Annotated in this window: 53 protein-coding genes (2 of these 53 cut by a window edge); 28 read left to right on the top strand and 25 right to left on the bottom strand. The window is 61.4% G+C overall.

Annotated elements, in window-relative coordinates:
- Nucleotides 1-478: the 3' portion of a DMT family transporter gene (locus tag CXQ82_RS01405; RefSeq protein ID WP_256581870.1), read on the top strand. It extends 386 nt beyond the left edge of the window; 478 of the gene's 864 nt are visible here — the last part of the coding sequence; its start codon lies beyond the left edge, outside the window; it ends in the stop codon at nucleotides 476-478.
- A gap of 56 nt (nucleotides 479-534) precedes the next feature.
- On the opposite strand, the gene CXQ82_RS01400 is transcribed toward CXQ82_RS01405, so the two are convergent.
- Nucleotides 535-2076 (bottom strand): phosphoenolpyruvate carboxykinase, encoded by a 1542-nt coding sequence (locus CXQ82_RS01400; protein ID WP_101265469.1) that lies wholly within the window; start codon nucleotides 2074-2076, stop codon nucleotides 535-537.
- A 179-nt stretch (nucleotides 2077-2255) separates the two neighbouring features.
- Complete coding sequence (gene hslO / locus CXQ82_RS01395) at nucleotides 2256-3158, bottom strand: Hsp33 family molecular chaperone HslO (RefSeq protein WP_101265467.1); 903 nt, start codon at nucleotides 3156-3158, stop codon at nucleotides 2256-2258.
- 125 nt (nucleotides 3159-3283) lie between these two features.
- Between hslO and CXQ82_RS01390 the strand changes: the two genes are divergently transcribed.
- Nucleotides 3284-4087: a phosphatase PAP2 family protein gene (locus CXQ82_RS01390; protein WP_101265465.1), complete on the top strand. Its 804-nt coding sequence runs from the start codon at nucleotides 3284-3286 to the stop codon at nucleotides 4085-4087.
- A 218-nt stretch (nucleotides 4088-4305) separates the two neighbouring features.
- Here the strand turns inward: CXQ82_RS01390 and CXQ82_RS01385 are convergent, their stop codons facing one another.
- Entirely contained in the window at nucleotides 4306-4713 is a 408-nt protein-coding gene (locus CXQ82_RS01385; RefSeq protein ID WP_101265463.1) for an RNA-binding S4 domain-containing protein, read from the bottom strand.
- A gap of 116 nt (nucleotides 4714-4829) precedes the next feature.
- Between CXQ82_RS01385 and CXQ82_RS01380 the strand changes: the two genes are divergently transcribed.
- The 3 genes from CXQ82_RS01380 to rimK are packed head-to-tail and all read left to right on the top strand — an operon-like array spanning nucleotide 4830 to nucleotide 7007.
- Nucleotides 4830-5609 (top strand): EAL domain-containing protein, encoded by a 780-nt coding sequence (locus CXQ82_RS01380; protein WP_101265461.1) that lies wholly within the window; start codon nucleotides 4830-4832, stop codon nucleotides 5607-5609.
- 46 nt (nucleotides 5610-5655) lie between these two features.
- The gene (locus tag CXQ82_RS01375) at nucleotides 5656-6105 is read left to right on the top strand and encodes an ATP-dependent zinc protease (protein ID WP_177409934.1); all 450 of its coding nucleotides are present in this window, start codon (nucleotides 5656-5658) and stop codon (nucleotides 6103-6105) included.
- The gene (gene rimK / locus CXQ82_RS01370) at nucleotides 6102-7007 is read left to right on the top strand and encodes a 30S ribosomal protein S6--L-glutamate ligase (protein ID WP_003171022.1); all 906 of its coding nucleotides are present in this window, start codon (nucleotides 6102-6104) and stop codon (nucleotides 7005-7007) included. Before CXQ82_RS01375 ends, rimK begins: the two co-directional genes overlap by 4 nt.
- Before the next feature lie 93 nt (nucleotides 7008-7100).
- Here the strand turns inward: rimK and CXQ82_RS01365 are convergent, their stop codons facing one another.
- Together CXQ82_RS01365 and ompR are read right to left on the bottom strand one after the other, a co-directional pair.
- Nucleotides 7101-8414 carry an ATP-binding protein gene (locus CXQ82_RS01365; protein ID WP_101265457.1) on the bottom strand — a complete coding sequence of 438 codons (1314 nt, stop codon included), beginning with the start codon at nucleotides 8412-8414 and terminating at the stop codon, nucleotides 7101-7103.
- 117 nt (nucleotides 8415-8531) lie between these two features.
- On the bottom strand, nucleotides 8532-9272 hold the full coding sequence (gene ompR / locus CXQ82_RS01360; protein ID WP_015373500.1) for a two-component system response regulator OmpR: 741 nt from the start codon (nucleotides 9270-9272) through the stop codon (nucleotides 8532-8534).
- A gap of 356 nt (nucleotides 9273-9628) precedes the next feature.
- Between ompR and CXQ82_RS01355 the strand changes: the two genes are divergently transcribed.
- The 7 genes from CXQ82_RS01355 to tauD all read left to right on the top strand — a co-directional run bounded on the left by CXQ82_RS01355 (nucleotide 9629) and on the right by tauD (nucleotide 17836).
- Nucleotides 9629-11953: a Tex family protein gene (locus CXQ82_RS01355; RefSeq protein ID WP_101265455.1), complete on the top strand. Its 2325-nt coding sequence runs from the start codon at nucleotides 9629-9631 to the stop codon at nucleotides 11951-11953.
- A complete protein-coding gene (locus tag CXQ82_RS01350) occupies nucleotides 11953-12336 on the top strand; it encodes a PaaI family thioesterase (RefSeq protein ID WP_101265453.1) in 384 nt (127 codons plus the stop codon). Before CXQ82_RS01355 ends, CXQ82_RS01350 begins: the two co-directional genes overlap by 1 nt.
- A 214-nt stretch (nucleotides 12337-12550) precedes the next feature.
- Nucleotides 12551-14134: a glutamate--cysteine ligase gene (gene gshA / locus CXQ82_RS01345; RefSeq protein ID WP_101265451.1), complete on the top strand. Its 1584-nt coding sequence runs from the start codon at nucleotides 12551-12553 to the stop codon at nucleotides 14132-14134.
- 246 nt (nucleotides 14135-14380) lie between these two features.
- Entirely contained in the window at nucleotides 14381-15358 is a 978-nt protein-coding gene (gene tauA, locus CXQ82_RS01340; protein WP_101265449.1) for a taurine ABC transporter substrate-binding protein, read from the top strand.
- A 17-nt stretch (nucleotides 15359-15375) separates the two neighbouring features.
- Nucleotides 15376-16155 (top strand): taurine ABC transporter ATP-binding subunit, encoded by a 780-nt coding sequence (gene tauB, locus CXQ82_RS01335; RefSeq protein ID WP_101265447.1) that lies wholly within the window; start codon nucleotides 15376-15378, stop codon nucleotides 16153-16155.
- Complete coding sequence (gene tauC, locus CXQ82_RS01330; protein WP_101265445.1) at nucleotides 16152-16988, top strand: taurine ABC transporter permease TauC; 837 nt, start codon at nucleotides 16152-16154, stop codon at nucleotides 16986-16988. The genes tauB and tauC overlap by 4 nt, the downstream gene beginning before the upstream one ends.
- Nucleotides 16989-16999: 11 nt before the next feature.
- The gene (tauD, locus tag CXQ82_RS01325; RefSeq protein ID WP_101265442.1) at nucleotides 17000-17836 is read left to right on the top strand and encodes a taurine dioxygenase; all 837 of its coding nucleotides are present in this window, start codon (nucleotides 17000-17002) and stop codon (nucleotides 17834-17836) included.
- A gap of 71 nt (nucleotides 17837-17907) precedes the next feature.
- Here the strand turns inward: tauD and mgrA are convergent, their stop codons facing one another.
- The 3 genes from mgrA to CXQ82_RS01310 form a co-directional block, all read right to left on the bottom strand.
- Nucleotides 17908-18945: an L-glyceraldehyde 3-phosphate reductase gene (mgrA, locus tag CXQ82_RS01320; protein ID WP_010214105.1), complete on the bottom strand. Its 1038-nt coding sequence runs from the start codon at nucleotides 18943-18945 to the stop codon at nucleotides 17908-17910.
- Between the two features lie 108 nt (nucleotides 18946-19053).
- Entirely contained in the window at nucleotides 19054-20382 is a 1329-nt protein-coding gene (locus tag CXQ82_RS01315) for an OprD family outer membrane porin (RefSeq protein ID WP_101265440.1), read from the bottom strand.
- Nucleotides 20383-20543: 161 nt separating this feature from the next.
- Nucleotides 20544-21434, bottom strand: a complete 891-nt coding sequence (locus CXQ82_RS01310; protein ID WP_101265438.1) for a LysR family transcriptional regulator — start codon at nucleotides 21432-21434, stop codon at nucleotides 20544-20546.
- 112 nt (nucleotides 21435-21546) lie between these two features.
- Between CXQ82_RS01310 and CXQ82_RS01305 the strand changes: the two genes are divergently transcribed.
- The 3 genes from CXQ82_RS01305 to CXQ82_RS01295 are packed head-to-tail and all read left to right on the top strand — an operon-like array spanning nucleotide 21547 to nucleotide 23023.
- Nucleotides 21547-22278 carry an SDR family oxidoreductase gene (locus tag CXQ82_RS01305; protein ID WP_101265436.1) on the top strand — a complete coding sequence of 244 codons (732 nt, stop codon included), beginning with the start codon at nucleotides 21547-21549 and terminating at the stop codon, nucleotides 22276-22278.
- A 28-nt stretch (nucleotides 22279-22306) separates the two neighbouring features.
- A complete protein-coding gene (locus CXQ82_RS01300) occupies nucleotides 22307-22771 on the top strand; it encodes a DoxX family protein (protein WP_101265434.1) in 465 nt (154 codons plus the stop codon).
- A gap of 3 nt (nucleotides 22772-22774) precedes the next feature.
- Nucleotides 22775-23023, top strand: a complete 249-nt coding sequence (locus CXQ82_RS01295) for a hypothetical protein (protein ID WP_101265432.1) — start codon at nucleotides 22775-22777, stop codon at nucleotides 23021-23023.
- Nucleotides 23024-23026: 3 nt separating this feature from the next.
- Here the strand turns inward: CXQ82_RS01295 and betT are convergent, their stop codons facing one another.
- On the bottom strand, nucleotides 23027-24988 hold the full coding sequence (gene betT / locus CXQ82_RS01290) for a choline transporter BetT (protein ID WP_164444845.1): 1962 nt from the start codon (nucleotides 24986-24988) through the stop codon (nucleotides 23027-23029).
- Between the two features lie 401 nt (nucleotides 24989-25389).
- On the bottom strand, nucleotides 25390-26316 hold the full coding sequence (gene epsC / locus CXQ82_RS01285; RefSeq protein ID WP_101265428.1) for a serine O-acetyltransferase EpsC: 927 nt from the start codon (nucleotides 26314-26316) through the stop codon (nucleotides 25390-25392).
- Between the two features lie 166 nt (nucleotides 26317-26482).
- Between epsC and CXQ82_RS01280 the strand changes: the two genes are divergently transcribed.
- The 12 genes from CXQ82_RS01280 (at nucleotide 26483) to CXQ82_RS01225 (ending at nucleotide 38472) form a co-directional block, all read left to right on the top strand.
- Complete coding sequence (locus CXQ82_RS01280) at nucleotides 26483-27478, top strand: D-cysteine desulfhydrase (RefSeq protein ID WP_101265426.1); 996 nt, start codon at nucleotides 26483-26485, stop codon at nucleotides 27476-27478.
- A 252-nt stretch (nucleotides 27479-27730) separates the two neighbouring features.
- Nucleotides 27731-28525 carry a cystine ABC transporter substrate-binding protein gene (gene tcyJ / locus CXQ82_RS01275; protein WP_101265424.1) on the top strand — a complete coding sequence of 265 codons (795 nt, stop codon included), beginning with the start codon at nucleotides 27731-27733 and terminating at the stop codon, nucleotides 28523-28525.
- The gene (tcyL, locus tag CXQ82_RS01270; protein ID WP_101265422.1) at nucleotides 28525-29190 is read left to right on the top strand and encodes a cystine ABC transporter permease; all 666 of its coding nucleotides are present in this window, start codon (nucleotides 28525-28527) and stop codon (nucleotides 29188-29190) included. Before tcyJ ends, tcyL begins: the two co-directional genes overlap by 1 nt.
- Nucleotides 29191-29193: 3 nt before the next feature.
- Nucleotides 29194-29940, top strand: a complete 747-nt coding sequence (gene tcyN / locus CXQ82_RS01265; protein WP_101265420.1) for an L-cystine ABC transporter ATP-binding protein TcyN — start codon at nucleotides 29194-29196, stop codon at nucleotides 29938-29940.
- Between the two features lie 382 nt (nucleotides 29941-30322).
- Nucleotides 30323-31084: a hypothetical protein gene (locus tag CXQ82_RS01260; RefSeq protein ID WP_101265418.1), complete on the top strand. Its 762-nt coding sequence runs from the start codon at nucleotides 30323-30325 to the stop codon at nucleotides 31082-31084.
- Between the two features lie 187 nt (nucleotides 31085-31271).
- Entirely contained in the window at nucleotides 31272-32513 is a 1242-nt protein-coding gene (locus CXQ82_RS01255) for an SfnB family sulfur acquisition oxidoreductase (protein WP_101265416.1), read from the top strand.
- A gap of 26 nt (nucleotides 32514-32539) precedes the next feature.
- On the top strand, nucleotides 32540-33733 hold the full coding sequence (locus CXQ82_RS01250; protein WP_101265414.1) for an SfnB family sulfur acquisition oxidoreductase: 1194 nt from the start codon (nucleotides 32540-32542) through the stop codon (nucleotides 33731-33733).
- Complete coding sequence (locus CXQ82_RS01245; protein ID WP_101265412.1) at nucleotides 33733-35085, top strand: LLM class flavin-dependent oxidoreductase; 1353 nt, start codon at nucleotides 33733-33735, stop codon at nucleotides 35083-35085. The genes CXQ82_RS01250 and CXQ82_RS01245 overlap by 1 nt, the downstream gene beginning before the upstream one ends.
- A gap of 158 nt (nucleotides 35086-35243) precedes the next feature.
- On the top strand, nucleotides 35244-36059 hold the full coding sequence (locus CXQ82_RS01240; RefSeq protein WP_101265410.1) for a MetQ/NlpA family ABC transporter substrate-binding protein: 816 nt from the start codon (nucleotides 35244-35246) through the stop codon (nucleotides 36057-36059).
- On the top strand, nucleotides 36056-37171 hold the full coding sequence (locus CXQ82_RS01235) for a methionine ABC transporter ATP-binding protein (RefSeq protein WP_101265408.1): 1116 nt from the start codon (nucleotides 36056-36058) through the stop codon (nucleotides 37169-37171). Before CXQ82_RS01240 ends, CXQ82_RS01235 begins: the two co-directional genes overlap by 4 nt.
- Nucleotides 37161-37805 carry a methionine ABC transporter permease gene (locus CXQ82_RS01230; RefSeq protein WP_056858169.1) on the top strand — a complete coding sequence of 215 codons (645 nt, stop codon included), beginning with the start codon at nucleotides 37161-37163 and terminating at the stop codon, nucleotides 37803-37805. The genes CXQ82_RS01235 and CXQ82_RS01230 overlap by 11 nt, the downstream gene beginning before the upstream one ends.
- A gap of 40 nt (nucleotides 37806-37845) precedes the next feature.
- Nucleotides 37846-38472: a bifunctional 2-polyprenyl-6-hydroxyphenol methylase/3-demethylubiquinol 3-O-methyltransferase UbiG gene (locus CXQ82_RS01225; RefSeq protein WP_101265406.1), complete on the top strand. Its 627-nt coding sequence runs from the start codon at nucleotides 37846-37848 to the stop codon at nucleotides 38470-38472.
- Between the two features lie 7 nt (nucleotides 38473-38479).
- Here CXQ82_RS01225 and CXQ82_RS01220 read toward each other — a convergent pair whose 3' ends face one another.
- The 4 genes from CXQ82_RS01220 to CXQ82_RS01205 form a co-directional block, all read right to left on the bottom strand.
- The gene (locus tag CXQ82_RS01220) at nucleotides 38480-40648 is read right to left on the bottom strand and encodes a glycoside hydrolase (RefSeq protein WP_101265404.1); all 2169 of its coding nucleotides are present in this window, start codon (nucleotides 40646-40648) and stop codon (nucleotides 38480-38482) included.
- A gap of 222 nt (nucleotides 40649-40870) precedes the next feature.
- Nucleotides 40871-43936, bottom strand: coding sequence for an efflux RND transporter permease subunit (locus CXQ82_RS01215; protein ID WP_101265402.1), 3066 nt, complete (start codon nucleotides 43934-43936; stop codon nucleotides 40871-40873).
- The gene (locus CXQ82_RS01210; protein ID WP_101265400.1) at nucleotides 43933-45003 is read right to left on the bottom strand and encodes an efflux RND transporter periplasmic adaptor subunit; all 1071 of its coding nucleotides are present in this window, start codon (nucleotides 45001-45003) and stop codon (nucleotides 43933-43935) included. Before CXQ82_RS01210 ends, CXQ82_RS01215 begins: the two co-directional genes overlap by 4 nt.
- On the bottom strand, nucleotides 45000-46082 hold the full coding sequence (locus CXQ82_RS01205; protein WP_101265398.1) for an efflux RND transporter periplasmic adaptor subunit: 1083 nt from the start codon (nucleotides 46080-46082) through the stop codon (nucleotides 45000-45002). Before CXQ82_RS01205 ends, CXQ82_RS01210 begins: the two co-directional genes overlap by 4 nt.
- A gap of 121 nt (nucleotides 46083-46203) precedes the next feature.
- On the opposite strand from CXQ82_RS01205, the gene CXQ82_RS01200 reads away from it, so the two are divergent.
- Nucleotides 46204-47367, top strand: coding sequence for an AAA family ATPase (locus CXQ82_RS01200; RefSeq protein ID WP_101265396.1), 1164 nt, complete (start codon nucleotides 46204-46206; stop codon nucleotides 47365-47367).
- Between the two features lie 135 nt (nucleotides 47368-47502).
- Here the strand turns inward: CXQ82_RS01200 and CXQ82_RS01195 are convergent, their stop codons facing one another.
- From CXQ82_RS01195 to CXQ82_RS01145, 11 genes are all read right to left on the bottom strand, one after another.
- Nucleotides 47503-48351, bottom strand: coding sequence for a transporter substrate-binding domain-containing protein (locus tag CXQ82_RS01195; protein WP_101265394.1), 849 nt, complete (start codon nucleotides 48349-48351; stop codon nucleotides 47503-47505).
- Nucleotides 48348-49124 carry an amino acid ABC transporter ATP-binding protein gene (locus tag CXQ82_RS01190; protein ID WP_101265392.1) on the bottom strand — a complete coding sequence of 259 codons (777 nt, stop codon included), beginning with the start codon at nucleotides 49122-49124 and terminating at the stop codon, nucleotides 48348-48350. The genes CXQ82_RS01195 and CXQ82_RS01190 overlap by 4 nt, the downstream gene beginning before the upstream one ends.
- Nucleotides 49121-49780 carry an amino acid ABC transporter permease gene (locus CXQ82_RS01185; protein ID WP_101265390.1) on the bottom strand — a complete coding sequence of 220 codons (660 nt, stop codon included), beginning with the start codon at nucleotides 49778-49780 and terminating at the stop codon, nucleotides 49121-49123. The genes CXQ82_RS01190 and CXQ82_RS01185 overlap by 4 nt, the downstream gene beginning before the upstream one ends.
- Nucleotides 49761-50426: an amino acid ABC transporter permease gene (locus CXQ82_RS01180; RefSeq protein ID WP_003187615.1), complete on the bottom strand. Its 666-nt coding sequence runs from the start codon at nucleotides 50424-50426 to the stop codon at nucleotides 49761-49763. Before CXQ82_RS01180 ends, CXQ82_RS01185 begins: the two co-directional genes overlap by 20 nt.
- Nucleotides 50427-50938: 512 nt before the next feature.
- The gene (locus tag CXQ82_RS01175; protein ID WP_101265388.1) at nucleotides 50939-51721 is read right to left on the bottom strand and encodes a MetQ/NlpA family ABC transporter substrate-binding protein; all 783 of its coding nucleotides are present in this window, start codon (nucleotides 51719-51721) and stop codon (nucleotides 50939-50941) included.
- Nucleotides 51722-51869: 148 nt separating this feature from the next.
- Nucleotides 51870-52787: a sigma 54-interacting transcriptional regulator gene (locus tag CXQ82_RS01170; protein ID WP_101265386.1), complete on the bottom strand. Its 918-nt coding sequence runs from the start codon at nucleotides 52785-52787 to the stop codon at nucleotides 51870-51872.
- A 49-nt stretch (nucleotides 52788-52836) separates the two neighbouring features.
- On the bottom strand, nucleotides 52837-53418 hold the full coding sequence (locus CXQ82_RS01165; RefSeq protein ID WP_101265384.1) for an alpha/beta hydrolase: 582 nt from the start codon (nucleotides 53416-53418) through the stop codon (nucleotides 52837-52839).
- 327 nt (nucleotides 53419-53745) lie between these two features.
- Nucleotides 53746-54147, bottom strand: a complete 402-nt coding sequence (locus tag CXQ82_RS01160) for a biopolymer transporter ExbD (protein ID WP_010565408.1) — start codon at nucleotides 54145-54147, stop codon at nucleotides 53746-53748.
- Between the two features lies 1 nt (nucleotide 54148).
- Nucleotides 54149-54868, bottom strand: coding sequence for a MotA/TolQ/ExbB proton channel family protein (locus CXQ82_RS01155; protein ID WP_371917334.1), 720 nt, complete (start codon nucleotides 54866-54868; stop codon nucleotides 54149-54151).
- A 54-nt stretch (nucleotides 54869-54922) separates the two neighbouring features.
- A complete protein-coding gene (locus CXQ82_RS01150) occupies nucleotides 54923-55741 on the bottom strand; it encodes an energy transducer TonB (protein WP_101265382.1) in 819 nt (272 codons plus the stop codon).
- Between the two features lie 240 nt (nucleotides 55742-55981).
- Nucleotides 55982-56011: the 3' portion of a LysR family transcriptional regulator gene (locus tag CXQ82_RS01145; protein ID WP_101273704.1), read on the bottom strand. 822 nt of this gene lie beyond the right edge of the window; 30 of the gene's 852 nt are visible here — the last part of the coding sequence; its start codon lies beyond the right edge, outside the window; its stop codon occupies nucleotides 55982-55984.

Raw genomic sequence — 56011 nt, 5'->3', positions numbered from 1 at the left:
CATCGGCGTGATCCTCTCCAGCATTCACAAAGACAATGGCGTCCCGCACACCAGCTCGAACCGCGCCATCGCCTACGCCATGCTCGCGGCGATGCTGTACGGCACCAGCTTCTGGCTGCAGGGCCGCTACACACTGCCTGCGCTGGGGCCGATCACCATGCTCTGGCTCGGTTACCTGGTAGGCCTGTGCGTGCTGGTGGTGATGGTGCTGAAAATCAAAGACGGCCTGAAGATCCCGCCGCTGAAGAACTGCGCAACGCTGACCGGCGCAAGCCTGATGAACCTGGGGGGCTTCTCGGCATTTTCGTGGGGCGCGATGGCCGGGTCGGTGTCGGTGGTGACGGTGATCAGTACGTTGTCGGGTGGGATTGCGGCGATTCTGGGGTTTGTGTTTTTCAAGGAGAGGTTGTCGGCGGTGCAGGTGCTGGGGGTTGTGCTGGTGTTGGTTGGGGCGGTGGTTTTGCACATCGCACACTGAGCCAGCACGCACAAAAAAGCCGCCCCTAAGGGCGGCTTTTTAACAGCATCCGATTCTTACAACTTCGGACCCGCAGCCTTGATCGCATCGCTCACTTCAAACTTCTTGAAGTTCTCGATGAACAGACCGGCCAGCGCTTTCGCGGCTTCGTCGTAGGCAGCTTTGTCAGCCCAGGTGTTACGTGGGTTCAACAGGCCGGTTTCAACACCCGGTACGGCCAATGGCACGTCGAGGTTGATGGTGTCGAGGTGTTCGGTTTGTGCACCGATCAACGCGCCGCTCTGGATCGCTGCGATGACGCCGCGAGTGGTCGGGATGTTGAAGCGGTTGCCGACGCCGTAGCCGCCGCCGGTCCAGCCGGTGTTAACCAGGTAGACCTTGGAGCCGAAGCCGCGGATGCGCTTGATCAGCAGCTCTGCGTATTCGCCAGCCGGGCGTGGGAAGAATGGCGCGCCGAAGCAGGTGGAGAAGGTCGACTTGATGCCGCCGCCGGAACCCATTTCGGTCGAGCCCACCAGTGCGGTGTAGCCGGACAGGAAGTGGTAGGCCGCTTGCTCTTCGCTGAGGATCGACACCGGCGGCAGTACGCCAGTCAGGTCGCAGGTCAGGAAGATCACAGCGTTTGGCTCGCCGCCCAGGTTCTTCTCGGAACGCTTGGCAACGTGCTCCAGCGGGTAGGCAGCGCGGCTGTTCTGGGTCAGGCTGACGTTGGTGTAGTCGGCGTGCTTGGCATCGTCGATTACCACGTTTTCCAGCACGGCACCGTGCTTGATGGCTTTCCAGATAACCGGCTCGTTCTTCTCGGACAGGTCGATGCACTTGGCATAGCAACCGCCTTCGATGTTGAACACTACGCCTTCACCCCAGCCGTGTTCGTCGTCGCCGATCAGGTAACGGCTTTCGTCGGCGGACAGGGTGGTTTTACCGGTGCCGGACAGGCCGAAGAACAGAGTCACGTCGCCTGCTTCGCCGATGTTGGCGGCGCAATGCATCGGCAGTACGTCGGAAGCCGGCAGCAGGAAGTTCTGCACCGAGAACATGGCTTTCTTCATTTCACCGGCGTAACGCATGCCAGCGATCAGCACTTTTTTCTGGGCGAAGTTGAGGATCACGCAACCGTCGGAGTTGGTGCCGTCACGCTCAGGCACGCATTCGAAGTTGGCCACGTTGAGCACTTGCCATTCTTCACGGCCGGCCGGGTTGTATTGGGCCGGGTTGATGAACAGGCAACGACCGAACAGGTTCTGCCAGGCAGTCTGGGTGGTCATTTTAACGGCCAGGTAGTGGTCTTCTGCAGCCCCTACGTGAACGTGGGAAACGAAGTGCTCTTGCGCGTTGTTGAATGCCTCGACGCGAGCCCACAGGGCGTCGAACTTGTCGGCCGGGAACTTGCGGTTGATCGGGCCCCAGGCGATGGCGTCCTGGGTGGAAGGCTCTTCAACGATGAAGCGGTCAACTGGCGAACGGCCGGTACGGTGACCGGTTTCTACAACCAGCGCGCCAGTATCGGCAAGCACGCCTTCACCGCGCTGCAGGGCTTCTTTGACCAGATCGTCAACACTCAGATCGGTGTATACGGCGTTATTGGCTTGCGTCATGAGGTTCCCCGTCGGCCTATGGCCGAGTGCTCCAAACGTTTTGTAGTAGAAAGTTGCGCACTACTACCGCGAAAAAAGTGGGCCGGATTATGCCAGAAAAGCCCAAAAAGAGTAGGGCCCTCCCGTCAGAACAGCGCTAATCCGGCATTCGTCAGGTGATTTACCTGTGCTTAAACGTTTTAGTGGCGGGTATCGGAAGGCGTGTCGATGCCTGCGCCGGCGAACAATTGGCTGACATCGGCGGCATCGAACAGGTAGCGCTGGTTGCAGAACTGGCAGTCAATCTCGATATGCCCGCCGTGTTCCACTACAAGGTTCTGCGCATCTTCCAGGCCCAGGCTGACCAGGGCGTTGGCCGAGCGCTCACGGGAGCAGCTGCAGTTGAAGCGCAGCGACTGCTCGTCGAACAGGCGCACAGCCTCTTCGTGATACAGGCGGTGCAGGATGGTTTCGTTGTTCAGGCCCAGCAGCTCTTCGGCGGTCAGGGTGCCGGCCAGGGCGGTCAGCTTGCGCCAGCTATCGGTACGCTCATCGTCGTCCTTGATGCGGTCAGCGGGCAATTGCTGCAGCAACAGGCCGCGGGCGCGCTTGCCGTCGGCATTGAGCCAGAACTTGGTGCCAACTTGCTGGGACATCACGAAATAGTTGGTGAAGCAGTCCGACAGGGTTTCGCCGTCGAGGTCGACGATGCCCTGGTAGCGCTGGCCTTCAGTCGGGTCGACGGTGATCGCCAGCACGCCGTTGGCCATCAGGTCGGCAAGGGTGGCATCCGGGGCGATCAAGTCGGCGTCATAACGGGCCAGGCCACGGATTTCACGCTCGCTGGAGCACTCGATCATCAGCATCGGCACCGGGCCTTCGGAGCGGGCCTGCAAGATCAGCAAACCATCGAATTTCATCGTGCCTACCAGCAGCGCAGCCGCCGCCATCAACTCACCGAGCAGTTGCGCGACCGGCTCCGGATAGGGGTGCTTGGCGAGGACTTCGGCATAGCTGCGCTCCAGCGAGACCAGTTCGCCGCGGGCGTCGTTCTCGTCGAAGATGAAGCGTTGGGTGAAGTCGGTATCCGGTAGATCAGTCATAGGTCTGGGTATCTGAATTGATGACAAATTGATTACAAGGTTTATAAAATTAGACGCTTTAGCACCGATTTGGTGCGGCTTTCTCCGGGAAACAGAGAGCTTAATTGAGCGATGAGGGACAGTTTATGAACAATCCGGGTTTGTTCCAAGCCAAGTGGAACCTCCGGCGCTGGGCGCTTTGCAATCTACTCGCTATCGGGCTGCTGTGTTTTTGGCTGTGGCCCACGGGGCAGATGCTGTGTGTGATTTTCGACGAGTGGCTGTTTCATCTGCTCAATGACCCGCTGGCCAGCAGCTCAACATGGCTACACGTATGGGCCGTGGCCAGTTTGCGGCCGTTTGATGCAGTGGTCGGCGTGATTCTGTTGTTGCTGTTGATCCGCGGCGATTGGGTATTCAACGCCGTGCAGGTGCGCCAGGCGGTGTTAGGTTTTGTCGGCATTTTGTTGCTGCTGTTGTTTATCCGCATGCTGTTTTCCAAACTCGCGGCGCAGATGGGCTGGCAACACAGCAGCCCGTCGATGGTGATCAGCGGGGCGATCCAGATGAGCGACTATTTCCCCGGGCTGGAGAAGACCTGGGAGTTGAAGGACCGCTCGAGCCAAAGCTTCCCTGGGGACCATGCCTCGGTGCTGCTGATCTGGGGGATGTTCATGACGGTGTTTGCCAAGCGCATCGGCCAGGTGCTGGTGATCTGGGGCCTGGCGCTGTTGTTCATGCTGCCACGGCTGGTGGCGGGCGCGCACTGGGGGCAGGACGACTATATCGGCGGCGTGCTGCTGGCCCTGCTGGCGTTGGGCTGGGGTTATTACACGCCGTTTGCCGCGAAGGTAACGGCGGTGTTGCTGCGGGTGACAGCGCCGGTGTTCGGGCTGTTTCAGCGAGTGCCCCTGATCAGCCGGCTGAGCGTTGTGAGAGCAGCGCAATAACCTGTGGCATGGTGGCCGGCTGAAGATTTTCTGTGGCGAGCGGGCTTGCCCGCGCTGGGGTGCGAAGCGCCCCCAGAAAGGTTGACGCGAAGTGTCAGGCAAAACCGGCCGCCAGGTTTTGGGGCTGCTGCGCAGCCTAACGCGGGCAAGCCCGCTCGCCACATAAGCGTGCTTGCCGCATAAGCTCTTTAGCCTACGAACAACCCTCGCCACACAAACTAGTCATCGTTGCCACTGCCGCGAAACTTGAACAGGTCGCGGCGTTGCTTCTTGCTCGGTTTGCCATCGGTGGTCATGCCGGTAGCCCCGGCTTTGCGCATGGCGGCAGCATTTTCGCGCTTGGCGATGCTCGCTTCAGTCTCTGCATACAAAGCCTGCGCCTCGGGCGCACCCCGGCGCACGATCGACAGGGCCTGGACCACAACGGTCTTTTCATCAAACCCTGTGCGAATCTGAAACTCGTCTCCGACGCGCGGTTCCTTGCCTGGCTTGCAGCGCTCACCGCGATGGTGCACCTTGCCGCTCTCAATGGCGGCCTTGGCCAAGGCACGGGTTTTAAAGAACCGCGCCGCCCACAGCCACTTGTCCAAACGGACCTTTTCTTCCTCTTCCTGCTTTTGAGCCACTTGAATTCCTCGCTCTGAAAAATGTCGCAACTTTAACGTTGAAACCCTTCGACGCATAAACCCCAAGGCTCACCTAAGATACGCCAGGTAGCATCCTGTTTTCGCGAGGATTCACCGTGACCGACTTTCCCGTTTCACTCACCTCGCCTAACCAACGGTGCGTGGGGTGCCAGCAAAGCGAGCCTCTGGGTTTCGATTTCGCTTTTGCCTACCAGCCAATCGTAGACCTTCGGGACCATTCGATTTTTGCCAACGAAGCCCTGGTGCGCGGCGTCAATGGCGAAGGGGCAATGTCGGTACTGGAGCAGGTCAACGACAGCAATCGCTACCGCTTCGACCAGCGCTGCCGTACCCAGGCGATTGCCATGGCTGCAGCCCTGGGGATGCAAACGCACCTTTCCATCAACTTCATGCCCAACGCCGTGTACCGCCCGGAGCTGTGCATTCGCAGCACCCTGGAGGCGGCTCGCGCGCACAATTTTCCACTTGACCAGCTGATTTTCGAGACGCTGGAAAGCGAGCATGTAGATAACTATCGCCATTTGACGAATATTCTGCGTGAATATCGCGAATTCGGTTTCAAGACCGCCATCGACGATTTCGGCGCGGGCTATTCGGGGCTGAATCTGCTGGCCGATTTCCAACCTGACTTGATCAAACTCGACATGGCGCTGATCCGCGATGTCGACCAGGATCGTGTCCGTCAGGTGATCGTCCAGGGGATTGTCACAATCTGTGAGCAGTTGGGGGTTACTGTCATCGCCGAAGGCATCGAAAGTGCCGGCGAGCGCGATTTCCTGTCCGACTGTGGAATATTTCTGATGCAGGGCTACTGGTTCGCCAGGCCCGCATTCAAAGCCCTGGCCGAGGTATCTCCGCGCGCCTGGGCAAATTGACCGGTTACCCATATTGAAGACATTTGACCATTTGACCGTTGTGGGTCTGCGTGAGTGGGTGGCACTTCCCGACCTGGGAGTGGCTGGCCTGCGCGCGAAGATCGACACCGGTGCCAGTACCTCCAGCCTGCACGCCACCGACATCGAGCCGTTTGAGCGCGACGGTGAAAAGTGGGTGCGCTTTACCGCGCACCTGGGCAGCGTGGTGCAACTGCGTCACCGCCGCTGCGAAGCGCCCCTGGTGACGATGAAAACCATCAAGAGCTCCAACGGCCATGCTCAGGTGCGCTATGTGATCAGCACCACCCTGGCGCTGGGTGATCGGGTATGGCGGGTGGAGTTCACCCTGGCCTGCCGCAAAGCCATGCGTTACCGGCTGCTGCTGGGTTCCAAGGCGCTGATTGACGGCCATCTGGTGGTCAACCCCGGCGTCAAGTACGTTCAAGACAAGCCGGTGTTCCCGGTCTCTACTATTTCTGTCCCAGGTGCTGCATGAAGATTGCTGTGCTGTCGCGTAACCCGCGTCTGTATTCCACCCGCCGCCTGGTCGAGGCCGGCACCGAACGTGGCCATGAAATGGTGGTGATCGACACGTTGCGTGCCTATATGAACATTGCCAGCCACAAACCGCAGATCCACTACCGGGGCAAGCCGCTGGAAGGCTTCGATGCGGTGATCCCGCGGATTGGCGCTTCGGTGACGTTCTATGGCTGCGCGGTATTGCGCCAGTTTGAAATGATGGGCGTGTTCCCCCTCAATGAATCCGTAGCCATTGCGCGCTCGCGGGACAAGCTGCGCTCGCTGCAACTGCTGTCGCGCAGGGGCATCGGCCTGCCGGTGACCGGTTTTGCCCACTCCCCGGATGACATTCCGGACCTGATCGAGATGGTCAACGGCGCCCCATTGGTGATCAAGGTGCTGGAAGGCACCCAGGGCATCGGTGTGGTGCTGTGTGAAACCGCGACGGCCGCTGAGTCGGTGATCGAGGCGTTCATGGGCCTGAAGCAGAACATCATGGTGCAGGAATACATCAAGGAAGCCGGCGGTGCGGATATCCGTTGCTTCGTGGTCGGCGACAAAGTGATTGCAGCGATGAAGCGCCAGGCCAAGCCGGGGGAGTTCCGCTCCAACCTTCACCGTGGCGGCAGCGCCAGCCTGATCAAGATCACCCCGGAGGAACGCATGACCGCGCTGCGGGCTGCCAAGGTCATGGGGTTGGCCGTGGCGGGTGTGGATATCCTGCGCTCCAACCACGGGCCGCTGGTGATGGAGGTGAATTCATCCCCGGGCCTGGAAGGCATCGAGACCACCACGGGTAAGGATGTGGCGGGCATCATCATTCAACATCTGGAGAAGAATGGTGGGCCGAATATGACTCGGACCAAGGGTAAGGGTTAACAACCGCTCCCACTGACACTACATAACTAAATGTGGGAGGGGCGGTGCGACGATTCGACTTGCCCCCTCCCACATTTTGATATTTGTTGCTTGTTAGACCGCGTCTCTGGGCAGCATCAAGCCGAGCGGCAAACGCACCCGCGCTTCCAAGCCGCCTTCCTCACGATTGCGCAACTCAACATTGCCGCCGTGCATCGACGCAATCCGCCGCACAATCGCCAGGCCCAGACCGGTGCCCTTGCCACCCCGGGCACGGTCGCCACGGGTGAAGGGGTTGAAGATGCCTTCCAGTTCATCCGGGTCGATGCCCGCCCCTCGGTCCATCACACTCAGCACCACGTAAGGCGCCGCACTGTCACCGGACACGTACGCCGCCACTTCCACATCGGAACCGGCGTGGTGCAAGGCGTTGCCGATCAGGTTGTTCAACAGGCGCTTCATCGAGACCCTGCGCAACGCAAATGGCTGGATCGGTTCAAGGCGCATCCGCACCTGTTCGCCGTTCTGGTTGTAGGGCGCCACCACTTCACGCACCAGGTCCGTCAGGTCGACTTCTTCCACAACCTCATCGCGGCCATCGCGGATAAACGCCAGGAACTGGTCGAGAATCGCGTCCATGTCCTCGATATCGCGCACCATGTCATCGGTGAGGTCCGTGTGGTTACCCATCAACTCCAGGGACAGGCGCAACCGCGTCAACGGTGTACGCAGGTCATGGGACACCCCCGCCAGCATCAGCTCGCGTTCGCGCCCGGCCTGTTCGACGTCCTCTGCCATCTGGTTGAACGCGCCGTAGACTTCGGTCATCTCACTGGGCGTATCGCTGACCGGCAGGCGCACACTGCGCCCCTGCCCCAACTGGCGTGCAGCAAACACCAGGCGCTTGAGCGGCTGGTTGAGCTGGCGCACGAAAATCCACGCCGACGCCGTTGAAAGCAACCCGATCGCCAGGAACCAGCCCAGCACGTTCCAGATCTTCTGCCCCCGCAGCGGATGCGGGTACAGCGGCACCTTGATCCAGGCATCGCCCAGGCTTGGCGCCCTCACCCACAGCGCAGGCGAAACATGCATACGCAAGCGCACCTCGGTGTCATCCCCAAGCTCGGCCTGCATCTGGCGCTGGTAGATCTCGCTGTAGGGCCAGTGCTGCTCGCCCTCCGGCACGCCAGCGCCGTCAACTCGGATCAACGTCGACGCCTTGGCTACCTTTTCGCGATTTTCAGGGTCTACGGCCCAATAAGCCCGCAGTGTCAGGGCGACACCGTGGCTGTACTGCCGATCCACCAGCACGTCTTCGTTCATCAGCAGATAAACCAGCGTGAGTGCCTTGGAGAACAGAACGACGATCAGCACCAGCCAAAGGGTGCGGGAGAAGAAACTTTGCGGGAACCACAACGGGGTTTTCATAGAAGACGGCTAAACACCTTGCAGGAATGAGCGGCGCTCGCAGAATTGCAGACGCCGGGCATCCCGTCGACTCTCATGGAGCCAAACGCCAGGATACCCGCCCCTGCAAATCATCGGTCACTTGGTTGCGGTGCCATCCGGCACAAACACATAACCCACGCCCCACACCGTCTGTATATACCGTGGCTTGGACGGGTCCGGCTCGATCATCCTGCGCAGACGGGAGATCTGCACGTCGATGGAGCGCTCCAGGGCGTCCCATTCCCGGCCACGGGCCAGGTTCATCAGCTTGTCGCGGGTCAGCGGCTGGCGCGCGTTCATCACCAGGGCCTTGAGTACCGCGAATTCACCCGTGGTGAGCATGTGCACTTCGTCGCCGCGCTTGAGCTCACGAGTGGCCAGCGACAGTTCGTAGTCGCCAAAGGTGACGCTTTCGTCTTCGCTGCCCGGCGCGCCCGGTACCGGGGGTGCCTGGCGGCGCAATACGGCCTTGACCCGGGCCATCAACTCGTCAGGGTTGAAAGGCTTGGCCAGGTAGTCATCAGCGCCCAGTTCAAGGCCCTTGATGCGGCTCAGCTCATCACCCTTGGCGGTGAGCATGATGATCGGAATCTGGTTGTTTGCGCCGCGCAGGCGTTTGCAGGCGGTGAGGCCGTCTTCGCCCGGCAACATCAGGTCGAGTACGACCAGGTTGAATACTTCACGCCCCAACAGGCGGTCCATCTGCTCGGTGTTCGGCACCGCGCGGGCACGATAGCCCTTGGAGTTGAAAAACCGCTCCAGCAGGCTGCTCAGCCCCGGATCGTCATCAACGATGAGAATTTTTTCGCCTTCAGCAGTTTGTGCAGTGCTGCTCATTAGATGCTCCTCTTATCTCGGCGCGCATTATGGCGTAGCTGCCGTTATACGCACCGTGTGCATTGTTAGCAGATTTTTCCTGTACTGCCAGCGAACCCGCGTCCTACAACCACGGGCGCAGTACCCCTCAAGAGCAGAACGCTGGTTATAATGCGGCGCCTTCGTGCAGGGCAACGTCAGATCGTTACCGTTTACTGCCGGGCTTTTTTCACCCGCTTGTCGTGATTTTTTCGATTTCGAGGGTCAATAGGCTGCCTCTTGACCCAGGCAGCGGCGCCGGTCGGGCCGCTCAACCAGCCTCGCCAGGCCTTGTTTTCCGGGCCTGCGAGCTGCTTTTAAGAATTTCAGGTGGTTTTATGGACAGCATCAACAGCCGCATCGCCGAGGAACTCGGTGTACGCCCACAACAGGTCGAAGCGGCCGTCGCGCTACTGGATGAAGGCTCCACGGTGCCTTTCATCGCCCGTTACCGTAAAGAAGTGACCGGCAGCCTCGACGACACCCAACTGCGTCACCTGGAAGAGCGCCTGCGCTACCTGCGAGAACTCGACGAACGGCGCATCAGCATCCTCGCCAGCATCGAAGAGCAGGGCAAGTTGACCCCGCAGCTTGAACGCGACATCAAGCTCGCCGACACCAAGACCCGCCTCGAAGACCTTTACCTGCCCTACAAACAGAAACGCCGCACCAAGGGCCAGATCGCCCTGGAAGCCGGCCTGGGCGAGCTGGCCGACGGCCTGTTCAACGACCCGTCGCTGACCCCGGACACCGAAGCCGCGCGCTTCATCGACGCAGAAAAAGGCGTCGCCGACGTCAAGGCCGCCCTCGAAGGTGCCAAGTACATCCTGATGGAGCGTTTCGCCGAAAACGCCAGCCTGCTGGAAAAACTGCGCACCTACCTCAAGCAGGAAGCCATCCTCAGCGCCCGCGTCATCGCCGGCAAAGAGGAAGAAGGCGCCAAGTTCCGCGATTACTTCGAACACGACGAGCCACTCAAGAGCATGCCGTCCCACCGTGCACTCGCCATTTTCCGCGGGCGCAACGAGGGTATTCTGAGCTCCGCGCTCAAAGTCGGCGACGAGCTGCCAGGCACCATGCACCCGTGCGAAGGCATGATCGGTCAACAATTCGGCATCCAGAATCAGAATCGTCCTGCGGACAAGTGGCTCGGTGAAGTCGTGCGCTGGACCTGGAAGGTCAAGCTCTACACGCACCTGGAAACCGACCTGCTCGGCGAACTGCGTGACGGCGCCGAAACCGAGGCAATCAACGTTTTCGCGCACAACCTGCACGACCTGCTGCTGGCCGCCCCGGCCGGACCGCGCGCCACCCTGGGCCTCGACCCGGGCCTGCGTACCGGCTGCAAGGTGGCGGTGGTGGACTCCACCGGCAAGCTGCTGGACCACGCCACCGTGTACCCTCACGTGCCGCACAACAAGTGGGACCAGACCCTGGCCATCCTGGCCGCGCTGTGCGCCAAGCACGCTGTGGACCTGATCGCCATCGGCAACGGCACTGCCAGCCGTGAAACCGACAAGCTGGCCGCCGAGCTGATCAAAAAATACCCAGCCATGAAGATGACCAAGGTCATGGTTTCCGAAGCGGGCGCTTCGGTGTACTCGGCGTCGGAACTGGCCTCCAAGGAATTCCCGGACCTCGACGTGTCGATCCGTGGCGCGGTGTCCATCGCCCGCCGCCTGCAGGACCCGCTGGCCGAGTTGGTGAAGATCGACCCTAAATCCATCGGTGTCGGCCAGTACCAGCACGATGTGTCGCAGCTGAAACTGGCGCGCGGCCTGGATGCGGTGGTGGAAGACTGCGTGAACAAGGTCGGCGTGGATGTGAACACTGCCTCCGTTGCACTGCTGGCGCGTATCTCCGGCCTGAACACTACCCTGGCGCAGAATATCGTCACTCACCGTGACGAAAACGGCGCGTTCAAGACCCGCGCCGCGCTGAAAAAAGTCGCCCGCCTTGGTGAAAAAACCTTCGAACAGGCCGCCGGTTTCCTACGTGTGATGAATGGCGACAACCCGCTCGACTCGTCGGCCGTTCACCCGGAAGCCTACCCGCTGGTGCAGCGCATTGCCGCCGAGACCGACCGCGACATCCGCTCGCTGATCGGCGACGCCGCGTTCCTCAAACGCCTGGACCCAAAGAAGTACACCGACGAAACCTTTGGTGTGCCGACCATCACCGACATCCTGCAAGAGCTGGAAAAACCTGGCCGCGACCCGCGTCCCGAGTTCAAGACCGCCGAGTTCCAGGACGGCGTCGAAGACCTCAAGGATCTACAACTGGGCATGATCCTTGAAGGCGTTGTCACCAACGTGACCAACTTCGGTGCTTTTGTAGACATCGGCGTGCATCAGGACGGTTTGGTGCATATCTCCGCGCTTTCGGAGAAGTTCATCAAGGACCCGCGTGAAGCGGTGAAAGCCGGTGACGTGGTCAAGGTCAAGGTCATGGAAGTCGACATCCCGCGCAAACGCGTTGGCCTGTCGATGCGCATGAGCGACACCCCGGGTGAGAAAATCGACGGTGCCCGTGGCGCACGCCCAGGCTCGGCGCCGCGCCAGTCGCAGAACAACGCACCGCGCAAGGAAACCACTGCCGCAGCGCCAAGCAACAACGCCATGGCCTCGCTGTTCGCCAACGCCAAGCAGTTGAAGAAACGCTGATGGACATCCCCGCCGGCTTGACCCAGAGCGCATTCAGCGAGCTGATCGGCAGCCGCCTGCAACGCCTGGATGAGGGCGTTGCCGAGGTGGCCCTGACCCTGGAGCCACACCTGCGCAACCGCGCGGGCAAGCTCCATGGCGGGGCGATTTTCAGCCTGGTGGACATTACGATGGGGCTGGCGTGTTCCAGCTCCCATGGTTTTGACCAACAGAGCGCGACTATCGAGTGCAAGATCAACTACATCCGCGCCGTGGAGAACGGTGACGTGCTGTGCACCAGCCGGGTGATTCACGCCGGCAGACGCACCTTGGTGGTCGAAGCCGATGTGTATCAGGACGAACGACTTGTCGCAAAAGCACAGGGCACCTTCGCTGTCCTATAGCTCCCCACCCTCGATTTGAGTTAATTTCGGCGCTGCGACAACGGCGTCGGAATTTTCTTGCTGCGCTATAGCCCAATTCATGGAGTGAAGTAGGCTTTTTCAATGTGAGCCAAATCGACTCAAAACCAGGCGATAACGCCAGTTTCAACTTCACCCTTGTAGACCGTCTTGCCCACCCCCATATTGGGGCGACTGACGCGTGAAGGAATCCAACTTGAGCGAACTTCTCAACCGCCGCCTGGCCCTGCTCGGCAAGCGCGAACACCTCTCCCTGCTAGAGCACTGCTTGCACGGCATCGAGCGTGAATGCCTACGCGTCACCGCCGAGGGTCGCCTGGCACAAACGCCGCACCCCGAGGCCCTGGGCGCCGCGTTGACCCATGAACAGATCACCACCGACTACTCGGAATCGCTGCTGGAGTTCATCACCCCAGCCCTGCCCAACCCGGCCGATACCCTGAGCAGCCTGGACAAGATCCATCGCTTTGCCTACACCAAGCTCGGCAGTGAATACCTGTGGAGCCCCTCGATGCCGTGCCCGTTGCCGGCCGAGGAAGATATTCCGATTGCCTACTACGGCACCTCCAATATCGGACAGCTCAAGTACGTGTATCGCAAAGGCCTGGCCCTGCGTTACGGCAAGACCATGCAGTGCATCGCGGGCATCCACTACAACTTTTCCCTGCCGGAACAGCTGTGGCCATTGCTCAAGGAAGCCGAAGGCTTTGTCGGCACCGACCGCGACTACCAGTCCAACGCTTATATCGCGCTGATCCGTAACTTCCGCCGCTACAGCTGGTTGCTGATGTACCTGTTCGGTGCCTCGCCGGCGCTGGACGCGGGTTTCCTGCGCGGCCGTTCGCACCAGTTGGAAGTATTGGACGCCGACACGCTCTACCTGCCATACGCCACCAGCCTGCGCATGAGTGACCTGGGTTACCAGAGCAACGCCCAGGCCGGGCTTACGCCGTGCTACAACGACCTGAGCAGCTACACCGACAGCCTGCGTGAAGCGGTGGCAACGCCCTACGCGCCGTACGTCGAAGTCGGCACGCACAAGGACGGTGAGTGGGTTCAGCTCAACACCAACATCCTGCAGATCGAAAACGAGTACTACTCCAACATCCGCCCCAAGCGTGTGACCTACACCGGCGAGCGGCCGATCCAGGCGCTGATGGCCCGTGGCATCCAGTACATCGAAGTGCGCTGCCTGGACATCAACCCGTTCCTGCCGATGGGTATCGACCTGCCGGAGTCGCGTTTCCTCGACGCCTTCCTGCTGTACTGCGCACTGAACGACAGCCCGCAGTTCGCCAACAACGCCTGTGGTAACGCCACGTCCAACTTCCTCAGCGTAGTCAAGGAAGGCCGCCGCCCGGGCTTGCAATTGCAGCGCGACGGCGCAGCGGTGGACATGAAGGAATGGGCCACGGAGCTGCTGGAAAAAATCGCACCGTTGGCGGCCTTGCTGGATGAGAGCCACGGCATCCACGAACACAGCCAAGCACTCGACGCCCAGCTGGCCAAGATCAAGGACTCGTCCCTGACCCCTTCAGCCCAGGTGCTGGCGGCGATGGCCGAGCGCAAAGAGAGTTTTGCGCAGTTCTCCCTGCATCAGAGCGAGGTGCATGCCGAGCATTTCCGCAAAGAGCCGTTGCCGGCCGAAGAGCAGGCACACTTTGAAGAGCTGGCGCGTAAATCGTTGGCCCAGCAGGCGGAGCTGGAGCAGAACGAAGTGGGCGATTTTGATGTGTTTGTCGGGTCGTACCAGGCGAGCATTCTGGCGATCAGTAACTAAAGCCTTACGCAAAAAAACCTGTGGGAGCGGGCTTGCTCGCGAATGCGGAATGTCAGTCGCCAGATGTATCGACTGACCCACCGCATTCGCGAGCAAGACCGCTCCCACATTTGGCCTATGCGCGCTCAAGATTCAGGTTCACTTCTTCTAATAAGCTAATTCGAAAATGTTATTTATTTTCTGATTCTTAGATCATTTAGTCTCCTCACACGCCGACCCTCGGCCGCCTGATTGAGGAGCTTCCCCTTGAAACTGCTTACCCCTCTGCGCCTCCTGGCCGCATTGTCCCTGGCCGGTGCCAGCCTGTTTGCCCAGGCGGCGGATGTGACCATTGCCTACCAGACCACCGTGGACCCGGCGAAAGTCGCCCAGGCCGATGGCGCGTACGAAAAAGCCACTAACGCCAAGATCGACTGGCGCAAATTCGACAATGGTGCCGACATCATTGCCGCCATCGCTTCCGGTGACGTGCAGATCGGCTACCTCGGTTCCAGCCCACTGACCGCCGCCATCACCCGCAAGGTGCCGGTGGAAACCTTCCTCGTCGCCACCCAGATCGGCGGTGCCGAAGCCCTGGTGGCGCGTAACGGTTCGGGGATCAACAGCCCGCAGGACCTGATCGGCAAGAAAGTCGCCGTGCCGTTCGTGTCCACCGGCCACTACAGCCTGCTGGCCGCGCTGAAGCACTGGAACATCGACCCGTCTAAAGTCACCATCCTCAACCTCGCACCACCGGCCATCATCGCCGCGTGGAAGCGTGGCGATATCGACGCCACTTACGTGTGGGACCCAGCCCTGGGCGTGGCCAAGGAAAACGGCAAAGTGCTGATCACCTCCGGCGAGCTGGCCAAGTTTGGCGCGCCGACCTTCGATGCGTGGATCGTGCGTAAGGATTTTGCCGAGAAGCACCCGGAAATCGTCACAGCTTTCGCCAAGGTCACTCTGGACGCCTACGCCGCCTACCGCAAAGACCCACAAGCCTGGCTGGCCGATAAGGGCAACGTCGACAAGCTGGTGAAGCTCTCCGGCGCCAAAGCCACTGACATCCCATTGCTGCTGCAAGGCAACGTCTACCCGCTGGCCGCTGACCAGGTGACCCTGCTGGGCGCACCGACCACTAAGGCCGTGACCGACACCGCTGCGTTCTTGAAGGAACAAGGCAAGGTCGACGCCGTGCTGCCGGACTACGCCCCTTATGTCAGCGCCAAGTTCATCACTAACTGATTCGGGAGTTCATCGCGATGGCCTTGCTACAACTGGAGCGCATCAGCGCACAGTACCCAGGCGCCACACAACCGGTACTGTCTGACATTTCACTCGACCTCGGGCCCCAGCAATTGCTGGTCGCCCTCGGCCCGTCCGGCAGTGGCAAGACTTCGCTGTTGAACCTGATCGCCGGTTTTGTCGAACCTTCCGCCGGGCGCATTACCCTCGACGGTGTGCCGGTCAAAGGGCCCAGCGCCGAACGCGGCGTGGTGTTCCAGGACGACGCCCTGCTGCCCTGGCAGGACGTGCTGGCCAATGTCGGCTTCGGCCTGGAGCTGGCCGGTGTGCCCAAGGCGCAACGTGAAATTCGCGCCCGGGAGATGCTGGCCCTGGTCGACCTGGCTGGTTTCGACAGCCGCCGCATCTGGCAGCTTTCCGGCGGCCAGAAGCAGCGCGTCGGCTTGGCCCGCGCCCTGGCGGCCGACCCACGCGTATTGCTGATGGACGAGCCCTTCGGCGCCCTCGATGCGTTCACCCGCGAACAGATGCAAGAGCTGCTGCTGCAAGTCTGGCGGCGCACGGCCAAACCGGTGTTCCTGATTACCCATGACATTGAAGAAGCGGTGTTCCTCGCCACCGACCTGATCCTGTTGGCGCCCAACCCAGGCCAGATCGTCGAACGCCTGCAGCTGGATTTCGGCCAACGCTACGCCGCCGGTGAATCGGCACGGGCGATCAAGTCCGACCCACGCTTTATCGAAACCCGCGAACACGTGCTGGGCAAAGTGTTCTCGCAACGGCAGGTGTCCGCATGAGCAGCTACGAACTCCCCGCCACCGCCGCCAAGCCGGTGGCGCACGCGGTTATCCCGCTGCGTCGCCGCCTGAGCACACGCTGGATCAGTCTGTTGACGCTATTCGCCCTGCTGGCGCTCTGGTGGGCCGTGACCGCCACCGGGCTGATCGAACCGCTGTTCCTGCCGCCGCCGTCCGCCGTGCTGCAAAAAGGCTGGCTGTTGGCGACCACCGGCTACATGGATTCCACCTTGTGGCAGCACCTGGGCGCGAGCCTCAGCCGTATCGGCCTGGGCCTGGGTTTTGCGGTACTCACCGCCGTGCCGGTGGGGATCGCCATCGGTTCCAACCGCATTGCGCGTGGCATTCTCGACCCGCTGATCGAGTTCTACCGGCCGATCCCGCCACTGGCCTACTTGCCGTTGATCGTGATCTGGTGCGGCATCGGCGAGCTGTCCAAGGTGCTGCTGATTTACCTGGCGATCTTCGCGCCCATTGCCATCGCCACCGCGACCGGCGTGCGCACCGTCGACCCGGCCAAGCTGCGTGCCGCGCAGTCGCTGGGGGCCACCCGCGCGCAGTTGATTCGCCATGTGATCTTGCCCAGCGCCCTGCCCGACATCCTCACCGGCGTGCGCATCGGCCTGGGCGTGGGTTGGTCGACGCTGGTCGCCGCCGAGCTGATCGCGGCCACCAGCGGCCTGGGTTTTATGGTGCAGTCGGCAGCGCAGTTCCTGGTCACCGATGTGGTGGTGCTGGGGATTCTGGTGATCGCCCTGATCGCCTTCGCCATGGAAATGGGCCTGCGTGCCCTGCAGCGCAAGTTGGTGCCCTGGCATGGCCAGGCACATTGAGTGAGAACCGCATGAGCAGCCTGACCGTTACCCCATTAAGCACCGCCCTGGGCGCCCAGATCAGTGGCGTCGATATCACTCAACCGTTGAATCTGGAACAGCGCGACGCCATCGAACAGGCGTTGCTCACGCACTCGGTGCTGTTCTTTCGAGGCCAAGCGATCACGCCGCAGCAACAGGCGCGATTCGCGGCGAATTTTGGCGACCTGCATATTCACCCGATCTACCCCAACGTGCCGGAACAGCCCGAAGTGCTGATCCTCGACACCGCCGTGACCGATGTGCGCGACAACGCGGTCTGGCATACCGACGTGACCTTTTTACCGACCCCCGCCCTCGGCGCGGTGCTCAGCGCCAAGCTGCTGCCGGCGTTTGGGGGTGACACGCTGTGGGCCAGTGGCATTGCGGCCTATGAGGCCTTGTCCGAGCCGCTCAAGCGCCTGCTGGATGGCCTCACCGCGACTCACGATTTCACCAAGTCCTTTCCGCTGGAGCGCTTCGGCAACACCGCAGAAGACCTGGCGCGCTGGGAAGAAACCCGCAAGAAGAACCCGCCGCTGTCGCACCCGGTGGTGCGCACGCATCCGGTCAGTGGGCGCAAATCACTGTTTGTCAGCGACGGCTTCACCACCAAAATCAACGAGCTGGAACCAGCCGAGAGTGAAGCGATTCTGAAGCTGCTGTTCGCCCACGCGACCCGGCCGGAGTTCACCATTCGCTGGCGCTGGCAGGAGCATGACGTAGCGTTCTGGGACAACCGCGTGACGCAGCATTACGCGGTGGATGACTACCGGCCGCAACGGCGGGTGATGCATCGGGCGACGATTTTGGGGGACATCCCCTTCTGAAGCCTGGCATAAATCAAATGTGGGAGGGGGCAAGTCGAATCGTCGCACCGCCCCTCCCACATTGACCGCGCTTACTCAGCGGTAGATGGTTTTTCCCACAAGTTAATCCCGCCTTCCTGCGCAAACCGATCGATCTCCGCCAGTTCTTCCGCACTGAAGCTCAAGTTCTTCAACGCGCCGACGTTCTCGATGATCTGCTCCGGCCGGCTCGCGCCGATCAGTGCGCTGGTCACCCGTGGATCACGCAGGGTCCAGGCCAGGGCCAGTTGCGCCAGGCTTTGGCCACGACGCTGGGCAATCTCATTCAGCGCACGCACGTGGGCGATGTTGGCTTCGGACAAGTGCTTGGCCTGCAGCGAGCCACCGCCCGGGCGATTCACCCGCGCATCGGCCGGTACGCCGTTGAGGTACTTATCAGTCAGCAACCCTTGGGCCAACGGCGTGAACGCAATCACCCCGGCACCGAGTTCTTCGGTGGTGTCCAGCAGGTCTTTTTCCACCCAGCGGTTGAGCAGGTTGTAAGCCGGTTGGTGGATCAGCAGCGGCACTTTCCACTCTTTGAGCAGGGCGGCGATTTCGCGGGTTTTTACCCCGGAATAAGACGAGATACCGATGTACAACGCCTTGCCTTGTTGCACGGCCGTGGCGAGCGCGCTGGCGGTTTCTTCCAGCGGTGTGTCGGCGTCAAAACGGTGGGAGTAGAAAATATCCACATAGTCGACGCCCAGGCGTTGCAGGCTCTGGTCCAGGCTGGCCAGCACGTATTTGCGCGAGCCGCCGCCCTGCCCATACGGGCCGGGCCACATGTCCCAGCCGGCCTTGCTGGAGATGATCAATTCGTCGCGGTAATGCTTGAAGTCTTCGCGCAGCAAACGGCCGAAGTTGATCTCGGCGCTGCCGTAGGGCGGGCCATAGTTGTTGGCCAGGTCGAAGTGGTTGATCCCCAGGTCGAACGCGGTGCGCAGCAGGGCGCGCTGGGTGTCGATCGGGGTGCTGTCGCCAAAGTTGTGCCACAGCCCCAGGGACAGTGCAGGCAGCACCAACCCACTGCGGCCTACGCGGCGATACGGGATAGATTCATAGCGGTTTTCGGCAGCAATGTAAGTCATCGAATCCTCTCTTGGACGTAGGCAAATAAGGCCTGGGAATAAGGTTATTCCCAGGCCTTTTAACCAGCTGAATCGCTTAAGTCTGCCCTTCCGTTTTACAGCAATTTCCTACCAGAGTGGAACGACATAGCTGACATAAAAGCGGTTTTCATCTTGCACGGTAGCGCCGCTGATATCCGGGCTGGCGTGGGCGTTTTTCCAGGTCACGCCGAGACCTTTGAGGGTGCCGGTCGGCACTTGATAAGCCACGGCGACGTTGCGTTCCCATTCGCTGGTGGTGCCTTGGGCGGTGCGGATGTCATCGCCATGGGCGTAGGCAGCGGAGAACGTCAGGCCGTTGAGGCCGAGCTTGCCCAAGTCATATTTGTATTGCGCCAGCCAGGTGCGTTCGCCGGCGTGCTGGAATTTGTTCAACTGCATGTTGGTCAGCGCGGGGGTGTCGGCGCCCGAGCCTGGACCCTGGCGGTTATCGCCGCTGTTGAGGCCGGAGTCGAGGTACGGGAAGTCGCTGTCGCCGCTGTTTTTCTGGATGCCCAGGCCAACGGTATGGCCGTCCAGGCTGTAGCTTTCCAACAGACTGACGGTGGACTGGTTGATGCGCCCCTTGTTCACGCCGTCGCCGTACAGGCCGGCCGCCGCAAAGTCTTTGTCGCCATCGGCGTTGCCGCCCACACCCAGGCTGCGGAACACACGCAGGTCAGTGTCGATCGCGCCGACCGACAAGGCGTCGTGGCGCTTGGCGCCGAGGAAGAACTGTTGGTAGTAATCCTCAAGGTTGGAGTACCACAGGCTGACCGTGGTGTTGTGTATGCCGGTGTAGTCCGCCCCGCCGAACAGGAAGCGATCGCTCTCTTTGGTGCCACCGGCCGTGATCATGCCCTGGTCACCGGTTTCGTTGCGGATCTTGGTCTTGAGGATATCGCCGCCGGTGAAGGTAAAGTCGGTCAAATCCTTGGACACCAACTGCACGCCGGTATTGGTCTGCTGATACAGGCGGCCATCGGTGTTGGCCAGCACCGGGTTGTTGCCATACAGCGTACCGATGCGCAATTCATCCTTGGCAAAGCGCATCTTGAATGTCGGGCTGAGCACGCCGAACTGGTCGGCGGACTTGCCGTTGTCCAGCGGGAACATGCTGCCCGGGTAGCGGCTTTGGTGATCCTTGTCGTTGAGGTCGCCCCCGGAATCGAGTTTCAACCCGTAGAACGCCTGCAGATCCAGACCGAAGCCAACCGGCCCTTCGGTGTACCCGGACTTGAAGTTGAACTCGAACCCCTGGCCCCAATCGCGAATGCTGTGGGCCTTGGCATTGCTACCCACCACGTCACGCCCCTGCTGGTTGAGATAGCGATTGAGCAGGGTCACGTCGGCGTGGCTGTCATCGATAAAATCGGCATGGGCGGACAGCATAAAGCTCGCCATGGCGGCACCCACCATGGGGCTTAATAACGTCTTCATTGTTACCGGTCTCCGTCACTGTTCTGAAATGAAAGCGTCAAACGCTTCACACAATTACGCAGTGGCCAGATGACAGTTGCGCGTCAAAACGCGGCATGAACGGATGAAATTAAATTTAAGAAACCCTTCTATTACGCGGCTTAGCGGGCATTTTCGAAAATTTCGGCGAGCCAGTCGACGAATACTCGCACCCTCGGCGACATGTGTCGGTTCTGCGGGTAAAGCACCGACACCGGCATCAAGGGTGGCGGCGTTTCTGGGAGAATTTCACGCATCACGCCCTGCTCGATCAACTCGGCCATACGGTAATGCGGGCACTGGATAATGCCCAATCCGGCCACCGCACTGGCGGAATAAATCTCCGCGCCGAACACCGACAGCGCACCCTCGATACTCACTTCCTGCAGCTCGCCGTTGACCATGAATTCGAACGGAAACAGCTTGGCCGTGGTGCGCGAAACGTAGTTGACCGCGCGGTGTTGACTCAACTCGGCAAGGCTTTTGGGTTCGCCGTATTTGTGCAGGTAGGCGGGGCTTGCACACGTCACCTGGCGCAGGTTGGCGACGCGTCGACCGATCAGCGCGGAGTCGCCCAGCGTACCCGCGCGCAGCACGCAGTCCACGCCTTCGGCGATCAGGTCGACAAACCGATCCGCCTCGCTGATTGACAGCTCGATGTCCGGGTAACGCGCCATGAATTGCGGCAGCGCCGGCACCACAAAATACTTGGCCAGGGTGCCGTGCAAATCCACGCGCAAACGGCCCTTGGGCGCGACGCTGCGAAACGCCAATTCGGCTTCTTCCAACTCCGCCAGCAACTGCACGCAGCGTTGGTAATAAGCCTCGCCATCCAGGGTCGGGCGCACACGACGGGTGCTGCGCTCCAGCAGGCGCGTGCCCAGCCAGGCTTCGAACGTGTTGAGGGTGTGGGTCAGGGTCGCGCGGGGCAGGTTCAAGTCATCGGCCGCGAGCGTGAAGCTCGAACGCTCGTAGATGCGCACAAACACTTTCATTGCTTTGACTTGATCCACGCAGCGCTCCGATTGTTGGCGATTATTGAACAGTCAAGGCAACTCTGGCGCATTTATCGGCTTGGGTAAACATGTGAATCTGCTGTCACACCCACCGCAAGGAACCTTGATCATGGCCACCCAAGTCGCAATCATCACCGGCGCCTCCCGCGGCATCGGCGCCGTCATCGCCAAACAACTCGCCGCCGACGGTTACGCCGTGGCCATCAACTTCGCCAGCAGCGCCACCGAGGCGTCGAAGCTGGTGGTAGAACTGCGCCAGGCCGGTCACCAAGCCATAGCGATCCAAGGCGACGTGGCCAAACCCGCCGACATCAAGCGCCTGTTCGACGAGACCGAAGCTCAGTTGGGCAAGGTCGATGTGCTGATCAACAACGCCGGCATCCTCAAGACACTGCCCCTGGCCCAGCACAGCGACGAGCTGTACAACCAGAATTTCGATATCCACACCCGTGGCACCTTCAACGCCCTGCGTGAAGCCGCCACGCGCCTGAATGACGGCGGGCGCATCGTCAACTTCTCCAGCAGCACCGTCGGCCTCAACTTCCCCGGCTACGCGGTTTACATCGCCAGCAAGGCGGCGGTGGAATCCCTGACCCAAGTGTTCGCCAAGGAAATGCGCGGCCGCCACATCACCGTCAACGCCGTGGCCCCAGGCCCGGTGGCCACCGAGTTGTTCCTGCACGGCAAGAGCGAAGAGCAGATCCAGGGCCTGGCCAAGATGCCGCCGCTGGAGCGCCTCGGCCAACCGGAAGATATCGCCCGCGTAGTGTCGTTTTTGGTGAGCCCGGCCGGTGGTTGGGTCAATGGGCAGATCATCCGCGCCAATGGCGGGTTGGTCTGAATCCGGCCTGCAGCCAAGGAGCGTTCTCATGCCTCGTCCCGACCTGTTGATCCCCGCACTCGCGCCGCTTTACCGCGCCGCCGAACCCCTGGCCTACGCGTTGCTGCGCGCTGGCTTCGGCGTGATCATGCTGACCCACGGCCTGCCCAAGTTGCTGGGTAACGCCCACGGCTCGATGGCCGACCCGATGGCGGCCTCGATCAACCTGATCCAGAACCGGCTGCACCTGCCGCAGCCGGAACTGTTCGGCCTGCTGGTGGCGTTACTGGAAGCTGTTGGCGGGCTGTTGCTGATCCTTGGCCTCGGTACGCGCCTGATTGCGGCGATGATGACCGTGCAGATGCTGACCATCACCTGCCTGCTGGGCCCGACCTGGCCGTGGATCGACCGTGGCATCGAGTACCCGGTGCTGATGGCGCTGCTATCGTTCTACCTGGTGTTTCGCGGCGCGGGCCGCTACTCCTTGGACAATGCGCTGGGCAAGGAGCTTTGAAACATGCACACCACCCTCGTGATCAGCGCAGGTTTGATCCTGCTCGCCCTGATACTGTTTCTCGGGCAAAGGCTGGGCGTCAGCCGTCACATTCTGGCCTACTGCTTTGTGGGGATCTGGTCTGTCGCTGCCGTGGTCAACGGCGCAGTCGGGGTAGTCACTGCCGGCCAGCCCCTGGTATCGGAGCTGGTGATCGGCAGTGTGGTATTTGGCATACCCATGGTGGCCCTGGCCCTGGCGATCAGGGCCTGAGCCCTAGCGCACCAAGTGCAGGAACTGCAGGTGCCGCTCGTACTGGTCGAGGATGTCGTTGATGATCTGCTCCTTGGTGTAGCCCACTAGGTCGTAGTCCTGGCTGCCCTCACTCAAGTGCACTTCCGCGCGGTAGTAGCGGCGGTTGTTGAGCTCTTTGGAGCCCATGCCGCCACGGGCGAAGGACGGTGTGAAGTAGCCGCGCATCTGCACCTGGTAGATAAACGGGTGCTCCTCGCCATGCCCGATTTCCAGGCTGACGCTGTCGTTGGCCGGGTCCGGCTGGGTGACCACACTCAAGCCTTTCTCAACGAACACCGCCGTCACTTCTTCAATCGCCGGGCGCACCGTCGATTCAAGGAAACGGTACACCTCATCGCGCGATGGGAAGTGCACGGCCTGGCTCAAACGCTGGCGCCAGCCACCTTTGCCTTTGCGCGAAGCCGAAACCGGTGCCAGCGAATGCAACTGGGCGATCTGCTTTTGCGACTCCAAATGGAAAGCCTTGTGCAGCCCCCACATCATCAACAGCAAAATCAGCGAGAACGGCAACGAGGTCAGCACCACCGCTGATTTGAGCGAGTCGATACTGCCGGCAAACAACAACGCACTGGTGACCAATGCCGTCATCGCGCCCCAGAACACCCGCAGCCATTTCGGCCCGTCTTCATCGGCATTGCCGCCCTTGGACGACAGGGTGGACAGCACCACGGTGCCCGAGTCCGCCGAGGTGACGAAGAACACGAAGCTGATGAACACGGTGACCGCGATCACCGTCTTGCTCCATGGATAGGTTTCCAGCAGCAGGTAGAGGCTCATCGAAGGGTCATCGATGGCCGACTGACCCAATGCCGCCATGCCGTGGTTGAGCACCTGGTCGATGGCGCTGTTACCGAAGATCGACATCCACGCCAGGGTGAAGCCCAACGGAATCAGCAGCACACCGAACACGAATTCACGGATGGTACGGCCACGGGAAATCCGCGCAATAAACAGGCCCACGAACGGCGACCATGCGATCCACCAGGCCCAGTAGAACACGGTCCAACCGCCCAGCCAGTCGCTGGGTTTGTCGTAGGCGTACACGTCGAAACTCTTGGTCGGCAGCGCGCCCAGGTAGTCGCCGATGTTTTGGATCAGGGTGTTGAGCAAGTGCTGGGTAGGCCCGGCGAACAACACGAACAGCAGCAGCGCACAGGCCAGCAGCATGTTGATGTCGGACATCACCCGCACGCCCTTGTCGACGCCGGCCACGGCGACGATGATCGCCGCGCCCATCATCAGCGTGATCAAGCCCACCTGGATCCACTGGGTGTGGGCAATGCCAAACAGGTAGTCCAGGCCGGAGTTGAGGTGCAGCACGCCGAAGCCCATGTCGGCACCCAGGCCGAACACCGTGGCGATAATGCCAAAGCCATCCACCGCATAACCGATGGGGCCGTTGATGCGCTTGCCGATCAGCGGGTACAGCGCCGAGCGCAACGCCAGCGGCAGGTTATGCCGATAGGCGAAATACGCCAGGGCCATGCCGACAAACGCGAATACGCCCCAGCCATGCAGGCCCCAGTGCAGAAACAGAATCTGCATGGCCTGGCGCGCAGCGTCGGCGTTCATCGGCGCGCCCTGGGGCGGTTGCACCAGGTGCGTCAGCGGCTCGGAGACGCAGAAGAAGAACAGCGTGATGCTGATCCCGGCCGCGAACAGCATGCCAGCCCAGGACAAGTAACTGAATTCGGGCTCGTCGTGGTCGGCACCGAGTTTTATCTTGCCGTAGCCCGATAGCGCGGTGACCACCACGAAGACCAGATACAGGGTCATCGCCAGCATGTAGTACCAGCCGACCGTATTGGCCGCCCAGTTTTGCGCGGCCAGCAGCCAGGCGCCGGCCTGTTGCGGGATCGCGATGACAGTGAGGCCAAACAGCAGGATTGCGGTGGCCGCAAAGTAGAAGACCGGCGCATTCATGCGCACTTGGCCGCTGGGTGGGGTGGACGATGCACTCATGAACGATGCACCCCGAGGGTTGGGAATGTGGCTGTAAATAACGGACTCAGCAAAGGTAAGCCTCCTGTTGTGAGCGGGCAGCGAACCACCGGTTTAACTTGAACGAACATTCAAGTTAAACATGGATAGGCGGTTTTGGACTAATCGCAGGGCTGAGTGGTAGACAATTCCTACACTAGCTCAAGGAAAGGTATGACGGGTAAGGGAGGCAAATCGTTCAGCGATTACGGGTTGGATTTGGAATGCAGTCAAAATGTGGGAGGAAGCTTGCCCCCGATGGCGGTGCATCAGTATCAGGTGAGCTGACTGACACTCCGCTATCGGGGGCAAGCCCCCTCCCACATTGGATTTGTGCAGGTTTTTTACTTCTGCGCGCCATCCTCGAGCTGCAAGTTCGCCTGCGTGATATTCGCCGCCGCCGGCACGCTGCGGGTCAGCCACACGTTGCCGCCGATGGTCGAGCCCTTGCCGATGGTGATACGCCCCAGGATCGTCGCCCCGGCGTAGATCACCACATCGTCCTCGACAATCGGGTGGCGCGGATGGCCCTTCTGCAATTGCCCATCCTCATCCGCCGGGAAGCGCTTGGCGCCCAGGGTCACGGCCTGGTAGATGCGCACACGCTCGCCGATGATTGCGGTTTCGCCGATGACCACACCGGTCCCGTGGTCGATAAAGAAACTCGGGCCGATCTGCGCGCCGGGGTGGATATCGATACCGGTGGCCGAGTGCGCGATTTCCGCGCTGATCCGCGCCAACAGCGGCAAACCCGCGCGATACAGATGGTGCGCCAGGCGATGGTGAATCACCGCCAGGATCCCCGGGTAGCACAGCAGCACTTCATCGACGCTGCGCGCGGCCGGGTCGCCGTGGTAGGCGGCCAGCACGTCAGTGTCCAGCAGGCTGCGCAGGGACGGCAGGGCCAGGGCGAAATCCTGGATCAGGCGGATGGCATGGGCGTCGACGGCGCTGTCGTCCTGGCCGCCTTGGCGCGCGGCGTAGCGCAGCTCCAGGCGTGCCTGTGCGAGCAAGGCATTGAGTGCCACATCGAGGGTATGGCCGACGTAGAAATCTTCACTTTCTTCGCGCAGGTCAACCGGCCCCAGGCGCATCGGAAACAATGCGCCGCACAGCGACTCAAGAATCTGCGCCACCGCTTCGCGCGACGGCAACTCACGGCCGCCGTGCTCGCCGCTTAAGCGGCCATTGCGCGTTCGCCACTGGTCCCGGGCGCTACGCAGTTGGCTGACGATGGTCTGTAATTGCCAATGGCTGGAACGCTCACTCACGGTATTCACTCCTGACGAAATGGCCATCACTTTACGGTATGCACCCTGGCGGCCCTTAAGAACCAATGGTGTGATGCTAAGAACCATCCGACATAAGCGATTGTCAGTTGCCCGATGAAAAGTGCCTGCCTATAGTCGGCCCATACTCAATCAACCGTGCGTAGCCATGATCAAACAACAGCTCGACCGTTTTAACCGCCTGGAACTGCTGGGCGGCGCCACTGCCCTGGAAAAACTTGAGCGGCTGTCGGCCTGGTTGGGCAGGGATATCTACGTCAAGCGCGACGACACCACGCCCCTGGCCATGGGCGGCAACAAGCTGCGCAAGCTCGAATACCTGGCGGCCGATGCCGTCGCCCAGGGCGCCGATACCCTTGTCACCGCCGGTGCCATCCAGTCCAACCACGTGCGCCAGACCGCGGCCCTTGCCGCCAAACTCGGCCTGGGCTGCGTCGCCCTGCTGGAAAACCCCACCGGCACCGACGACCCCAACTACCTGGGCAACGGCAACCGCCTGCTGCTGGAGCTGTTCGACGCCAAGGTAGAGCTGGTGGAAAACCTCGACAACGTTGACGACCAGCTCAATGCCCTCGCCGACCGACTGCGCAGCAACGGCAAGAAACCCTACCTGGTGCCCATCGGCGGCTCCAACGCGCTCGGCGCCCTCGGCTATGTGCGCGCCGGGTTGGAACTGGCCGCGCAGATCGAAGACAGTGGCCTGGAGTTCGCCGCCGTAGTGCTGGCCTCCGGCAGTGCCGGCACGCACAGCGGCCTGGCCTTGGCATTGAGTGAAGTGCTGCCAAACCTTCCGGTGATTGGCGTGACCGTCTCGCGCACCGACGAAGCCCAGCGCCCGAAAGTCCAGGGGCTGGCCGAGCGTACGGCCGAGCTGCTCGGTGTGGATATTCCCGACGCCTTCAAGGTGATCCTGTGGGACGAGTATTTTGGCCCGCGTTATGGCGAGCCGAATGCCGGTACCTTATCGGCGATAAAACTTCTGGCGAGCCAGGAAGGTCTGTTGCTCGACCCTGTTTATACAGGCAAGGCCATGGCCGGGTTGCTGGATGGCATCGGGCGCCAACGCTTTGAGGACGGCCCGATCATTTTCCTGCACACCGGCGGCGCGCCGGCGCTGTTTGCCTATGACGCAGTGTTTAACTGAATACACATTGGGCCCGTTTAATATTTCCAAATGGAATATTAAAAAAGATTTATATTATTTTCAAGTCTTAAAAACTGTCTTTATAGTCGCGCCGTAGGCGAATATGTTGGCGATACAAACGACGCGGTCAGCGCTTGATCACCGCGTCGATACATTCGCGAGCAAGCCCGCTCCCACACACCGCGCTTTTAAGGCAGGATACGACTACTGCGTCACCTGCTTCGCTCAACATAAAAAACACAGGGGCTCTTCATGACTATTTCTGTACTGCGTCGCACATTACTCGTTGGTACTTTGGGCCTGGCGCTCGGCGCCGGCATGCTGGGCCAGGCCGTTGCCGGTGAGCAACTGGGCAACATCAAAAAGGCCGGCGAGATCAAGATCGGCCTGGAAGGCACCTACCCTCCGTTCAGCTTTGTCGATGAAAGCGGCAAGCTCAGCGGTTTCGAAGTTGAGTTGTCCGAAGCGCTGGCCAAGGAGCTGGGCGTGAAGGTCAAGCTGCAAGCCACGCCATGGGACGGCATCCTCGCCGCCCTGGAATCCAAGCGTCTGGACGCGGTGGTCAACCAGGTCACCATCTCTGAAGAGCGCAAGAAGAAGTACGATTTCTCCAAGCCTTACACCGTATCCGGGATCCAGGCGCTGGTACTGAAGAAGAACGTCGACGCGATCAAGACCGCCGACGACCTGGCCGGCAAGAAAGTCGGTGTGGGGCTGGGTACCAACTACGAGCAATGGCTCAAGGACAACCAACCCAAAGCCATCATCAAGACCTATAACGATGACCCAACCAAGTTCCAGGACCTGCGCATCGGCCGTATCGACGCCATCCTGATCGACCGCCTGGCCGCCCTGGAATACGCCAAGAAAGCCCCGGACACCGCCGCTGCCGGCGACGCTTTCTCGCGCCAGGAAGCCGGGATCGCCCTGCGCAAAGGCGAGCCTGAACTGCTCGACGCCGTGAACAAGGCCCTCGACAAACTGCGCGCCGACGGCACCTTGAAGAAGCTGTCCGAGAAGTACTTCAACGCTGACGTCACTCAATAATGGAAGCAGGTTTCCAACTCGCGCTGGACTCCGCGCCCTTTCTGCTCAAGGGCGCGTACTACACGGTGATTCTTAGCCTTGGCGGGATGTTTTTCGGCTTGCTGCTGGGCTTCGGCCTGGCCTTGATGCGCCTTTCGCGCTTCAAGCTGGTCAGCTGGATCGCCCGCGTCTACGTGTCGTTCTTTCGCGGCACGCCCTTGCTGGTACAGCTGTTTTTGATCTACTACGGCTTGCCGCAAGTGGGCATCGAGCTGGATCCGATCCCGGCAGCCATGATCGGCTTTTCGCTGAACATGGCTGCTTACGCCTGTGAAATCCTGCGTGCCGCCATCAGCTCCATCGAGCGCGGCCAGTGGGAAGCTGCAGCCAGTATCGGCATGACCCGTGCGCAGACCCTGCGCCGGGCCATCCTGCCGCAGGCCATGCGCACGGCTTTACCGCCGCTGGGCAACAGCTTTATTTCGCTGGTCAAGGACACGGCGCTGGCCGCCACCATCCAGGTACCCGAACTGTTCCGCCAGGCGCAATTGGTGTCGGCGCGTACCTTTGAAATCTTCACCATGTATCTGTCCGCAGCCCTGATCTACTGGATCCTGGCGAGCATCCTGGCGCATTTGCAAAATCGTCTGGAAGACCGGGTCAACCGGCATGACCTGGAGTCTTGAAGCATGATCGTGGTTGAAAAACTGACCAAACAATTCAAGGGTCAGGTGGTGCTCAACGGCATCGACCTTGAGGTCAAGGCGGGCGAAGTCGTCGCCATCATCGGCCCCAGCGGTTCCGGCAAGACCACCTTCCTGCGCTGCCTGAACTTCCTCGAGCAGCCTACCAGCGGGCGCATCAAGGTCGGCGACATCGAGATCGACAGCAGCAAACCGATCAACCAGCAGCAGAGCCTGGTGCGGCGCTTGCGCCAGCACGTGGGTTTTGTGTTCCAGAACTTCAACCTGTTCCCTCACCGTACCGCACTGGAAAATGTCATCGAAGGGCCCACCGTGGTCAAGAAGATGCCACGCCAGGCCGCTGAGGCCCTGGGCCGCAAGCTACTGGCCAGGGTTGGCCTGGCGGGCAAGGAAGACGCCTACCCACGGCGCCTGTCGGGCGGCCAGCAGCAGCGCGTGGCGATTGCGCGTGCATTGGCCATGGAGCCGGAGGTGATTCTGTTTGACGAACCCACCTCGGCGCTGGACCCGGAACTGGTGGGCGAAGTGCTGGCGACCATTCGCAGCCTCGCCGAAGAAAACCGCACCATGGTCATCGTCACCCACGAAATGAGCTTTGCCCGGGATGTGGCCAACCGGGTGATCTTTTTCGACAAGGGCGTGATCGTGGAACAAGGCGAAGCCAAGGCGTTGTTCGCTAACCCCAGGGAAGAGCGCACCAAGCAGTTCCTGAGCAAATTCCTCGCGCACTGACACCGCTTAATTGTAGCGAGGGAGCTTGCTCCCGTTGGAGTGCGAAGCGCTCCCAAAAATGCTGGGGCCGCTTCGCAGCCCAACGGGAGCAAGCTCCCTCGCCACAAATCAGTGTTCCTACGGGAAGTCCTCGCACGCAGTCGTAAAACACCCCGCCGCCGCCCTCTTAAAATCCCCTTCCCAGTCAGACCCTTCTGAATCCGCGCCAACCCGCCGTTTAGCCCTTTGCCGCCATTGACGCTCCTTGGACAACCCTCTTATCTAGCACTCAGAGGATTGGATCCTATCCCGGCTACTCACTGAATCGTTTCTTTCGGCCCCCTTGCGCACCCGCGCCAAAGGCCCGGAACGATTGCTGCTGGCTGCATCAAGGAGATTACTTATGACGCGTATGCTCACCGCCCCCACGCTGCCCCAGGCCATTCGAAACGGCATCAATGCCCTTGCCGCCACCCACCTGCAGGTCGACATCGACCCCTATCCGGGCATGGGTGAAGGCGACCTGATCGAGCTGTTCTGGAACAACTGCTTTGCCGCCTCACGGCGAGTGACCGCCTGCAAAATCGGCCAGCCTACGCACCTGCGCATTCCGGAGAGCTTTGTGCAAGATGGTCCGGCACGGGTTCACTACCAGGTCATGCAGATCGGTCATGGCCCGGTGCGCTCGGCCGTGACGCGGGTACGGGTCAAAACCAGCCACCCGGGCGGCTACCCATCGGACCTGTACGGCGACGAAAACCAGCACCTCCCGCCTGTCGGCCTACCCGAGACGATCCGTCGCCATGGCGTCAACAGCAGCCAGGTACGGCGCGGTATTCCCCTGACCATCGAACCCTACCCGAACATGGCCACCGGCGATGCCATCACCCTGCGCTGGGGTGACGTACGCATGGACCTGCCGAAAATCATGGCCAGGGGCGTCGGCCTGGCGGTACAGGTGTGGGTACCGTCAAAGGTCATCGTTGAAGCCGGCGACGACTGCCGGCTGGAGGTGACGTACTGCATTCTGGACCGCGTCGGCAACAATTCACGCTGGGCGCCAGCCCGTGCATTGCACATTGCCGCCTGGGTACCCAGCCGCAAGGCCGAGGCCGCGCCGAGCTATCGACCGCGGCCCCTCGGCTCACCCTGCGAACCTGGGTAACAGACCTTCTATGCATATTCCCAAAAGTTAGTTTATTTAAATATTTAACACGCTTAGGGTATATACACCGGACCACCGGACATTCCTGATTTTTCTGTTTTTATTTCATTGAATGCGAGGTCGGTATGATCAGAATTACCCCGGTGCATAACGCCAGGGCATTACGTGCAGCCAAGGAGCGGTGCTGATGTCTAACTTGGCTCTAACACCCACCCAGAGTGATCTGGACGTAGCCCCCCTGCTGCTGCCGGCCGCCGTGCTGCGCAACGACGCCGATGCGCTGAACGCCGCCCATGACCTGGCCCAGGCCGCGCGCCTGCAAGCCGCCAAGCGCGACCAGCAGCGCAAGCTGCCCTGGGCGCAGATCGAACAGTTCACTCGCACTGGGTTGGGCAGTATTTCCATTCCCCGTGAGTACGGCGGCCCACAGGTATCGTTCGTGACCCTGGCCGACGTATTCGCGATCATCAGCGCAGCAGACCCGGCCCTCGGGCAGATCCCGCAGAACCATTTCGGCATTCTGCACCTGTTGCAGGGTGCCGCCACCGAGCGCCAGAAAAAGCAGCTGTTCCAGAGCGTCCTCGACGGCTGGCGCATCGGCAATGGCGGCCCGGAACGCGGTACCAAAAACACCCTGGAACTGAAGGCGCGCCTCACCGCCGACGGCGACGGCTACGTGATCAGCGGCCAGAAGTTCTACTCCACCGGCGCGTTGTTTGCCCATTGGGTCGCGGTAAAAGCGCTGAACGATGACGGCAAGCAGGTCATGGCGTTTGTGCGCCGTGGCACCGAAGGGCTACGCATCGTTGACGACTGGTCCGGCTTTGGCCAACGCACCACCGCCAGCGGCACCGTGCTGCTGGACCGTGTGCCGGTAGACGCCGAGCTGGTCATCGACAACTGGCGCATCGGCGAAACCCCGAATATCCAGGGCGCGGTCTCACAGCTGATTCAAGCGGCTATCGACGCCGGCATCGCCCGTGGCGCGCTGGATGACACCATCGCCTTCGTGCGTGAACGTTCGCGCCCCTGGATCGACGCCAAGGTCGAACGCGCCAGCGACGACCTGTATGTGATCGCCGATATCGGCAAGCTGAAAATCGAACTGCACGCCGCCGAGGCACTGTTGCGCAAGGCCGGCCAGGTGCTGGACCAGGTGAGTGCCGCGCCGATCACCGCGCAGTCCGCCGCCCGCGCCTCGATTGCCGTGGCCGAGGCGAAAGTGCTGACCACCGAAGTGTCGTTGCTGGTCAGCGAGAAGCTCTTCGAACTGGCCGGCAGCCGCGCCACCCTCGCCGAATTCAACCTCGACCGCCACTGGCGCAACGCGCGGGTGCACACCCTGCACGACCCGGTGCGCTGGAAGTATCACGCCATCGGCGCCTATCGGCTGAACGGCACCTTGCCTGCCCGTCATTCCTGGATTTAACCGACCAGACCTCTGGAGAAATACGCATGACCCTTTCTCACCACGTCGCGGTTATCACCAGCGATGAGCAAGCCCTTATTGTCGCCAGCGACCTCGCCGAAGACTTCCGCCGCGACAGCGCCCAGCGCGACCGTGAACGCCGCCTGCCCCTGCCCGAACTGGACGTGTTCTCGCGCTCCGGCCTGTGGGGCATCAGCGTACCCAAGGAATTCGGCGGCGCCGGTGTGTCCAACGTCACCCTGGCCAAAGTCATCGCGCTGATCGCCCAGGCGGATGCATCGTTGGGGCAGATCCCGCAAAACCATTTTTATGCCCTCGAAGTACTGCGCGTGAATGGCAGCCCCGCGCAGCAACAACGCCTGTACGCAGAGGTTTTAGCCGGTCAACGTTTCGGCAACGCCTTGGCGGAACTGGGTACCAAGACCGCCCATGACCGCGTGACCGCTATCACCCGCGACGGCGACGGTTTTCGCATCAGCGGCCGCAAGTTCTACTCCACCGGCGCGATCTACGCCCAGCGCATCCCCACCTCGGTGGTGGACGAACACGGCGTGCAGCAATTGGCGTTCGTCCCCCGCGATAGCGCCGGCCTCACAGTGATCGATGACTGGAGTGGCTTCGGCCAACGCACCACCGGCAGCGGTTCGGTGGTGTTCGACAATGTGTGGGTTGCCGCGCAAGACGTGATCCCGTTCCAGAGCGCCTTCGAGCGCCCCACCACCGTCGGCCCGCTGGCGCAGATCCTTCACGCCGCCATCGACACCGGCATCGCCCGCGCGGCCTTTGAAGATGCACTGCACTTCGTGCGCACCAAGACCCGCCCGTGGATCGACGCCGGCAGCGACAAAGCCACAGAAGACCCACTGACCCTGAAGAGCTTCGGCCACCTGAGCATTCGCCTGCACGCCGCGGAGGCGATGTTGGAGCGCTCGGGCGAATGCCTCGACCGCGCCCAGGCCGACAGCAATGCCGAAACCGTTGCGGCAGCCTCCATCGCTGTCGCCGAAGTCCGCGCCTTGAGCACCGAAATTTCCCTGGCCGCCGGCAGCACGCTATTCGAGTTGGCCGGCAGCCAGGCCACCCTGGCCGAGCACGGCCTGGATCGCCACTGGCGCAACGCGCGCGTGCATACCCTGCACGACCCGGTGCGCTGGAAGTACCACGCCGTCGGCAATTACTACCTCAATGATGCAAACCCGCCACTGCGGGGGACTATCTGATGGCTAAGAAAAAGATCCTGCTCAATGCCTTCAACATGAACTGCATCGGGCACATCAACCATGGCCTGTGGACTCACCCTCGGGACACGTCCACCCAATACAAAACCATCGAATACTGGACAGAACTCGCGCAAACCCTGGAACGCGGGCTGTTTGACGGCCTGTTCATCGCCGACATCGTCGGTGTGTATGACGTGTACCAGAACTCCATCGACGTGCCGCTCAAGGAGTCGATCCAACTGCCGGTGAATGACCCGTTGTTGCTGGTTTCGGCCATGGCTGCGGTGACTAAAAATCTCGGCTTCGGCCTTACCGCCAACCTCACCTACGAACCGCCGTACCTGTTCGCCCGGCGTATGTCCACCCTCGACCACCTGAGCCGTGGCCGGGTGGGTTGGAACATCGTCACCGGCTACCTCGACAGCGCCGCCAAGGCCATGGGCCTTACCGAGCAGGTTGAGCATGACCGTCGTTACGACCAGGCCGACGAGTACCTGCAAGTGCTCTACAAACTCTGGGAAGGCAGCTGGGAAGACGGCGCGGTGCTCAACGATCCGCAGACGCGGGTCTACGCGCAGCCGGGCAAGGTGCACAAAGTCGAGCACCAGGGCGAGTTTTACCAGGTCGAGGGTTATCACCTGTGCGAACCGTCGCCACAGCGCACGCCGGTGCTGTTCCAGGCCGGCAGTTCGGAGCGGGGTTTGCTGTTCGCCGGGCGGCACGCCGAGTGCGTGTTCATCAGCGGGCAGAACAAGGCCGCGACCAAGGTGCAAGTGGACAAGGTGCGCGCCAGCGCGGTGGCGGCCGGGCGCAACCCGGATGACATCAAGGTGTTCATGGGCCTCAACGTGATCGTTGGCGCCACCGAGGAGCTGGCCTGGGCCAAGCACGCCGAGTACCTCAGTTACGCCAGCCCGGAAGCCGGCGTGGCGCACTTCTCGGCGTCCACGGCGATTGATTTTGCCCAATACGAGCTGGACGAACCGATCCAGTACGTGAAGAGCAACGCGATCCAGTCGGCCACCAAGAACCTGCAGAACAACGACTGGACCCGGCGCAAATTGCTTGAGCAACACGCCCTCGGCGGGCGCTATATCACCCTGGTCGGCTCGCCCGAGCAGGTGGCGGATGAGCTGGAATCGTGGATCAGCGAAACCGGGCTGGATGGTTTCAACCTGACGCGCATCGTGACGCCGGAAAGCTATGTGGACTTCATTGACCTGGTGGTGCCGGAGTTGCAGCGCCGTGGGTCGTACAAGACTGAATATGAACAGGGAACGCTGCGGGAAAAAGTCTTCCAACGCACCGCCCGCCTACCTGAACAACACACCGGATCAAGCTACCGACACTGATCAAAAATGTGGGAGGGAGCTTGCTCCCGATAGCGGTGTGTCAGTCACAGATTTATCCACTGACACACCCTAATCGGGGGCAAGTCGAATCGTCGCACCGCCCCTCCCACATTGGAACTGCATTGTTTGCACCCATAACTTATGACTGGAAATTGACCATGAAAAAGACCCTGCTCTCCCACCCAGTCAAAGCACTGGTCCTGGCCTTTGGCTTGTTCAGCTCGGCCGTATTTGCCGCCGACGCGCCACTGAAAATCGGCACCACCGCCGCCTTCGCGATTCCCCTGGAAGCCGCCGTGGCCGAAGCCGGCAAGCAAGGCCTGAAGGTCGAGCTGGTGGAATTCACCGACTGGATCGCACCCAACGTCAGCCTGGCCGCCGGCGATATCGACGTGAACTACTTCCAGCACATTCCGTTCCTGGAAAACGCCAAGGCCGCCGCCGGCTTTGACCTGGTGCCATACGCGCCGGGCATCATCAATAACGTCGGGCTGTACTCGAAGAAATTCAAAAGCATCAACGACCTGCCCCAGGGCGCCAGCGTGGCGATTGCCAACGACCCGATCAACAGCGGGCGCGGCCTGCAACTGCTGGCCAAGGCCGGCTTGATCACCCTCAAGCCAGGCGTGGGCTACAAGGCCACAGAAGAAGACATCGTCGCCAACCCGAAGAAGATCAAGATCCTGCAAGTGGAGGCCGTGCAACTGGTGCGCGCCTATGACGACGCCGACCTGGTGCAGGGCTACCCGGCGTATATCCGCCTGTCCAAGACCTTCGATGCAGAGTCGGCGCTGCTGTTCGACGGCCTCGACCACCCGGAATACGTGATCCAGTTCGTGATCCAGCCCAAGAGCAAAACCGATCCGCGCGTGATCAAGTTCGTCGACATCTACCAGCACTCGCCAGTGGTCCGCGCGGCCCTGGATAAATCCCTGGGCAAGCTCTACCAAGTGGGCTGGGAAGATAAAAAATGACCGCCGCCCACTCTCAACTGCGCGACCTGGGCTTGCCGCCCAGGGACGCCGAGCAGACACAACTGCACCCGGACCTGAACCGCGCCCATGTGCGCTTTATCAACCTGGGCAAGACCTATGACGGCACGGTGCATGCCCTGCAGGGCATCGACCTGGCGATCCAGCGCGGTGAGGTGTTCGGCATCATCGGCCGCAGCGGCGCCGGCAAGTCGTCGCTGATCCGCACCATCAACCGTCTGGAGCAACCGAGCAGCGGGCGCGTGCTGATCGACCAGGTGGACATCGGCGAATTCGACGAAGACCACCTGGTGGAACTGCGTCGGCGCATCGGCATGATCTTCCAGCACTTCAACCTGATGTCGGCCAAAACCGTATGGCAGAACGTCGAGTTGCCGCTGAAAGTCGCCGGCGTGCCCAAGCTGCAACGCGAGCAAAAGGTGCGCGAGCTGCTCGAACTGGTGGGTTTGCAGGACAAGCACAAAGCCTACCCGGCGCAGCTCTCCGGCGGGCAGAAACAGCGCGTGGGCATCGCCCGTTCGCTGGTGCATGACCCACAAATCCTGCTGTGCGACGAAGCCACCTCGGCCCTCGACCCGGAAACCACTCAGTCGATCCTCGGCCTGCTGCGCGAGATCAATCAGCGCCTGGGGCTGACCATCGTGCTGATCACCCATGAAATGGCGGTGATCCGCGAAATCTGCGACCGCGTAGTGGTGCTGGAACACGGGCGTATCGTCGAGCAGGGCCCGGTGTGGCAAGTGTTCGGCAACCCACAACATGAGGTCAGCAAGACCCTGCTGGCACCGCTGCAACATGGGCTGCCGGAAGAACTGCAGAGCCGCCTGCAACTCACCCAGACCTCGGCGGATGCCGCCGTGGTGCTGCGCTTGCAGTTCACCGGCAGCGCCAATGACGAGCCCGACCTGGCCGCGTTGTTCAGCGCCCTCAGCGGGCGCGTGCGCTTGCTCCAAGGTGGCGTGGAGCGCATCCAGGGCCACGCCTTGGGGCAATTACTGCTGGCGGTGAATGGCTCGCCCCACAACGTTGAAGAACTGCGCAACCGCGCCGCAAACTGGGCGCAACAGGTGGAGGTGCTGGGCTATGTGGTTTGATCGTTTACTGCAAGGCGCCATCGACACCTTGTTGATGGTCGGTGTGTCCTCGCTGATCGCGCTGCTGGTGGGGATACCACTGGCGGTGTTCCTGGTCACCAGTGACAAGGGTGGCATCTACCAAGCCCCGGCGCTGAACCGCGTGCTGGGGGCGTTCGTGAATTTGTTTCGCTCGATTCCGTTTTTGATCCTGATGGTGGCGCTGATCCCGTTCACCCGCCTGATCGTCGGCACCACCTATGGCGTGTGGGCGGCCGTGGTGCCGTTGACCATCGCCGCTACGCCGTTCTTTGCACGGATCGCCGAAGTGAGCCTGCGTGAGGTCGACCACGGTTTGATCGAAGCCGCACAAGCCATGGGTTGCCGGCGCTGGCACATCATTTGGCATGTGCTGTTGCCGGAAGCGCTACCGGGGATTGTCGGCGGGTTCACCATCACCCTGGTGACCATGATCAACTCGTCGGCCATGGCCGGGGCGATTGGCGCCGGCGGGCTTGGAGATATTGCCTATCGCTATGGCTATCAGCGCTTTGATACACAGATCATGCTGACGGTGATTGTGTTGTTGGTGGTGCTGGTAGCGGTGATTCAATTGGGTGGTGATCGGTTGGCGAGAGTGCTGAACAAGCGGTGAGGTATAGTCGGGCCTATCTCAGCGCCCGGTACTTCCCGCCATGCCCCTCAAGCCCGACGACCTCGACCAGATCACCGCCACCACCCTCGGCCACTACAACAGCGTGGCCGAGAGCTTCCGCGACGGCACCCGCGATCACGATGTCAGCCAGAACATCGACGCGTTGCTGCGGCATATCCAGGGCTCGGCGCCGTTTACCGTGCTGGATTTCGGCTGCGGCCCGGGGCGCGATTTGCAGACGTTCACTCGCATGGGGCATGTCGCGGTAGGGCTGGACGGCTCCGAGCGGTTTGCGCAGATGGCGCGCGAAGACAGTGGCTGCGAGGTGTTGCAGCAGGACTTCCTGAAGCTGGAGTTGCCCGCAGCGCGCTTTGACGGGGTGTTTGCCAACGCAGTGCTGTTTCATATCCCCAAGCAGGAACTGCCGCGCGTGCTCAAGCAATTGCATGGGGCGCTGAAACCTGGCGGTGTGTTATTCAGCTCCAACCCTCGGGGTGAGAACCAGGAGGGCTGGAATGGGCCGCGGTATGGCTCTTACCACGACCTTGAGGCATGGCAAACGCTGCTCACCGCCGCCGGTTTTGTGGAATTGGAGCATTACTACCGCCCCGCCGGGCTGCCTCGGGCTCAACAACCCTGGCTGGCCAGCGTCTGGCGCAAACCCTAGCCACAGGTTATTTCAGCTGATACACCTGGTTTTTTTCACCGTCTACCAACGCCGTGACACTCCAAGCGGCATACCCCTGTTTCGCTTCAGCGGAAAAATTCGCCACCAACCGCGTGCCATCGGCGAAGGTGGTTTCCTGCACCTGCCGATCTGCCGTCAGCCAACGAAACCCCGTCATCGCCTGGGTCGCCAGGCGCTGATGCAACGGCCGGAAAAACCGGTCCTGACGCTGGATCAGCGGCAGCCGTTCCTTGAGCGTCGCAGCACTCAGGTGATACAGCGGCGGCACGTTGTAGAGCAGTTGCGCCAGCTCGTTCTCGGCCCGCACGTTGCTCAACTTGAGGCTATCGAACAACCAGTGATGAGTGGTGATCACCGAACCATGAAACACCGCCTGGTACAGCGGCAGGCGTAGCGTCGGGTCGAAGTAGATCGTGCGAAACGGCTCATTCAACGGCACCGGTTTGAAAAACACCGTCGGTTGTTCCGGCGGGTACCAGTTGCCCACGTAATAGCGCGACTGCTTGTTTTGGCTCATCTCGTGATCGCCCCAACCGAGCACGGGGGTTTGCATGCCATGGGCAAACAGGATGCCCTGCGCGGTGAGGGCGTTGCCATCCTCGGAACCGGTCGGCAGTTTGAGTACCCGATTGAGCCAACGGGACGCGTCGTTATTAGCCTCGGCATTTTGTGCCTGGGTCATCGGCGCGCCGTCACGGTAGCTGTCAAAGAGCATGCTGGTGGCGTAGGCATCGAGGAACCAGGCGTTAAACCCCGCCCTGGCTTGCACCGCCTGCACTCGGGCCTCCAGTAACGGCCGCACGCAACGCGGGTCGGTGTAATGGCCAGATTGCTGGAAGCCGCTCTTGCGCTTGCCGTCCTGCAGCACGATGGCGCAGTCGCGGTAAGCCATGCTGCCCAGATGGGCGGTGGTCCAGTCCGGGTTTTCCGTGGCGGACAAGGCGGTCTGATAGGAGTCGTAGGGCGCCATCAGGTAGCCGGCGTCGACGCCCGCGCGGATGGTTTCGGGGTGCCAGAGGCCGCCTTCCCAGCCTTCGCCCAATGTCACCATCAAGCGTGGCAACCCGGCTTCCCGCAACGCCTGGACCACTTGGCTGCCCCAGGTTTCAGGACTACCGCTGAGGGCGCCGGCAAAGTCCATGGCCAGCGCGCTACGCAACTCACCGTAGCGCGCGGCCAGCCGGGTCATATCCGGTTCATCCACTTGCCAGCTCTGCCGCGCCTTTTGGTTGATCGCGACGTTGAGGGCGCGCAGCAACACGCTTCTTTCATAGCGATTCAACGTCGTGGTCTGCGCCAGAACCTTTGCGGCCTCCTTGTCCAGCAAGGCCTTGAGGTCATGCGCACGCAAGCGCTTGAGCAACAACGGCCAGTCACGCACGTCGCCGGGCGCCAACAGGTCGTTGCCCCACAGATAGACATGGCTGGCTCCCAGCAGCTTTTGCGCCTCGTGTGTGTGTGACAGCTTGTCCGCCAAGGGCTCGTAACGGCCCTGCTCGATCAGCCATTGGCGGTAGCGCCTGGCACCGGCCAGCGGGTCACTTTCGCCCAGATGCAACAGCAGCGTCATCGGCGCGCCGGGCACAAGCGACGTGAAGCCATGGGCCAGCGACAGCGCCTGGCCCTGCCAGCGCAGACGGTTGTTGTAGGGATTTGTCAGCAACCAGTTAAGGGTAAACGCCCCGTGATCGACACCCCACAACGGCAGGCTGAGGTCCTGGGTGGTATTGATATCGCCCTGTTCCAGCAGAAACGCCTGCCATGGGGCATTGCCACTGGGCACGTAATGCCCTTCGGCCAACGGCCACATCAGGCCCTTGCCCAGGGCGCTCGCCGGTTGCACAAGGATCGGCAGCTCCCCGGCCTCCCGCGCCGTGATGGACAGCGCCAGGTCACGCTGCTCGAGGCGCGCACTGACCTGAAAAGCGCCGTCATCCCATTGCCAACTGGCTTGTTGCGCATTCTGTTCGAACTGGCTGACGGCACGCCCGGGCACGCCGCTGGAGGCTTGGACCGGCGCCTGGCCATTGGGCGTGACGCGGATGGCGAGGGTGGCCGGGTCGAGTTCGACTCGCCACAGGGCGTTTTCCAACACGGTACTGGCAAAAGCTACTGGCGATAGGAGGAGGCAGCAGATCAGCAACGTATGACGCATGGGAGACGACCGTTGAGAGGTGTAGGCCGGAGGGTAAAGCACTCAACGGTTGGCTAGGGCAACAGACATCATTTCCAGAAGTTTCCCACCATCAATTGCCTAGCGCAGAACAAAATGTGGGAAGGGCGGTGCGACGATTCGACTTGCCCCCGATGAGGGTGTATCAGTCAAGGATTTATCAACTGACACACCCTCATCGGGGGCAAGCCCCCTCCCACATCTTTAACCGTGGTTTACCTGTTGGTCCTGCTCTGGTTCGCGGATCTTGTACCAGGCCACATACAGCGCCGGCAGGAACAGCAAGGTCAGCAACGTCGCAATAATGATCCCGCCAATCATCGCGTACGCCATCGGCCCCCAGAACACTTCCCGCGCAATCGGGATCATGCCCAGGCTCGCCGCTGCGGCCGTCAGCAGGATCGGCCGGCGCCGGTGCTCGGTGGCTTCCACCACCGCATCCCATGGTGTGTAGCCGTCGCGTTCGTAGGCGTCGATCTGCGTCACCAGGATCACCGAGTTGCGAATGATGATGCCGATCAGCGCCAGGATGCCGAGGATCGCCACAAAGCCCATGGGCGTGCCCGTGGGGATCAGCGCCAGCACCACGCCGATCAGGCCGAGCGGCGCCACGCTGGCCACCAGGAACATCTTCTGCACGCTGTGCAGCTGGATCATCAGGAAGGTCGCCATCAAAAACAGCATCAACGGCACCACGCTGGCGATCGGGCCCTGGGCCTTGCCGCTTTCTTCCACGGTGCCGCCGGTGGCGACCTTGTAGCCCACCGGCAGGCCGGCGCTGAACTTGTCGATCTCGGGTTTGAGTTGCTTGACCAGATCGGTCGGCTGCATCTCGTCACGCACCGAGGCCTTGATGGTGATGGTCGGCTTGCGGTCGCGGCGCCACACCAGTGGCTGCTCCAACTCGTAGCGCACGGTGGCGAAGGCCAGCAGCGGAATCGAGGTGCCGTTGGGCGTGACGATCTGCAGGTTCTGCAGGGTTTCCGGGCTGCCGCGCTCAGCGTCCTCGGCGCGGCCGACCACGTTGATCAGGTAGATGTCGTCATGCACCTGGGTCACGGACGAGCCACTGACCACGCTGTTCATCAGTTGCGCCACGTCTTCCGACGACAGCCCCAGCTGCCGCGCCTTGTCCTGGGCGATATCGACGCGCAGCACTTTGCCCGGCTCGTTCCAGTCGTAGATGATCTCGCCCAAATGGCTGTTCTGATCGAGCAAGGTCGCCAGTTCGATCGCGTGCTTACGCACCTGGTCGGTGTCTTTGCCAGACACGCGGTACTGAATCGGCCGCCCCACCGGCGGGCCCATTTCCAGCGGCTGCACAAAGCTGCCAATGCCGACGAAGTCATCGCGCAGGCGTTTCTGCAGGCGTGCAATCAAGGCGCCGCGCTCCTCCAGGCCCTTACTCACAATGACCAACTGCGCGTAGTAGGGGTTTTCCAGTTGCTGGTCCAGCGGCAGGTAGAAACGGATCGCGCCCTGGCCGATATAGGTGCTCCATCGGGCAATGTCCGGGTCGTCCTTGATGATCGCTTCCAGGCGGTCGACGGCCTTGCGCGTCTCATTGATCGAAGCGTTTTGCGGCAGGTTGAGGTCGACAAGGATTTCCGGGCGATCCGACGACGGGAAGAACTGGTTCTGCACAAACTGCATGGAAAACACCGACGCCACAAACAGCCCCACGGTGATGCCGATGGCCCACCAGCGGTTGCGCATCGCCCACAGCATGCCGCGATTGAAACCACGGCCGATGCGCCCAGGCTCGGCGTTGTGCGGCTTCACGTTGGCGCTGAGGATGTGTACACCGATCACCGGAGCAAACAGCACCGCCACCACCCACGACACCAGCATCGCCACGGCGATCACCGCAAACAGGGTGAAGGTGTACTCGCCCGCCGAGCTGGCATTGAGGCCGATCGGCACAAAACCGGCCACGGTCACCAGGGTACCGGTGAGCATCGGGAACGCGGTGGAGGTGTAGGCGTAGGTCGCCGCCTGTTCCTTGGTTTCGCCTTTTTCCAGGCGCGTGATCATCATCTCCACGGTGATCATCGCGTCATCCACCAACAGGCCGAGGGCGATGATCAACGCGCCGAGCGACACCCGCTGCATGGTGATGCCGCTGTATTCCATAAACACGAACACCAGCGCCAGCACTAACGGAATCGAACACGCCACCACCAACCCGGCGCGCATGCCCAGGCTGATAAAGCTCACCACCAAGACGATGATCACCGCCTCAAACAGCGCGCTGGTAAAGCCGCCGACGGCTTCTTCCACCACTTCGGCCTGGTCGGACACTTTGTGCACGCCGACGCCCACCGGCAGGTCGGCGGTCAGTTCATCCATGCGCCCGTGCAGGGCCTTGCCGAACGACTGGATATTGCCGCCCTTCTGCATGGCGATGGCCAAGCCGATGGCCGGCTTGCCGTTGAAGCGGAACATCGGTCGCGCCGGGTCGACATAGCCACGGCTGATCTCGGCGATATCCGCCAACCGATAGAAGCGGTCATTGAGGCGCAGGTTGACGTTGGCCAAGTCCTTCTCGGACGCGAACTGCCCGGACGTACGCACCGAAATCCGCTCCGGCCCGGCCTCGATCACCCCGGCGGGGGTTACGGCGTTCTGCGATTGCAGGCTCTGCACCACCTGGCGCTGGTCGATCCCTAGGGCGGCCAGTTTGCGCGTGGAGAAATTCAGGTAAATCACTTCGTCCTGCTGGCCGATCATCTCGACCTTGCCCAGCCCCGGCACCGAACGGATCTCGGCGCGCACCTGCTCCACGTAATCGCGCAGTTGGCGCATCGACAGGCCATCGCCGGTAAAGGCGTAGACCGAGCCGAACACATCACCGAACTCATCGTTGAACGACGGCCCCTGCAAGCCCTGGGGGAAGGTGCCGCGAATGTCGTCGATCTTCTTGCGCACCTGGTACCAGATCTCCGGGATGGCCTTGGCGCTGGTGGTGTCCTTGAGGAACACGAATACCGTGGATTCGCCCGGCCGCGTGTAGCTTTTCACGTAGTCGAGGGAGTCGAGTTCTTCGAGTTTTTTCTCGATGCGGTCGGTGACCTGCTTGAGGGTTTCTTCCTGGGTCGCGCCCGGCCACCGGGTCTGGATCACCATGGTCTTGATGGTGAACGAGGGGTCTTCCTCGCGCCCCAGGTTCATGTAGGAAAACACGCCCATCAGCAGCGCGACGAACATCAGGTACCAAACGAAGGACTGATGCTTGAGGGCCCAGTCGGATAAGTTGAAGCTCCCTTTCATCGCGGGCTGTCCTCGTCGATTTTGACTTTTTGCCCAGGTTTCAGGCTGTTCACGCCGGCGGTAACGATGCGCTCGCCGGACTTGACGCCGCCGTTGAGCACCGCGCTGCTGGCGTCGCGGCTGATGACCGTGACGTCACGCGGTTGCACGGTCTGGCTTTGGGTGTCGAGGATCCAGATGCGGGTTTTGCCGTCGACCTCCTGCAAGGCGCTCAACGGCAGTTCGATACGCGGGGCGATGGCGGTGCTCAAGGTCACGCTGATCGCCGTGCCCAGGCGGAACGCGGGCGGTGTCTCGGTCAGGGTCAGGCGCGCGCGACGGGTGCGTGTGGCGCTTTGCGCCTGGGGTTCGATCTCGCGCACGATGGCGGTGGTATTGACGCTGGGGTCGAGTTGCCCCGCGACGAGGAACACTACGTCCGCTGGCAAACGTTCGGCGAGGCCGGCGGGCAGGTCGATCACGGCTTCCTTGATGTCCGGGCGGGCCAGCGTCACCACCTGCTGGCCGGCGCTGACCACCTGGCCCGCCTCGGCGTTCCAGGCGGTGACGATGCCGGCGTGGTCGGTGCGCAGTTCGGCGTAGTTGAGCTGGTCCTTGGCCTGGTTGACCGAGGCCTGGGCCTGGTCGAGGGACGCCTGCGTGGTTTTCAGGTCGGTCTGGGCAATATCCAACTGGGCCTGGGCGCCGACGCCACGGTTGAACAGTTCCTGCTGGCGGCGGGCGTTGGCCTGGGCATTGATGAACTGCGCCTGCACGCGGGCCAAGTCACCTTGGGCGGCGCGCAATTGGTTTTGTTGGTCGGTAGGGTCGAGTACCGCAAGCAAGGCACCCTTCTCTACTTCGGCGCCCACATCCACGGCGCGACGGGCAATGCGCCCGGGTACGCGGAAGCCCAGGTTGCTTTCGTAGCGCGCCTGGATGGTACCGGCGAAACGGCCAAGGGTTTCCTGGTCTTCAGCTTTGACTTGCATGGACAGCACCGGGCGCACGGGCTCGGGCGGCGCTTCCTCTTTGGAGCAAGCCGCCAGCAACAGGCTGGCGGCGAGCATGAGCGTCAGGCGCTTCATGGCTGCGCTCCTCTCTGGGCGATTTCGACCAGCATGCCGGGGTGCAGTAATTGCCCACCGGCCACCACGACTTTTTCGCCGCCTTTGAGGCCCTCGCCAATAATGACCTTGCCGGTGAGGTAACGCGCGACGGTGACCTTGTGCAATTGCGCCTTGCCGTCGCCGTCGATCAACCACACAGCGGGTTCGCTGAGGTCTTTGGTGAGCGCCGCCCACGGCAATTCGATACTCGGTTTGGCCGGGCCATTGGCAGTGGCACTCACCACCGAGCCCAATTGCATGCCTTTAGGCAGGCTTTGCAGGGCGATCTTCACTTGCACGGTGCCGGTGTTGGCGGCCACGGCGGGTGTGACTTCGCGCACTTTGCCTACGGCCTTGATGCTCGGGTTATCCAGCAGGCTCACGGTGATCGGCGCATCCGGCGGCGGCTCCACCAGCAGGGATTCATACACGTTGAACACCGCATCGCGCTCGCCATCGGTGGCCAGGCTGAAAATCGGCACGGTGGCTTGCACCACCTGGCCGACCTCGGCCTGGCGCGCGGTGATCACACCCGGCGCGTCAGCGATCAGCGCGGTGTAGCCAAGTTGCTCGCGGGCGTTGGCCAACTGGGCCTGGGCGGCGGCCAGGGCGCTTTGGCTGCTGCGCAGCGCGGCCTGGGCGGAGTCGTATTCACTGCGGCTGGTATAGCCCTTGGGCAGGAGTTTTTCCTGGCGCACAAACGCCGCGGCGGTCTGCTTGACCCGTGCCTGCTCGGCCACGACCTGGGCCTGGGCCGAATCGACATTGGTCTGCAGATCCTTGGGGTCAAGCTTGGCCAGCACTTGCTTGGCGGTCACGCGGTCACCCACATCCACCATCCGCTGGATGATCTTGCCACCCACGCGGAAGGACAAATCGGTCTGCACCCGCGCCTGGATATCCCCAGTCAGGGTGACTGCCGCAGCAAAATCCGCCGACTGCACGGTTTGCACAAACACCCGTGAGTGAGCCTTGGGCTCGGCGTTTTCCTGGCCACAGCCGCTCAGCAGCGTCAGTAGGCCAAGGCCTAGAATACAGGTGAAAATTCGACCGCCCATGCAGGCTCCTTTTGCGTGATGCCGACTTGCCAGTGTGTATGCGACTGTGAGCTTAGTTGAGGGTTCCTTATCTGCATGGAGGCTCCCATACTCCAATGGTTCCCAAGCCGATTGAATGCCCATGCTCAAGACCCTCGCGGTGGCCAATTACCGCTCGATCAATAAATTGGTGGTACCGCTGGACCGGTTGAACCTGGTGACCGGGCCCAATGGCAGCGGCAAGTCCAACCTGTACCGCGCCCTGCGCCTGCTGGCCGAAACCGCTCAGGGCGGGGTGATCAATGCGGTGGCCCGTGAAGGCGGGTTGGATTCAACGTTCTGGGCCGGCCCGGAAACGCTCAGCCGGCGTATGCGCAACGGCGAGGTGCCGGTGGAGGCCGCCGTGCCACAGGGCTCCAAACGCTTGCGCCTGGGCTTTGCCGGGGAGGACTTCAGCTATGCGATTTCCTTCGGGCTGCCCATACCGGTGCCCGGGAGCGAATTCGTACTCGACCCGGAAATAAAAAAGGAATGCATCTGGGCCGGCCCGCTCTACCGCCCGGCCAGCCTGTTGGTGCATCGCTCCGGGCCGATGGTGCGGGCGCGCGAGGGGCGCGCCTGGGATGTGCTGGCCCAGCACACGCCGAATTATCACAGCCTGTTCGATCAGGTTGGGAGCCTGCGCGGCTCGCCGGAGGTGTTGCTGCTGCGCGAAAGCATTCGGGGCTGGCGCTTTTATGACCACTTTCGCAGCGATGTGGACGCTCCCGTCCGACAGCCACAACTGGGCACCCGCACACCGGTGTTGCATCACGATGGCCGGGATCTGGCGGCGGCACTGCAAACGATTCGGGAAGTTGGCGACGCCGAGGCATTGCAGAACGCCGTGAGCGATGCATTCCCTGGCGCACGGTTGGAGATCGCGCCGTTGCAGGGCGGGCGTTTTGCGATTGAGTTTTATCAGGAAGGTTTGCTGCGGCCGCTGTCGGCGGCGGAGCTGTCGGACGGCACCTTGCGGTATTTGCTACTGACCGCCGCGCTGCTGACGCCGCGCCCGCCAACCATGATGGTGCTGAACGAACCGGAAACCAGCCTGCACCCGGACCTGTTGCCGGCGTTGGCGCGCTTGATCATTCAGGCGTCGCAGCAATGCCAGGTATGGGTGGTGTCGCATGCCAGTCGGTTGATTGCGGCGTTGCAGCAGGATGAGGGGTGTAATTCGATTGTGTTGGAGAAGGTGTTGGGGGAGACGCAAATAGTGGGGCAGGGGATTTTGGATGCGCCGGCTTGGTATTGGCCGGAGTAGGCGGTGACTGTACCGGCCTCATCGGGGGCAAGCCCCCTCCCACACTGGATTAGTGTTCACAGATTCTGATGTGTGAATACGGTCAAATGTGGGAGGGGGCTTGCCCCCGATGGGGCCAGTACAATCAATGAAGAATCACCCCTGCCACTTGCCGCCTTCCACAATCACACTCTCAGGCTTGGTGTCATCGCTCAACTCTTTACGCACATACTGGTCGTACAGCTTGAGCAAAAACTTCTCCTCACCCAACTTGGCCAACTCGGCATTCACCCAGTCACGCAGTTCGGTGTTGCCCTTCTTCACCGCCGGGGCAATCGGGGCTTCGTCGCCGAGTTTCTGTTCCAGCACGCGGTAGCCCGGGTTCTGCTTGGCCCAGCTGAACAGCACCAGGTTGTCCTGGGCGTAGGCATCGCCACGTCCGGCCGACAGGGCTTGCAGCGACTCGGAGTTTTTCTCGAACTTGAGCAGTTTCCAGTCCGGGTGGTTTTTGGTCAGCCAGATATCGGCGGTCGTGCCGGTGGTGACGATTGTGGTGCGAGTAGCCAGGTCATCCAGGCTTTTCACCGCGCTGTCGTTCGGCACCAGGGCCTGCACCGCGACTTTCAGGTTGGGGTTGGTGAAGTCCACCGCTTCCTTGCGCTCTGGGGTCACGGTCATGTTGGCGAGAATCAGGTCAACCTTGTCGCTTTGCAGGAATGGAATGCGGCTGGCCGGCTCCACGGCAACGAATTCGACTTTGTTTTCATCGCCCAGCAGGTCCTTGGCGAATCGGCGGCCGATGTCGGTATCAAAACCCACGTAGCGCCCGGCTTCGTTGACAAAGCCGAACGGCGGTTTGTCGGTGAATACGCCGACGATAAGCTTGTCGCGCGCCTTGATTTTGTCGATGTAGCTAACGGCGGCAGGCTTTACCGGCTCTTCGGCCTTTTTATCGCAGCCGGCCAGTAAGGCGACAGCCAGCAGTGGCAGCAGTAACTTTTTCATATCAGCTCCAGTTCCTTGGTTTTCTTGGGCAGTGTTGAAACAAAGGAGAACTTCTCCAGGAACTGCTGCGCGCGTGCGGTCTGCGGGTTCGTAAAGAATGCCTCGGGGGTGTTGTGTTCGAGGATACGACCGGCCTCCATAAACACCACGCGGTCGGCGACAGCGCGGGCGAAGGCCATTTCGTGGGTGACGATCAGCAGGGTCATGCCGTCGCGGGCCAGGCCCTGGATCACTTCCAGCACTTCCTTGACCATCTCCGGGTCGAGGGCGGCGGTGACCTCATCAAACAGCATGACCTGGGGGTTCATGCACAGCGAACGGACAATGGCGATGCGCTGCTGTTGGCCGCCGGAGAGCTGGCGCGGGAAGGCGTCGCGCTTGTCGGCCAGCCCCACGCGTTCGAGCAGTTTTTCCGCCTGGGCGCGGGCTTCACGGGGCTCGCGTTTTTGCACTTTGAGCGGACCGAGCAGGATGTTGTCGAGCACGCTCATGTGCGGGAACAGGTGGTAGCTCTGGAACACCATGCCGATGTCCTGACGCACTTGGCGCCAGTCGGTCTTTTTCTCCAACAGCTCGTTGCCGGCAAAGCGCAAGCTGCCGCTGTGGGCCACTTCCAGGCCGTTGAGGCAGCGGAGCAAGGTGCTTTTGCCGCAGCCGCTGGGGCCGAGGATCACCACCACTTCGCCGCTTTGCACGCTCAGGTCGATGCCGTTGAGCACCTGCTGCTCGCCGAAGAATTTGTTGAAACCCTGGAACTCGATCAATGCACTCATGCTTGGGCCCAGCGCCGTTCCAGCACCTTGGAGGCGGCCGACAACGGGTAGCAGATAAAGAAGAAAAACAGGAACAGCGCGCCGTAGATCAACACCGACTCATAAGTGCGCTCGATGATTTGCTGGCCAACCTTGATCACATCCACTACGCCGATCAGCACCGCCAGGGAGCTGGTCTTGATGATGCGCGTGTAGACGTTGATGGTCGGCGGCGTCATGCGTTTGAGGGCTTGCGGCAGCAGCACGTAGCCGTACAACTGCGGGTCCGAGAGGCCAATCGACAAGCCCGCTTCACGCTGGCCACGCGGCAGCGAATGCAGCGCGCCACGCACCACTTCACCGACTTCACTGGCGCCCCACAACGACAGCACCAGCACCGCACACCAGAAGCTCGGAATGCTCAAGCCGAAGAAAATCGGCAGGCCAAAAAACAGCAGGTACAACCACACCAGTACCGGGATCGCGCGAAACAGCTCCAGGTAAACCCGCAGCACCGCGTTGATCAGCCGGTTGTTCAAGGTGCGCAGCACGCCATACAGCACGCCGCCGACCGTGCTGAAGGCGATGCTCAAGAAAGAAATCGACAGCGTTTGCGCAGCGCCCTTGCCCAGTTGCGGCAACGACACCCATAGCAACTCAAGACCCGAACTGGCCATGCTGGAGCCTCCTTTCCAGGCGGCTGAGCAGCAGCGACAGCGGCAAGAACAGCAGCACGCAAATCAACGTCAGCACGGCGAGCATTTCGTAAGTCTTGTAGTAGAGGGCGATGTAGCTCTTGGTGGTGTAGAGAATCTCCGGCACCGCCACGGCGGAGACCACGGTGGTCTCCTTGAGCAGGAAGATGAAATTGGCGAACAGTGCCGGCAGGCTGAGGATGCCGGCCTGGGGCAGGATCACATGGCGCAGCAGTTGCCAGTCGGACAGGCCGATGGACTTGCCGGATTCGATCTGCGCCAGCGGCACCGCTTCCACACCGGCGCGCAGCACTTCGGTGAGGTAGGCACCGCCGAGGAAGGTCATGGTAATGATCGCGGCCCAGAACCCGGAGATATTGAAGCCCAGGGCCGGCAGTGCGAAGTACACGAAAAACAGTTGGATCAGCAGCGGCGTGTTCCGCGCCAGCTCCACATACAGCGCCACCAGGCGCGACAGGTAGGGCGTGCGAAACACCAGCAACGCGGCGTTGATCAGCGCCACCAGCAGGGAGGTGGCGATGGCGATCAGGCCCACTTGCAGCGTCACCCCCACGGCTTTGAGAAACGCCGGCAGGGTGCTGAGGATAAATGCGAAATCGAAGGTCATCTTGAGTCCATGACGCCGCAAGGGTAATGCAGCGGGCGCAGTCCAATCCGGCGTGGGTAACGTCGGGTAGCGCGAACTTTAAAGGTATAAAAAGCAAAATTTAAATACCCAAATAGAATATTGATATCACCCAAAAAGCTAACCCCCGGATTCGCGGGTTTGGCCGGTGGCGGCTATGGTTGAGGGGTCTGTAATTCGAGGGATTGAATCATGAACACAACAACACCAATCGATCCGCAGGAGCTGGTGAAGTGGCTGGTGGCATTGCGCCGGGCGATCAATAGCCGCTGAAGACCCACGGTGAGATGAAGATCAAATGTGGGAGGGGCGGTGCGACGATTCGACTTGCCCCCGATTGCTGTGGTTCAGTCAGCACATCTTTTGCTGATCCACTGCTATCGGGGGCAAGCCCCCTCCCACATTTCTAAAGCATTGCAAATTTCGGGCATAAAAAAACGCCGACGCTGTAGTAGCCATCGGCGTTCAAACCTTGAAGGGGGTTTTGAGTTACATCAGAACGCAGGCAGTACAGCGCCGTTGTACTTCTTCTCGATGAAAGCTTTGACTTCCGGGCTGGTCAGGGCCTTGGACAGTTTTTGGATAGCGTCGCTGTCCTTGTTGTCCGGGCGAGCCACCAGGAAGTTCACGTATGGCGAGTCGGAGCTTTCGATGATCAATGCGTCTTTGGCTGGGTTCAGACCCGCTTCCAGCGCGTAGTTGGTGTTGATCAGGTCCAGGTCGACTTCTTTAAGCACGCGTGGCAGCAGGGCCGATTCCAGCTCCTTGAATTTCAGGTGCTTGGGGTTGTCCTTGATGTCTTTTGGCGTGGCCAGGGCATTGGTCGGGTCTTTCAGGGTGATCAGACCGTTCTTCTGCAGCAGCAACAGGGCGCGGCCGCTGTTGGAGCCTTCGTTCGGGATGGCCACGGTGGCGCCATCTTTCAGGTCTTCGATCTTCTTGATTTTGCTCGAGTAACCGCCGAAGGGTTCAACGTGTACACCGACAACGGTGACCAGGTTGGTGCCTTTACCCTTGTTGAAGTTTTCCAGGTACGGCAGGGTCTGGAAGTAGTTGGCGTCCAGGCGCTTCTCGGCGACTTGCACGTTTGGCTGTACGTAGTCGGTGAAGACTTTGATTTCCAGGTCCACGCCTTCTTTGGCCAGCACTGGCTTGACCAGTTCGAGGATCTCCGCGTGCGGGACCGGGGTGGCAGCAACCACCAGTTTCTCATTGGCCTGGGCCAGGCTTGCAGTCAGGGCAGCCGCCAGTGCGGTAAACAACAGAACCTTTTTCATGCAGTGTCCTTATCGAAATTCCGGGGCGTCTCTGACGACCGTTTTTATATGGTGTGCCAGCGAAGTGCTATCGCGGCGTGGAATGGACAATACCTAGTTTTTTTATTCCCGAACAATATCTTTTATTCACGTTGATATTCCATTTTGCTCATACAGCGGCTTGGTCACGTAGAAAGCTGCGCAGGGCTTCCTGCTCGGCGGCGCTGGCCGTGGCGAAGATCCGCTGAACCTGCTCCAGCGGCGAGCAGACTACTGGCAAATTCAGATGTTCCGGCAGAATCTCGTCGCCGCTGCTGACCAGCAAGGCAAAGTGAATAACGTTTTCCAGCTCGCGGGTATTGCCCGGCCAACTGTGGTGCTCCAGCACACGCTGGGCGGCGTCACTGATCAGCGGCACCGGCAGGTCCAGGCGCTGGCTGTAGATGCCCAGAAAGTATTCGGCCAGGGACAGGATATCGCCGACCCGCTCGCGCAGCGCCGGCAGGTCCAGCTGGCCTTCACTCAGGTAATGGAACAGCCGCTCATGAAACTTGCCCGCCGCCACCGCCTGGGCCAGGTCGATGCTGGTGGCGGCCACCAGACGCACGTCCACCGGGCTCGGTTGATGGGCGCCGACGCGGGTGACCTCGTGGTTTTCCAGGGCGGCCAGCAACTTGACCTGGATCGGCAGCGGCAAGTCGCCGATTTCATCCAGGTACAAGGTGCCGCCATTCGCCGAACCAAACCACCCGGCGCGGCTGCTGGCCGCGCCACTGTGGGCTCCGGCGGCATAGCCGAACAATTCGGCATCGGCGTAAGTGGGGCTGATGGCGCCGCAATTGACCGAGACAAACAAACCGGTGCGGTCGCTGCCCCGGTGGATATGCCGCGCCAGCAACTCTTTACCGCTGCCGGTTTCGCCGCGAATCAACACGGGCAAGGCACGTGGGGCGAGGTTTTCCAGGTCTTCGCGCAACTGGCGCGAACGCGGGTCGACAAACACCAGGGCCTTGGCACGGATGCTCAGCGGGCTTTTTTCGGCGTCGGGGAAGGTCAGCAATGGCTGGCCGAAGGTTTCATGACTCATGGCAGGCTCCCGCCCCAAATCCACTCAGGGACGGGGCGTTGAAAAAAGGTCAGGCAGTGCGCCGGGCGTGGTGCTCAAGGCGGCTTTGCAGGCGATAGAGGTAAGCGAACCCCTGTTCCCAGCGCTGGTGGCCGGACTTCACATTGATATGGCCGGCACCGGACAAAATTCCGGCCTCGGCACCCCAATTGCGCGCCAGCTCCAGGGCCCGAGGGGCGCTGACGGCACTGTCGTTGTCGGAACTCACCACCTGGCTCGGAAACGGCAACAGGTCGGTTGGGATTGGTGCGAAATTACGCAAGGCGGGGGCACAGGCGGGGCGTTCGACATCGGCCGGGGCCACCAGCAAGGCACCACGCACCTGCCGCAAAAATTGCAGCGGTGCGCTGGCCGCCCAATGGGCTACGGTGATGCAGCCCAGGCTATGGGCGATCAGGATCACCGGGGTACTGTCGGCGGCAATGGCCTCGGCCAGTGCGGCTACCCAGTCTTCGCGGCGCGGCGTAAGCCAGTCGGCCTGCTCCACGCGTGCGCTGTTGGGCAGGCTGTTCTGCCAGTGACTTTGCCAATGATCTTCTGGCGATCCTTGCCAGCCCGGCACGATCAGGTAACGAATCGACTCGCTGTGCATGGGTGTGCCCTCCTGCAGCGTTTAACGTTGCTGACCAGTATAGGGACGAGGGTTATATTCGTTAAGGAATAAGAAGCTATTTATTAATAACCAAAAATTCAAAACCCAAAGATCAAAATGTGGGAGGGGCGGTGCGACGATTCAACTTGCCCCCGATGGCGGTGGGTCAGCCACAGGTGTGTTGACTGACAGACTGCTATCGGGGGCAAGCCCCCTCCCACACTGATTCGATTCCATATCAGGATTTTCGAAACGGCCTGAATCCCACGCAAAAAAAAGGCCGCACCCTGCCAAGGAGACGGCCAAAAATTGTCGAGACGTTTGAAACTAACGTGCGGTAATCACCGACAGCTTGGTAATCCCGGCGCGTTCGATAGACGCCATGGCTCGCGCCACTTCGCCGTAGTTCACTCCATCGTCAGCCTGCAGTTGCACCCGCACATCGGGGTCCTTGGCCTTCGCCGCCTGCAGGTTGAATTCCAGCAGGTCCGGCTGGATTTCGTCCTTGTTGATAAACAGTTTGCCGGCGCCGTCGATGCTCACCACCAGCGGGTCTTTCTGCTCCACCGGGGCCACGGCCTCGGTCTTGGGCAGGTTGATCGGGATCGCGTTGGTCAGCAGCGGCGCGGTGACGATAAACACCACCAGCAGTACCAGCATCACGTCCACCAACGGCGTGACGTTGATCTCGCTCAGCACCTCGTCACTGTCTTGCGTGGAGAAGGCCATCTCAGGACGCCTCCTTCACTTTTTGCGGGTTGCCGGCGCTGGTTTTGGTCAGGGCCGGATGCAGCAGCACGCGGAACGAATTCTTCTGCGCCAGGCTGTAGAAGTCGTGGGCAAAGTCATCCAGGTCGGCAGCCGTAAGCTTCAGGCGACGCAGGAAATAGTTGTAGACCAGCACCGCAGGCACCGCGACGGCGATCCCCACGCCGGTCGCGACCAGCGCCGCACCGATGGGGCCGGCCACGGTTTCCAGGCTGGCGGAACCGGCGGCGCTGATGCCCTTGAGGGCTTCCATGATCCCCCACACCGTACCGAACAGGCCGATAAACGGTGAGGTGCTGCCGATACTGGCGACCACGGCCAGCCCGGTTTCCAGAGAGCGGCGCTCACGCACGATCTGCTGGCGCAGGGCGCGTTCGAGACGATCCTGGTGGTTGATGGCCTGGCTCAGGTCGGCAGCGTGCGGCGCCTCACCTACCTGGATTGCGGCATAACCGGCCTGGGCCACGCGGGCCGCAGCGCCCGGCTGGGTTTCAGCCAGTTCAGCGGCAGAGTCGAGACTCGACGCCGCCCAGAACTGTTTATGGAACTTGCGATCCTGTGCCTTGAGGCGACCGAACTGCACGCCCTTGAGCAGAGCCAGGCCCCAGGTGGCGACCGAAAAGACCACCAGCAGCCAGATCACCGCGCTTTCGATGGATTCAAGTGGAGATGCTAATGCCATGATGTTTTCCCTCTGAACAAGTTGCGGCGTGCGCAGCACACCGCAGCGCAATAGTTAGTGAATCTTGAAATCGATCGGTACGCTGACCCAGCCGTCCTGGGCTACATCGCCCTGCTTGGCCGGCACAAAGCTCCAACGCTTCACGGCGGCCAGTGCGGCGTCGTCGAGTTGCTGGCGACCGCTGCTTTTCTGGATCTGGATCTCGCCCGGCTTGCCGCTGGCCAGCACATGCACCCGCAGCAGCACCGTGCCTTCCCAACCGCGACGCTGAGCCAGTGACGGGTATTCCGGCGCCGGGTTCTTCAGGTACGCGGCGTTGGCCGACGCTGGTGTTACCGGGGCCGGCGCGGGCGGCGCTGGCGGTGCCACCGGAGCCGGGGCGGGTGGCGCCGGTACAGGGGGCGCCGGAGGTTGCTCGACCGGCTTGGCGACGGGCTTAGGCACCGGTTTGGGAACGGGCTTGGGCGGTGGAATCTTTTTTGGCGCCGGCTTGGCGGCCAACTCATCCACTACCGGTGGCGGTGGCTCGACCACAGGCGGCGGCGGTGGTGGCGGCGCAGGCGGTGGCGGTTCCACCACTGGCGGCGCCGGCTGGGAAAATTCGATGGTCATCGGCGGGATTTCCGGCGGCACAATCGGCAGCACCGGGGTGGGCTTCTGGCTCACCCAATAAATCACCGCACCGTGCAGGGCCAGCACCAGCAGGCCGAGCAGGATCCCTTCGCGGCGGCTGGAGAAGCGCTTCGGAGTCTTCTGCGTACGCAACTGCCCCAACGGCGCGCGATGCGGCCGGCCAAGGTCGACCAACTCACCACTCGGTGCCTGGCGCCATTGCGCCTCGTGTGCACTGGCGGCGGTCTGGACATTGCCCATTGATTCACTCCCTACGGTTTTGAAACAAAAAAACCGACAGGCCTGCGTGGAAGGCCGTCGAGGGCTGAATCATCGGGGCCAGACGCTTATCTCTTAAAGTAATCTTTAAAGTTATACATAGACCTAAAACGAATAAACGAAACATTCCGAAACGCGAAAGCCCCGGCCAGCAAGGGCTGGAGCCGGGGCGTTGTTTTTCGATGCTTTTCAGGCATAAAAAATATTCAGGAAAGGCATGGCTCAGCCGGGGCTGTTTGCGCATAAATCGAG

Source organism: Pseudomonas sp. S09G 359 (assembly GCF_002843605.1).
Classification (GTDB): Bacteria; Pseudomonadota; Gammaproteobacteria; order Pseudomonadales; family Pseudomonadaceae; genus Aquipseudomonas.
This window is presented reverse-complemented; position numbering and strand designations above follow the sequence as displayed.

What these genes read in the sequence shown, in the direction of transcription:
- CXQ82_RS01355 (WP_101265455.1), top strand. Translation starts at nt 9,629, where the DNA reads ATGGACAGCATCAACAGCCGCATCGCCGAGGAACTCGGTGTACGCCCA.
- CXQ82_RS01200 (WP_101265396.1), top strand. Translation starts at nt 46,204, where the DNA reads ATGCTCAAGACCCTCGCGGTGGCCAATTACCGCTCGATCAATAAATTG.
- CXQ82_RS01280 (WP_101265426.1), top strand. Translation starts at nt 26,483, where the DNA reads ATGATCAAACAACAGCTCGACCGTTTTAACCGCCTGGAACTGCTGGGC.
- CXQ82_RS01260 (WP_101265418.1), top strand. Translation starts at nt 30,323, where the DNA reads ATGACGCGTATGCTCACCGCCCCCACGCTGCCCCAGGCCATTCGAAAC.
- CXQ82_RS01180 (WP_003187615.1), bottom strand. Translation starts at nt 50,426, where the DNA reads ATGACCTTCGATTTCGCATTTATCCTCAGCACCCTGCCGGCGTTTCTC.
- CXQ82_RS01400 (WP_101265469.1), bottom strand. Translation starts at nt 2,076, where the DNA reads ATGACGCAAGCCAATAACGCCGTATACACCGATCTGAGTGTTGACGAT.
- CXQ82_RS01155 (WP_371917334.1), bottom strand. Translation starts at nt 54,868, where the DNA reads ATGGCATTAGCATCTCCACTTGAATCCATCGAAAGCGCGGTGATCTGG.
- CXQ82_RS01240 (WP_101265410.1), top strand. Translation starts at nt 35,244, where the DNA reads ATGAAAAAGACCCTGCTCTCCCACCCAGTCAAAGCACTGGTCCTGGCC.
- hslO (WP_101265467.1), bottom strand. Translation starts at nt 3,158, where the DNA reads ATGACTGATCTACCGGATACCGACTTCACCCAACGCTTCATCTTCGAC.
- tauC (WP_101265445.1), top strand. Translation starts at nt 16,152, where the DNA reads ATGAGCAGCTACGAACTCCCCGCCACCGCCGCCAAGCCGGTGGCGCAC.
- CXQ82_RS01165 (WP_101265384.1), bottom strand. Translation starts at nt 53,418, where the DNA reads ATGCACAGCGAGTCGATTCGTTACCTGATCGTGCCGGGCTGGCAAGGA.
- CXQ82_RS01225 (WP_101265406.1), top strand. Translation starts at nt 37,846, where the DNA reads ATGCCCCTCAAGCCCGACGACCTCGACCAGATCACCGCCACCACCCTC.
- tcyL (WP_101265422.1), top strand. Translation starts at nt 28,525, where the DNA reads ATGGAAGCAGGTTTCCAACTCGCGCTGGACTCCGCGCCCTTTCTGCTC.
- CXQ82_RS01300 (WP_101265434.1), top strand. Translation starts at nt 22,307, where the DNA reads ATGCCTCGTCCCGACCTGTTGATCCCCGCACTCGCGCCGCTTTACCGC.
- CXQ82_RS01185 (WP_101265390.1), bottom strand. Translation starts at nt 49,780, where the DNA reads ATGGCCAGTTCGGGTCTTGAGTTGCTATGGGTGTCGTTGCCGCAACTG.
- tauD (WP_101265442.1), top strand. Translation starts at nt 17,000, where the DNA reads ATGAGCAGCCTGACCGTTACCCCATTAAGCACCGCCCTGGGCGCCCAG.
- tauB (WP_101265447.1), top strand. Translation starts at nt 15,376, where the DNA reads ATGGCCTTGCTACAACTGGAGCGCATCAGCGCACAGTACCCAGGCGCC.
- CXQ82_RS01220 (WP_101265404.1), bottom strand. Translation starts at nt 40,648, where the DNA reads ATGCGTCATACGTTGCTGATCTGCTGCCTCCTCCTATCGCCAGTAGCT.
- CXQ82_RS01160 (WP_010565408.1), bottom strand. Translation starts at nt 54,147, where the DNA reads ATGGCCTTCTCCACGCAAGACAGTGACGAGGTGCTGAGCGAGATCAAC.
- CXQ82_RS01315 (WP_101265440.1), bottom strand. Translation starts at nt 20,382, where the DNA reads ATGGTGGGTGCCGCCATGGCGAGCTTTATGCTGTCCGCCCATGCCGAT.
- tcyN (WP_101265420.1), top strand. Translation starts at nt 29,194, where the DNA reads ATGATCGTGGTTGAAAAACTGACCAAACAATTCAAGGGTCAGGTGGTG.
- CXQ82_RS01215 (WP_101265402.1), bottom strand. Translation starts at nt 43,936, where the DNA reads ATGAAAGGGAGCTTCAACTTATCCGACTGGGCCCTCAAGCATCAGTCC.
- CXQ82_RS01250 (WP_101265414.1), top strand. Translation starts at nt 32,540, where the DNA reads ATGACCCTTTCTCACCACGTCGCGGTTATCACCAGCGATGAGCAAGCC.
- tcyJ (WP_101265424.1), top strand. Translation starts at nt 27,731, where the DNA reads ATGACTATTTCTGTACTGCGTCGCACATTACTCGTTGGTACTTTGGGC.
- CXQ82_RS01350 (WP_101265453.1), top strand. Translation starts at nt 11,953, where the DNA reads ATGGACATCCCCGCCGGCTTGACCCAGAGCGCATTCAGCGAGCTGATC.
- CXQ82_RS01255 (WP_101265416.1), top strand. Translation starts at nt 31,272, where the DNA reads ATGTCTAACTTGGCTCTAACACCCACCCAGAGTGATCTGGACGTAGCC.
- CXQ82_RS01210 (WP_101265400.1), bottom strand. Translation starts at nt 45,003, where the DNA reads ATGAAGCGCCTGACGCTCATGCTCGCCGCCAGCCTGTTGCTGGCGGCT.
- CXQ82_RS01190 (WP_101265392.1), bottom strand. Translation starts at nt 49,124, where the DNA reads ATGAGTGCATTGATCGAGTTCCAGGGTTTCAACAAATTCTTCGGCGAG.
- mgrA (WP_010214105.1), bottom strand. Translation starts at nt 18,945, where the DNA reads ATGACTTACATTGCTGCCGAAAACCGCTATGAATCTATCCCGTATCGC.
- betT (WP_164444845.1), bottom strand. Translation starts at nt 24,988, where the DNA reads ATGAATGCGCCGGTCTTCTACTTTGCGGCCACCGCAATCCTGCTGTTT.
- CXQ82_RS01390 (WP_101265465.1), top strand. Translation starts at nt 3,284, where the DNA reads ATGAACAATCCGGGTTTGTTCCAAGCCAAGTGGAACCTCCGGCGCTGG.
- CXQ82_RS01170 (WP_101265386.1), bottom strand. Translation starts at nt 52,787, where the DNA reads ATGAGTCATGAAACCTTCGGCCAGCCATTGCTGACCTTCCCCGACGCC.
- CXQ82_RS01230 (WP_056858169.1), top strand. Translation starts at nt 37,161, where the DNA reads ATGTGGTTTGATCGTTTACTGCAAGGCGCCATCGACACCTTGTTGATG.
- CXQ82_RS01205 (WP_101265398.1), bottom strand. Translation starts at nt 46,082, where the DNA reads ATGGGCGGTCGAATTTTCACCTGTATTCTAGGCCTTGGCCTACTGACG.
- CXQ82_RS01175 (WP_101265388.1), bottom strand. Translation starts at nt 51,721, where the DNA reads ATGAAAAAGGTTCTGTTGTTTACCGCACTGGCGGCTGCCCTGACTGCA.
- rimK (WP_003171022.1), top strand. Translation starts at nt 6,102, where the DNA reads ATGAAGATTGCTGTGCTGTCGCGTAACCCGCGTCTGTATTCCACCCGC.
- CXQ82_RS01195 (WP_101265394.1), bottom strand. Translation starts at nt 48,351, where the DNA reads ATGAAAAAGTTACTGCTGCCACTGCTGGCTGTCGCCTTACTGGCCGGC.
- CXQ82_RS01150 (WP_101265382.1), bottom strand. Translation starts at nt 55,741, where the DNA reads ATGGGCAATGTCCAGACCGCCGCCAGTGCACACGAGGCGCAATGGCGC.
- CXQ82_RS01235 (WP_101265408.1), top strand. Translation starts at nt 36,056, where the DNA reads ATGACCGCCGCCCACTCTCAACTGCGCGACCTGGGCTTGCCGCCCAGG.
- ompR (WP_015373500.1), bottom strand. Translation starts at nt 9,272, where the DNA reads ATGAGCAGCACTGCACAAACTGCTGAAGGCGAAAAAATTCTCATCGTT.
- CXQ82_RS01365 (WP_101265457.1), bottom strand. Translation starts at nt 8,414, where the DNA reads ATGAAAACCCCGTTGTGGTTCCCGCAAAGTTTCTTCTCCCGCACCCTT.
- CXQ82_RS01305 (WP_101265436.1), top strand. Translation starts at nt 21,547, where the DNA reads ATGGCCACCCAAGTCGCAATCATCACCGGCGCCTCCCGCGGCATCGGC.
- CXQ82_RS01295 (WP_101265432.1), top strand. Translation starts at nt 22,775, where the DNA reads ATGCACACCACCCTCGTGATCAGCGCAGGTTTGATCCTGCTCGCCCTG.
- CXQ82_RS01245 (WP_101265412.1), top strand. Translation starts at nt 33,733, where the DNA reads ATGGCTAAGAAAAAGATCCTGCTCAATGCCTTCAACATGAACTGCATC.